The sequence below is a fragment of the Ruegeria sp. CDSA033 genome, assembly GCF_059612305.1.
This window is the reverse complement of sequence record NZ_JBXWQI010000018.1, coordinates 1-56500: the sequence shown is the minus strand read 5'-3', so window position 1 is coordinate 56500 and position 56500 is coordinate 1. Positions and strand designations below refer to the sequence as shown.

At 55.0% G+C, this 56500-nt stretch carries 54 protein-coding genes and 2 tRNA genes (1 of these 56 cut by a window edge); 36 read left to right on the top strand and 20 right to left on the bottom strand.

The window, feature by feature from the left end; genetic code table 11:
* From AC2FLA_RS18575 to AC2FLA_RS18560, 4 genes are all read left to right on the top strand, one after another.
* Positions 1-559 carry the 3' portion of a hypothetical protein gene (locus AC2FLA_RS18575; RefSeq protein WP_496724246.1) on the top strand. The gene continues 56 nt to the left of window position 1, outside the view, so only the last 559 of its 615 coding nucleotides appear in the window; its start codon lies off the left edge, out of view; its stop codon occupies positions 557-559.
* A gap of 401 nt (positions 560-960) precedes the next feature.
* Positions 961-1134: a hypothetical protein gene (locus tag AC2FLA_RS18570; protein WP_481668353.1), complete on the top strand. Its 174-nt coding sequence runs from the start codon at positions 961-963 to the stop codon at positions 1132-1134.
* A gap of 784 nt (positions 1135-1918) precedes the next feature.
* Positions 1919-3352 (top strand): hypothetical protein, encoded by a 1434-nt coding sequence (locus AC2FLA_RS18565; protein ID WP_142639633.1) that lies wholly within the window; start codon positions 1919-1921, stop codon positions 3350-3352.
* Positions 3353-3413: 61 nt separating this feature from the next.
* Positions 3414-4283, top strand: coding sequence for a metallophosphoesterase family protein (locus tag AC2FLA_RS18560; RefSeq protein ID WP_496724244.1), 870 nt, complete (start codon positions 3414-3416; stop codon positions 4281-4283).
* Here AC2FLA_RS18560 and AC2FLA_RS18555 read toward each other — a convergent pair whose 3' ends face one another.
* Positions 4284-5042 carry a DUF4956 domain-containing protein gene (locus AC2FLA_RS18555; RefSeq protein WP_142639636.1) on the bottom strand — a complete coding sequence of 253 codons (759 nt, stop codon included), beginning with the start codon at positions 5040-5042 and terminating at the stop codon, positions 4284-4286.
* A gap of 182 nt (positions 5043-5224) precedes the next feature.
* Here AC2FLA_RS18555 and AC2FLA_RS18550 point away from each other — a divergent pair, with 182 nt between their 5' ends.
* The 5 genes from AC2FLA_RS18550 to AC2FLA_RS18530 all read left to right on the top strand — a co-directional run bounded on the left by AC2FLA_RS18550 (position 5225) and on the right by AC2FLA_RS18530 (position 11718).
* Positions 5225-6157 (top strand): SdiA-regulated domain-containing protein, encoded by a 933-nt coding sequence (locus tag AC2FLA_RS18550; protein ID WP_496724242.1) that lies wholly within the window; start codon positions 5225-5227, stop codon positions 6155-6157.
* Positions 6158-6376: 219 nt separating this feature from the next.
* The gene (locus AC2FLA_RS18545; RefSeq protein WP_299637023.1) at positions 6377-7921 is read left to right on the top strand and encodes a ShlB/FhaC/HecB family hemolysin secretion/activation protein; all 1545 of its coding nucleotides are present in this window, start codon (positions 6377-6379) and stop codon (positions 7919-7921) included.
* Positions 7922-8843: 922 nt separating this feature from the next.
* Complete coding sequence (locus AC2FLA_RS18540; RefSeq protein ID WP_282121536.1) at positions 8844-9140, top strand: hypothetical protein; 297 nt, start codon at positions 8844-8846, stop codon at positions 9138-9140.
* Between the two features lie 220 nt (positions 9141-9360).
* Entirely contained in the window at positions 9361-10137 is a 777-nt protein-coding gene (locus AC2FLA_RS18535; RefSeq protein ID WP_271952844.1) for a 2-keto-4-pentenoate hydratase, read from the top strand.
* A 60-nt stretch (positions 10138-10197) separates the two neighbouring features.
* Complete coding sequence (locus AC2FLA_RS18530; RefSeq protein ID WP_496724239.1) at positions 10198-11718, top strand: DUF2779 domain-containing protein; 1521 nt, start codon at positions 10198-10200, stop codon at positions 11716-11718.
* An 85-nt stretch (positions 11719-11803) separates the two neighbouring features.
* On the opposite strand, the gene AC2FLA_RS18525 is transcribed toward AC2FLA_RS18530, so the two are convergent.
* Entirely contained in the window at positions 11804-12778 is a 975-nt protein-coding gene (locus AC2FLA_RS18525; protein ID WP_496724238.1) for an adenylate/guanylate cyclase domain-containing protein, read from the bottom strand.
* A 464-nt stretch (positions 12779-13242) separates the two neighbouring features.
* Here AC2FLA_RS18525 and AC2FLA_RS18520 point away from each other — a divergent pair.
* From AC2FLA_RS18520 to AC2FLA_RS18490, 7 genes are all read left to right on the top strand, one after another.
* Positions 13243-13336 (top strand) — tRNA-OTHER (locus tag AC2FLA_RS18520).
* A 19-nt stretch (positions 13337-13355) separates the two neighbouring features.
* Positions 13356-13517 carry a hypothetical protein gene (locus tag AC2FLA_RS18515; protein WP_282121533.1) on the top strand — a complete coding sequence of 54 codons (162 nt, stop codon included), beginning with the start codon at positions 13356-13358 and terminating at the stop codon, positions 13515-13517.
* Positions 13510-14568: a hypothetical protein gene (locus AC2FLA_RS18510; RefSeq protein WP_496724236.1), complete on the top strand. Its 1059-nt coding sequence runs from the start codon at positions 13510-13512 to the stop codon at positions 14566-14568. The genes AC2FLA_RS18515 and AC2FLA_RS18510 overlap by 8 nt, the downstream gene beginning before the upstream one ends.
* A complete protein-coding gene (locus AC2FLA_RS18505) occupies positions 14561-14725 on the top strand; it encodes a hypothetical protein (RefSeq protein WP_282121531.1) in 165 nt (54 codons plus the stop codon). Before AC2FLA_RS18510 ends, AC2FLA_RS18505 begins: the two co-directional genes overlap by 8 nt.
* Positions 14718-14870, top strand: coding sequence for a hypothetical protein (locus AC2FLA_RS18500; protein WP_282121530.1), 153 nt, complete (start codon positions 14718-14720; stop codon positions 14868-14870). The genes AC2FLA_RS18505 and AC2FLA_RS18500 overlap by 8 nt, the downstream gene beginning before the upstream one ends.
* Positions 14870-15181 carry a hypothetical protein gene (locus AC2FLA_RS18495; protein ID WP_496724233.1) on the top strand — a complete coding sequence of 104 codons (312 nt, stop codon included), beginning with the start codon at positions 14870-14872 and terminating at the stop codon, positions 15179-15181. The genes AC2FLA_RS18500 and AC2FLA_RS18495 overlap by 1 nt, the downstream gene beginning before the upstream one ends.
* A 195-nt stretch (positions 15182-15376) precedes the next feature.
* Complete coding sequence (locus AC2FLA_RS18490; RefSeq protein WP_496724231.1) at positions 15377-15973, top strand: hypothetical protein; 597 nt, start codon at positions 15377-15379, stop codon at positions 15971-15973.
* Positions 15974-16334: 361 nt separating this feature from the next.
* On the opposite strand, the gene AC2FLA_RS18485 is transcribed toward AC2FLA_RS18490, so the two are convergent.
* The 3 genes from AC2FLA_RS18485 to AC2FLA_RS18475 form a co-directional block, all read right to left on the bottom strand.
* Entirely contained in the window at positions 16335-17699 is a 1365-nt protein-coding gene (locus tag AC2FLA_RS18485) for an alpha/beta fold hydrolase (protein ID WP_170806685.1), read from the bottom strand.
* Positions 17700-18177: 478 nt separating this feature from the next.
* Positions 18178-18717: a luciferase domain-containing protein gene (locus AC2FLA_RS18480; RefSeq protein WP_496724229.1), complete on the bottom strand. Its 540-nt coding sequence runs from the start codon at positions 18715-18717 to the stop codon at positions 18178-18180.
* Positions 18718-18782: 65 nt separating this feature from the next.
* On the bottom strand, positions 18783-19373 hold the full coding sequence (locus AC2FLA_RS18475; protein ID WP_496724227.1) for a YceI family protein: 591 nt from the start codon (positions 19371-19373) through the stop codon (positions 18783-18785).
* Between the two features lie 124 nt (positions 19374-19497).
* Between AC2FLA_RS18475 and AC2FLA_RS18470 the strand changes: the two genes are divergently transcribed.
* Complete coding sequence (locus AC2FLA_RS18470) at positions 19498-20079, top strand: TetR/AcrR family transcriptional regulator (RefSeq protein WP_496724225.1); 582 nt, start codon at positions 19498-19500, stop codon at positions 20077-20079.
* Between the two features lie 520 nt (positions 20080-20599).
* On the opposite strand, the gene AC2FLA_RS18465 is transcribed toward AC2FLA_RS18470, so the two are convergent.
* A complete protein-coding gene (locus AC2FLA_RS18465; RefSeq protein ID WP_299637015.1) occupies positions 20600-21472 on the bottom strand; it encodes a bile acid:sodium symporter family protein in 873 nt (290 codons plus the stop codon).
* Between the two features lie 194 nt (positions 21473-21666).
* Here AC2FLA_RS18465 and AC2FLA_RS18460 point away from each other — a divergent pair, with 194 nt between their 5' ends.
* The 4 genes from AC2FLA_RS18460 to AC2FLA_RS18445 all read left to right on the top strand — a co-directional run bounded on the left by AC2FLA_RS18460 (position 21667) and on the right by AC2FLA_RS18445 (position 24946).
* The gene (locus AC2FLA_RS18460; RefSeq protein ID WP_299637014.1) at positions 21667-22677 is read left to right on the top strand and encodes an AraC family transcriptional regulator; all 1011 of its coding nucleotides are present in this window, start codon (positions 21667-21669) and stop codon (positions 22675-22677) included.
* A 161-nt stretch (positions 22678-22838) separates the two neighbouring features.
* Positions 22839-23705 (top strand): cysteine hydrolase family protein, encoded by an 867-nt coding sequence (locus tag AC2FLA_RS18455; protein WP_299637013.1) that lies wholly within the window; start codon positions 22839-22841, stop codon positions 23703-23705.
* Positions 23706-23753: 48 nt separating this feature from the next.
* Positions 23754-24239 (top strand): YHS domain-containing (seleno)protein, encoded by a 486-nt coding sequence (locus AC2FLA_RS18450; RefSeq protein WP_496724222.1) that lies wholly within the window; start codon positions 23754-23756, stop codon positions 24237-24239.
* Positions 24240-24376: 137 nt separating this feature from the next.
* Positions 24377-24946 (top strand): carboxymuconolactone decarboxylase family protein, encoded by a 570-nt coding sequence (locus tag AC2FLA_RS18445; protein WP_496724220.1) that lies wholly within the window; start codon positions 24377-24379, stop codon positions 24944-24946.
* A 657-nt stretch (positions 24947-25603) separates the two neighbouring features.
* On the opposite strand, the gene gyrB is transcribed toward AC2FLA_RS18445, so the two are convergent.
* Together gyrB and AC2FLA_RS18435 are read right to left on the bottom strand one after the other, a co-directional pair.
* Entirely contained in the window at positions 25604-28021 is a 2418-nt protein-coding gene (gyrB, locus tag AC2FLA_RS18440; protein WP_496724219.1) for a DNA topoisomerase (ATP-hydrolyzing) subunit B, read from the bottom strand.
* Positions 28022-28146: 125 nt separating this feature from the next.
* Positions 28147-28719: a TetR/AcrR family transcriptional regulator gene (locus tag AC2FLA_RS18435; RefSeq protein ID WP_496724217.1), complete on the bottom strand. Its 573-nt coding sequence runs from the start codon at positions 28717-28719 to the stop codon at positions 28147-28149.
* A 98-nt stretch (positions 28720-28817) separates the two neighbouring features.
* Here AC2FLA_RS18435 and AC2FLA_RS18430 point away from each other — a divergent pair, with 98 nt between their 5' ends.
* Positions 28818-29384 (top strand): carboxymuconolactone decarboxylase family protein, encoded by a 567-nt coding sequence (locus tag AC2FLA_RS18430; protein WP_108861618.1) that lies wholly within the window; start codon positions 28818-28820, stop codon positions 29382-29384.
* On the opposite strand, the gene recF is transcribed toward AC2FLA_RS18430, so the two are convergent.
* The 6 genes from recF to mutM form a co-directional block, all read right to left on the bottom strand.
* A complete protein-coding gene (gene recF, locus AC2FLA_RS18425) occupies positions 29381-30478 on the bottom strand; it encodes a DNA replication/repair protein RecF (protein ID WP_496724214.1) in 1098 nt (365 codons plus the stop codon). The two genes, AC2FLA_RS18430 and recF, sit on opposite strands and share 4 nt — an antisense overlap.
* A gap of 59 nt (positions 30479-30537) precedes the next feature.
* Positions 30538-31659: a DNA polymerase III subunit beta gene (gene dnaN, locus AC2FLA_RS18420; RefSeq protein WP_113789128.1), complete on the bottom strand. Its 1122-nt coding sequence runs from the start codon at positions 31657-31659 to the stop codon at positions 30538-30540.
* Positions 31660-31887: 228 nt separating this feature from the next.
* On the bottom strand, positions 31888-33273 hold the full coding sequence (dnaA, locus tag AC2FLA_RS18415) for a chromosomal replication initiator protein DnaA (protein WP_496724212.1): 1386 nt from the start codon (positions 33271-33273) through the stop codon (positions 31888-31890).
* Between the two features lie 540 nt (positions 33274-33813).
* Positions 33814-34077 carry a 30S ribosomal protein S20 gene (gene rpsT / locus AC2FLA_RS18410; RefSeq protein WP_058272970.1) on the bottom strand — a complete coding sequence of 88 codons (264 nt, stop codon included), beginning with the start codon at positions 34075-34077 and terminating at the stop codon, positions 33814-33816.
* Between the two features lie 232 nt (positions 34078-34309).
* On the bottom strand, positions 34310-35086 hold the full coding sequence (acuK, locus tag AC2FLA_RS18405) for an acryloyl-CoA hydratase (RefSeq protein WP_496705845.1): 777 nt from the start codon (positions 35084-35086) through the stop codon (positions 34310-34312).
* A gap of 66 nt (positions 35087-35152) precedes the next feature.
* Positions 35153-36004 (bottom strand): bifunctional DNA-formamidopyrimidine glycosylase/DNA-(apurinic or apyrimidinic site) lyase, encoded by an 852-nt coding sequence (gene mutM / locus AC2FLA_RS18400; protein ID WP_496724210.1) that lies wholly within the window; start codon positions 36002-36004, stop codon positions 35153-35155.
* An 86-nt stretch (positions 36005-36090) separates the two neighbouring features.
* Between mutM and ubiE the strand changes: the two genes are divergently transcribed.
* Complete coding sequence (ubiE, locus tag AC2FLA_RS18395) at positions 36091-36843, top strand: bifunctional demethylmenaquinone methyltransferase/2-methoxy-6-polyprenyl-1,4-benzoquinol methylase UbiE (protein WP_496724208.1); 753 nt, start codon at positions 36091-36093, stop codon at positions 36841-36843.
* Entirely contained in the window at positions 36843-38372 is a 1530-nt protein-coding gene (gene ubiB / locus AC2FLA_RS18390; RefSeq protein ID WP_496724206.1) for a 2-polyprenylphenol 6-hydroxylase, read from the top strand. Before ubiE ends, ubiB begins: the two co-directional genes overlap by 1 nt.
* Before the next feature lie 96 nt (positions 38373-38468).
* Here the strand turns inward: ubiB and AC2FLA_RS18385 are convergent, their stop codons facing one another.
* Complete coding sequence (locus tag AC2FLA_RS18385; RefSeq protein WP_496724204.1) at positions 38469-39644, bottom strand: acetyl-CoA C-acyltransferase family protein; 1176 nt, start codon at positions 39642-39644, stop codon at positions 38469-38471.
* A gap of 118 nt (positions 39645-39762) precedes the next feature.
* On the opposite strand from AC2FLA_RS18385, the gene AC2FLA_RS18380 reads away from it, so the two are divergent.
* From AC2FLA_RS18380 to AC2FLA_RS18360, 5 genes are all read left to right on the top strand, one after another.
* Positions 39763-40326 carry a helix-turn-helix domain-containing protein gene (locus AC2FLA_RS18380; protein WP_058272976.1) on the top strand — a complete coding sequence of 188 codons (564 nt, stop codon included), beginning with the start codon at positions 39763-39765 and terminating at the stop codon, positions 40324-40326.
* A 109-nt stretch (positions 40327-40435) separates the two neighbouring features.
* Complete coding sequence (locus AC2FLA_RS18375; protein WP_496724202.1) at positions 40436-41620, top strand: glycine C-acetyltransferase; 1185 nt, start codon at positions 40436-40438, stop codon at positions 41618-41620.
* A 14-nt stretch (positions 41621-41634) separates the two neighbouring features.
* The gene (tdh, locus tag AC2FLA_RS18370) at positions 41635-42663 is read left to right on the top strand and encodes an L-threonine 3-dehydrogenase (protein WP_496724273.1); all 1029 of its coding nucleotides are present in this window, start codon (positions 41635-41637) and stop codon (positions 42661-42663) included.
* A gap of 63 nt (positions 42664-42726) precedes the next feature.
* Complete coding sequence (locus AC2FLA_RS18365) at positions 42727-43605, top strand: tryptophan 2,3-dioxygenase (protein ID WP_472722365.1); 879 nt, start codon at positions 42727-42729, stop codon at positions 43603-43605.
* 3 nt (positions 43606-43608) lie between these two features.
* Positions 43609-44436: an alpha/beta hydrolase gene (locus AC2FLA_RS18360; protein WP_496724200.1), complete on the top strand. Its 828-nt coding sequence runs from the start codon at positions 43609-43611 to the stop codon at positions 44434-44436.
* A gap of 791 nt (positions 44437-45227) precedes the next feature.
* Here the strand turns inward: AC2FLA_RS18360 and ykgO are convergent.
* Positions 45228-45353 (bottom strand): type B 50S ribosomal protein L36, encoded by a 126-nt coding sequence (ykgO, locus tag AC2FLA_RS18355; protein WP_005648635.1) that lies wholly within the window; start codon positions 45351-45353, stop codon positions 45228-45230.
* A 93-nt stretch (positions 45354-45446) separates the two neighbouring features.
* Positions 45447-45521: transfer RNA gene (locus tag AC2FLA_RS18350), tRNA-Val, on the bottom strand.
* A gap of 149 nt (positions 45522-45670) precedes the next feature.
* Here AC2FLA_RS18350 and AC2FLA_RS18345 point away from each other — a divergent pair.
* Positions 45671-46531 carry an N-formylglutamate amidohydrolase gene (locus tag AC2FLA_RS18345; protein ID WP_108861831.1) on the top strand — a complete coding sequence of 287 codons (861 nt, stop codon included), beginning with the start codon at positions 45671-45673 and terminating at the stop codon, positions 46529-46531.
* Between the two features lie 2 nt (positions 46532-46533).
* Here the strand turns inward: AC2FLA_RS18345 and AC2FLA_RS18340 are convergent, their stop codons facing one another.
* Positions 46534-47787, bottom strand: coding sequence for a DNA polymerase IV (locus AC2FLA_RS18340; RefSeq protein ID WP_496724198.1), 1254 nt, complete (start codon positions 47785-47787; stop codon positions 46534-46536).
* An 88-nt stretch (positions 47788-47875) separates the two neighbouring features.
* Here AC2FLA_RS18340 and AC2FLA_RS18335 point away from each other — a divergent pair, with 88 nt between their 5' ends.
* On the top strand, positions 47876-48283 hold the full coding sequence (locus AC2FLA_RS18335; protein WP_496724196.1) for an NUDIX domain-containing protein: 408 nt from the start codon (positions 47876-47878) through the stop codon (positions 48281-48283).
* A 307-nt stretch (positions 48284-48590) separates the two neighbouring features.
* Here AC2FLA_RS18335 and pyrF read toward each other — a convergent pair whose 3' ends face one another.
* Complete coding sequence (gene pyrF, locus AC2FLA_RS18330) at positions 48591-49310, bottom strand: orotidine-5'-phosphate decarboxylase (RefSeq protein ID WP_496724194.1); 720 nt, start codon at positions 49308-49310, stop codon at positions 48591-48593.
* A 149-nt stretch (positions 49311-49459) separates the two neighbouring features.
* Here pyrF and AC2FLA_RS18325 point away from each other — a divergent pair, with 149 nt between their 5' ends.
* From AC2FLA_RS18325 to AC2FLA_RS18315, 3 genes are all read left to right on the top strand, one after another.
* Complete coding sequence (locus AC2FLA_RS18325) at positions 49460-49780, top strand: hypothetical protein (protein WP_496724192.1); 321 nt, start codon at positions 49460-49462, stop codon at positions 49778-49780.
* A 127-nt stretch (positions 49781-49907) separates the two neighbouring features.
* The gene (clpB, locus tag AC2FLA_RS18320) at positions 49908-52526 is read left to right on the top strand and encodes an ATP-dependent chaperone ClpB (protein WP_472722286.1); all 2619 of its coding nucleotides are present in this window, start codon (positions 49908-49910) and stop codon (positions 52524-52526) included.
* 169 nt (positions 52527-52695) lie between these two features.
* A complete protein-coding gene (locus AC2FLA_RS18315) occupies positions 52696-53463 on the top strand; it encodes an FkbM family methyltransferase (RefSeq protein ID WP_496724189.1) in 768 nt (255 codons plus the stop codon).
* A 96-nt stretch (positions 53464-53559) separates the two neighbouring features.
* Here AC2FLA_RS18315 and AC2FLA_RS18310 read toward each other — a convergent pair whose 3' ends face one another.
* Positions 53560-54375 (bottom strand): cyclase family protein, encoded by an 816-nt coding sequence (locus tag AC2FLA_RS18310; protein WP_496724187.1) that lies wholly within the window; start codon positions 54373-54375, stop codon positions 53560-53562.
* Between the two features lie 336 nt (positions 54376-54711).
* Between AC2FLA_RS18310 and msrP the strand changes: the two genes are divergently transcribed.
* Entirely contained in the window at positions 54712-55614 is a 903-nt protein-coding gene (gene msrP, locus AC2FLA_RS18305) for a protein-methionine-sulfoxide reductase catalytic subunit MsrP (RefSeq protein WP_496724185.1), read from the top strand.
* Positions 55615-55618: 4 nt separating this feature from the next.
* Positions 55619-56233: a protein-methionine-sulfoxide reductase heme-binding subunit MsrQ gene (gene msrQ, locus AC2FLA_RS18300; protein ID WP_496724183.1), complete on the top strand. Its 615-nt coding sequence runs from the start codon at positions 55619-55621 to the stop codon at positions 56231-56233.
* The last annotated feature ends 267 nt before the right edge of the window (positions 56234-56500 follow it).

Below are 56500 nucleotides of genomic sequence, written 5' to 3'. Positions count from 1 at the left end.
AGCTTTTGCAATGTCAGAAGCCGACGACGCATGTATCGACCATTTGCGGCAGGTTGGTGGACCAGACGGCCAATCCGGTACGATTGAAAGCTCTCAGTTCTCCGAAGCGGGCACGCTCGTCATGCTACGTGACGCAGGCGGAACGCTTTGGCGCTGCATCGCGTACAAGGATGGTAGCATCGGCGAGATGTCGGTTGTCGAAGCGATGGATGATGGCGGTGGAGCCAAGGCAGGCGCAGCCAAGTCTACTGGAAGCCAACGTGTCAAATTTGATTCTGGCTCCACTGGCGCAGAACTAGTCGGTGAACTCGCGCCCGGAGCGTCGCAGCAATACGTTCTGGGTGCCAAAAACGAACAGTTTCTTTACGTTCGCGTTGCTCCGCGAAATGGCTCCTTGGACTACGTTATTCGCAACCCCGATGGTTCTGAACTGTTGGGATTGATGTCGGCGGACAAGGAGTATCGAGGACAGCTTTGGCAATCCGGTGATCATGTTGTGGAGGTTATCAATCGCGGCAATTCTTCCGTCGATTACAACGTAATTTTCGGAATTGAATAGGTGATCAACCAGAAACCCTGGAACGCTAGTCCAAAAAAGCGAGGGAAAAACAGATGAAATCCAAGGTCCTATTTGTGATCGGCACGGCGTGTATTGCAGCGCTTGCAGCATGCGACGAGAGTGACGGATCGGTGGATGCAAGTGCACCAACTGTGGGTAGTTCTAGCGATCTTACGTCATTTGAAGGGGCAAGAGCGGGCCAAGCTGAAATGGGTATTCAAAGTCTCGGGTTTGAACTCATCCGAAGCGAGGGGCTAACCTCGTACTGGTTTAACAAGGATACCGGTGCATGCGCTCGGATCACGACCTCCGAGGGAAGGTACTCAGATGTAGCTATGCTGCCATCAGGTGACTGCTGACAGACTTCCATCAATCCCAAATCTGAAAGAAGGTGTTCAAGCTTGCAATTCGACCTGGCACACGCGGCGGTCATCGTTGTCGCCTTAATCATCACTAACCTGGCATTGAAATTGGCTGGCGTGATCAATGAAGAAAATAAGCACCAATGGAACTGGAAAGTTGTTCTAGCTTACTTCGTAGTCGTCGTTATCATCAATCTGGTGTGGCCCATTTAAAGTTTCACAGCGGAAAGCTAACTGCCCACTTGATATGGTTGTCGTGAACTAGCCTTTCCGAGAGACTATCAGGTCGCAAGAGTTTGAGCATCAAAGGTTCAAGTATAGAAAGGAGATGGCATGCGGTTTTTGGCGTCCCTCATATTCATTGGTGTTCTCGCAACCACTGCGAATTCTGACGTGACCAGTCGAAATGGCGGTCCAAGCAACAGTCAAATGCTGTCAAAGGGTGGTGACGGAGGCGTTGATGGTGTCGATTTCTTTCGCCCAGTCTTAAGCGGAGTGTTGTATCGATCCGGTTTCAAGGGTGGCGACAAGGATCGAACTGGCCTAAGTGAGGGTCAACGCGAAACTCTGTGCGGTGAAGGGTTTTCAACCGGGTTTTATGCCGACTTTGGCAAAAACACTGAATACGGTCGCACCAGTTGTGGAAACGGATCCTTTGACTATCAAAGTGCCAGATCCTCCCGACCCAGTGCTGTCATGGCTTCCATACACGAGGTGATTCAAAACCCTGGAAAAGGCCCTGTCCTGGTGCACTGCATGTGGGGTGTTCATTCCTCGGGAGCATTGTCGGCAATGGCGCTCGTTCAGTTTTGTGGTTGGACGGAAGAAAGGGCCAAGGAATATTGGAATGATGCCCGAAACGGGGCCCCATGTTCAGGCGGGTGCGACCAGTGGATTGACTCAAAATTCTCCAACTTCAGCGTCGACCCCAAGTTGAAAATCTCCACCGAACAACAGGCAGCGATTTGCCCCAAATGATATTGGGAGGACTATCCAAATGAAGTTCAACCTTCTGGGGTCACTTGCTTTCATTGCACCCACCGTCTTATGGGCGAACGACGATGTTCTAGGTGAAGCCACGACATTTGATAGTCCCAACGGCGGTACTGAACGCTGTATTCGGATCGAAAAAATTCCAATGGGCGAGTATAAGAACAGCGACCTTGAGGAAGAAACAACCTATTGCGAGATCGATTTCTATGCCTCCGAAATTGCGATTTGCCCAAAAACTTGGAGCACCAGCCCAGGAATGGCCGTCTACGATATTTCGGAAGGACCCTACACGGGGAACCGTTCCGAATTCGAGAGAAACGCTTGCAAAGAGGGGAAGGCAGCAAAAGATCTGGCCAAGGACAGGGTGGCTAAGTTCAAGTCCACCATGAACCAAAAGGGCACCAGTGGAACGTTTTCAACCTCGTCGCTGCTTTACTATCATTTCTCCAGATATTTCGACACGACTGTCAAAGTTCCAGTCGCCGTTTGGCGTAGCATGGACGCCCAGGCGCATTTTTCCGAGGTCGCAGAGCCTGGCCTTGCGATTTCTGGCGGCTCTCATGGCGGGCGCATGAACCATGAAGGCTGGCGGGTCTTCGCAGCTGCGGATGCCGACCCGAACTCATACCAACCGACAGATGATCTGTTCACATCGGATCGAACGCAAATATACGGCGTGCTGCTTGATAGCCCTGGGCATCGATACGGCTCGGAAATCAACGGCACCCGTAAATCTGGTTGGGGGAAAGGTCAGAACCGCGATTTTCAGGAAACGCCCGCTTTCTTAGCTTTGCGGTCTTCAAAACCATTGTCAGAGGCAATCGCAGAGGGCGTCAGAGAAGGTCGAAGAGACCGGATGATCAACAAGGATCTCGGCCCCGATGTCAGCGACCAACAGATGGCATTTTGGATGCAAGAACTTACCGAGATTGTTCTCCTAGATTTCATCTTTAGCCAGCAGGACCGCGTAGGAAACATAGACTTCACACCCTATTGGTATTGGGTCGAAGACGGAGACCTGAAGCATAGGAAGGCCAAGCACCATCAGCCAAACGATGGAGACGTTCCCGCCGACGCATTATTGATCCGTCGCAGCAATCTAAACGACAACGATGCTGGTGGGCGGGTTGAGTATGCCAACTTCGCGAAATCTACTCAAATGCTAGAGAAAATGCGGCATTTCTCTCCAAGCACATACCGACGCTTGGTTGCGCTGAATAGTGAGCTTCAAACTCAAGGCCCGGTTTATAACTGGCTGTCGCAAAGCCTTGGGCTGTCAGACAGTCAGATTGCACAAGTCGTCAAAAATACCGCGCTGGCAACGTCCATCCTCCAGAGCAATTGTTCAAATGGTGAATTGATATTCGATTTGGATCCCGCCGCATTTTTTCTGACAAGCGACGCCGAGCAAGAGGCCTTAGACTGTAGTGACCCGTAACCTTTCTACCCTTTTTGCGGCGTGCATTTGGACAGCTCTGCTAGCCTGCAAGGCCGCGGCATTGGATGTCATCGTCATATCGGATCTGAACGGAAGCTACGGTTCGGTAAAATACGATGCCCGCGTCGACAAGGCGATTGAGCGGATAGTCGAGATTGATCCAGATCTGGTTATTTCGACCGGAGATATGGTTGCGGGACAGCGCATTCCCAACTTGTCCGACAAACAGGTCAGGGAAATGTGGAAAGCGTTTCATGAGGCGGTATCAGATCCTTTAACGGCTGCCGGAATTCCGTTTGCGGTCACGCCGGGAAACCATGACGCCTCCGCTTACCGAGGGTTCGAGCGTGAAAGAAAAATATACGCAGAGGAATGGACGCCGAGAAAGCCAGACGTCGACTTCCTGGTTTCAGATGACTACCCGTTCTTCTACGCATTTGAGATGCAGGGCATTACTTTTGCGTCTCTGGATGCAACGACACTAGGACCTCTATCCGGTGACCAGCAGGACCGCCTACAGGAACTGGGTGCAGACGGAGACCCGATTGTCACTTTCAGTCACCTCCCACTTTGGCCGTTCGCGATCCAGCGCGAACGCGAAATCATCGGTGACCCAACACTTGAAAAAATCTATTTGGAAAGCGGTGTGGTTCTGCATCTGTCAGGCCACCATCATGCCTTCTATCCGGGTTGGAAAGATGGTGTTACTTACGTCTCCCAAGCTTGTTTGGGAGGTGGCCCGCGACGGCTTATCGGATCAAAAGCCAGATCACCTCACAGCTTCACTCATGTTACGTTCCAGCCGAACGGAGAGTTTGGGATAGCAGTATATCGAGGACCTGACTTCGAAAGGTCGGTAAATTTCAAGTCGCTTCCGGAAGAGATCAGATCCCCGAATGCAGTGTTGAAACGTTTGGACCTTGTGAAATGACTAGAGGTTGAGTTTCAGCTCAACTTTATCAGGGACCAGATCGTTTATCATCTCTTCTATCCGGGCTTCTGAAAGCCCTCCCGAGGTGATGAAAAGCAATGAGACGCGAGACTTTCCGGGGACGTGGTGTTTTCTGACCAGCTTCCAGCCAGCGTCTGCGGCCATGGCTTCAATGTCCCCGCTGACTTTCAATGAGTGCTCTTCGTTTGAAGCCTTGAGCGAAATTTCCACGCCCTTGTTTCGCCCACCGAGCCAAATGAAACACCAACATACAACCGCCACCAGTGTGGCCATCAAGGGTAAGCCCAGCCCTACCGCCAGCCCAAGCACGGTGACTATAATCATTTCCACCGTGTCGACCGGGTCATCCATATTTGATCGGAACCTTAACAGAGCTCCTATTCCAAAAATCACGAACCCGATCATCGATCCGTGCTGTACGACCAGAAACCCAACCGCCATGCCGACAAGCGCATAAAGGAAGAACAGTCGCGGCATGACGATATCGCTGACACTTCTACGGGCTTTACGTCTCACCGGATGATAGACGATCAAGCCAGCCAGAATGATCGTGACGATCACATCGAGAGTAAAGAAATACAGTTCCTGTTTGCCACGAAACTGCGTCCACTGGCGTTCGATGAGAATTTCCGATTCCGAAGCCCCGGCCAGCATCGTCGCAGGGTCGACTTGTGACACCGCAGCACCTGGCAACAGCAGCATCAACAACACGGTCACAAATGTGAGGGTCGTATTCAACTTGTCTTCCTTCCTGCTCACGCCAAAGGCTTACGCTTAACCAAAGGCACATCATGCCCTATTCAATTCAATCGCAACAGGCGGGATCAGGTAAAGAGATCACAGTGCATTCTTCGGACAACGTATCCGGACTGTGATACGAACGCTGATACAGGGATGTGGTCCAAGCGCGAGAGAATCCAATGACAGAAAACAGAGTGTTTTCGTCAAAAGCTGAAATTTCACGGTGTTTCTGCAAACTTAGACGACTCGCTTTTGCGGCCAGTTTGGTTGCGGCAGCCTTCTTGTCTTGGACCGATTTTGCCTGCGCCGAAAGTGCTGGTTTGGTTCTGGTCGATAAATTCAAGGTGGCAGACAAATCAGAGGGATTTTCAGAGCCTTCCGGCTTGGCAATGTCTAACGCTGAAGGCTTCTTGTGGTCTGTAAGTGATGCCGAACCTAAACTGCACCTACTCGGAGTCGACGGGGTATTGGGAAACTCTTTCAAGTTGCCAGCATTGGCAGGATCAGATTTGGAGGGTGTTGCACCTCGAAAGGATGGGTCTGTTTTGGTGCTTCAAGAAACTGACCGATCAATCCTAGTCGTTCACCCAACTGACCCCATTCAACTGACGACAATACCTCTCGCATCTCTTAAAGGTTACCCGACCGCCGCTGAATTACTCGTCGGCAACCCTTTGAATAAGGGACCCGAAGGTATCGCCGTTGACCCGGAATCCGGGCGGGTCTTCGTTGGCATTGAGGGACAACCAAGGTTGTTAATGGTGTTATCGCCAGAGCTAGACGAAATTATTGAGATCATTCCTTTAGCCCGCGATGCAGGTTTTATCTCCGAGCGTGTAGATGATGATGAACTGGATTTGAGCGGCCTGGCATGGTCCCGGTCCTCGCGTTCTCTTTGGATTGTGAGTGACAAAGGCCGTCAGATCTTCATCTACAATCCAGAATCCAAGTCCGTAAAGTCTATCAGTTTGACGTTCACAGAAGATGGAAAACAAAAAGAAGTTAAACATCCCGAAGGGATCGCTCTCGATGAGATCAGAGGGCTTCTCTATATCCTGACAGATGATGCCAAGAAATCGCGGCTTTATGTTTTTGAGCAACCGGAGTTGTGAGGACTGTCCTACTAGTTCTCTACTCTGCGTGGTTGAAAAGCGGGGTTGTGTAAATGAGTGCCGTCTTATGTGCAGCATATTAAGTAAATCTGCGCTCTGTTCGATATGTTTCTAAAAAACATCACCCATCAATATATTCGAATAGCGTCAGGTTCACACATGCGAACCATGTAATAACGTTGGGCTTCAACATGCTCAGTCACCTTAAGGTTATCGATAATGCCCGTATCCAATTCGGTTGTAATTGCGATCATTTGCACATTAGTGGCCTTTGTTGCAGTTCCAAAATACAGCATTGCCCAAACCTGGGACATCGCATCACAGCACTCTGTCAGCGGCGTAACGGTATATGATACGGATGAGCTGTTAACGTTTGCCGGTCAGTTGGCTTTTGATCGGTCAGGGCGCATCACAGCAGTGGATGTCGCATCAACGATCACGCAGATCTACCGAGAAGACGGTTACTTCTTGGCTGAGGCCTGGCCCGGCCCCGATGGGCAGAGCATAATTGTTGATGAAGGGCGCATTCAAACCATCGAAATTGAAGGTGTAGATACGCGCACGTTCCAAACCCTAGAGAAGATTTTTCAGCCCCTCACCACCTCCTATCCCATAACGCTGAAACGATTTGAGCGGGCGGTTATGCTAGCCGAGGACATACCTGACTTGGAGTTGTCGACCGAACTTGATTACCCGGATCAGGCTGGTGCTCGGCTGAGAGTATTGGGAGAGCCACTGCGAAAACAAGCCGGTAGTGCGACACTCGACAACCCTCCGCGTGAGCTTGGAGAAGCGCTCAGCTTCTATGTCGTGCAAGAGTTTTATTCAACGCTGACCGTCGGGGATTTGCTGCGATTTGAGGGATCAGGCAATTACAATTGGGACAAAGACGATGAGCACTCTTTATGGGGCGCTCTTACCTATCGCACGCCGCTGAACAGCAATGGTCTGTACGGTGAGATCTTCTACGGGAACATAAACGCAAAACGTGACCTCTCAGGGGACTTTGCGAGAACAGATATTGACGGCGAGAACTTCACAGTCGCGATGGGTTACCCCGTGATCCGCGATGTGGCCCGTTATGGATATCTTCTGCTGGACTATCGCCTTTCAAAAGCGGATTCAGTCAGTGGTGGCGTTCCACTATCCAGTGACGCGAGTGTCGTTGGCCTTACATATCTTTACGGGCAAAACTATCCAAAGGGACAAGCTCTGGAAGCGGGGCTAACCTTATCTTTTGGTGACAATGACAACGACACGACAGACGCGAATTTTGACGACGGGGACTCTTCGTTCTGGCATCTACGAGGCGGCATCGGATACGAAAGCCCACTAACGGGCTTGTCGCCCAACACAGCTTGGCGCACCGAGATTTGGGGGCAGTACACAACAGACCGGCTGCCCTCTGTCGAAGAGTACTTCCTTGGTGATCGCTATGCTTTGCGCGGATATCGTTTTGACGAAGTGGATGGTGATTCCGGGATTTCCGCGATTTTCGAAGTGTCTCATTCCTACTTCCCCAGTTCCCAGAGCATACATCGCTTAACACCCTTTGCCTTTTTCGACGTGGGTTACATCTCGAACAATGACCCTGCGAGTTTTGAAGTTGACAATGCTACACTGGCATCGACAGGTCTTGGGTTGGACATTGAGTTTAAGCAAAATCTATTCCTGTCCGGATATGTCGGTGTCCCTTTGAGAGACGGTCCGTTGACCGACTCAGGCGATCCTGGCGCGTATCTTGCTCTGACAACAAGTTGGTGAGGATGTTATGAAACTGAACCGAATTGCTGTACTTACCGCAACTTGTCTAATTGCAGAACTGGCCGCTACTCAGGTCTTTGCCCGCGGAAATCACTACGGGTGGTGCCGAGGCGTAGGGAACCCACACCAGTCGAGCCAAGGGTGCGGGCAGGCTGGTGGGCAAGGGGCAGGTAATCAAGTTACTGGCCCAACTCAGCCGGTGGCAAATCAGTTACCGCCTAAGGGAACGCAGCAAACGCCCACGTCCGTTACTGTTCCAGTCCTTACGCCGGGCGCGGTCCCGAACGCAATTCCCGGTCAGGTTCCTATTGCGACACCAATAGCGGTTCCTGGTCAGGTTCCCACGCCGGTAGTAGCGCCAACTCTAGCTCCGCCTTTGGCACCAAACGCGACACCAAACCGGGTTCCGACAGCCGTTCCCAATCAGGTTCCACCATTGGCTACCGGTCCTACCGCGGTGCCGCCGCAAGTTCCGACTGCAACTCCCAATCAAGTTCCGGTCGCTACCCCTGGCCAGGTTCCGCCTCAACCCACCGGCCCAACAGCGGTGCCGCCACTTGTGCCCACCGCAACACCAAACCAAATACCAGTCGCAGTTCCTGGTCAGGTCCCACCTCAGCCCACCGGTCAAACTGCTGTGCCACCGCTCGTCCCGACTGCAACACCAAACCAGATTCCGGTTGCAGTGCCCGGCCGTGTTCCGCAACCCAGCGGTACTACGGCGACGCCACCGCTTGTACCAACCGCAACCCCCAATCAGGTTCCCACGGCGGTTCCTGGCCAGGTTCCACAGTTGACACCAAAACCGACGGCAACTCACGTGGCAGTCCCAGGACATCCGAAACCACAAGGCGTCGTGACAATCATGCGCCCTAAGCCGAGGCCGACGACCGGTACTGTCCAGCGACCTGGAACAACTCAAGTGACCCACCATATAACCCACCAAAGCAATGCGAAGAAACACGATCACGTCGCAGCAACACCTGGGCGGCATGATCCGCACGACCTACCGAGATTCCGCAACGCGGCGGCCAAGGAAGACTGGGAATGCGTTGCCAGCGGATTTGGGCAACGTCGGTATGATGCCGGGCGCGGCGTGTTGCTGAACAGCGGGGCACTACGACACCTTGGAAATGTGGATGCGATGGCTCGTGATGTACCAGCACGGCACCCGAAGCATTCCGGATGCATTATCTCGGTCAAACGAAAGCGGCAGTAGCGCCAGGCACATCTTGAAGCCTTAGAGGAATTCTTCCGAGTGGGAAGCTGGTTTCCAACCAAGGTTAAGTTGAAGAATAGACATCAACCGAAGGTTGTCATCTCTCAGAAGGTTAATGAGGCATATCCACACTTTCATTGCAAGCCTTTGAGTTTCCGACGATGGCCCTTCAAAACCTCGCTTGCATCGCAATCCAGCCGTCGGAGCGTATAATGCGAATATGACAAGAGATATTGAATCTAACGCTCAGACAATTGCTGATGCCCTGACCTCTGCCCAGCAGATACCTAAACTGTCTTCAGAGGCAGGACAGCTATCGCTGGATGACGCTTATTCGATTGCTAGTCGTGTCCGCGAGATTCTGGACAAAGAAAGAGTTGGCAGAAAAGTCGGCTTCACGAACCGCACGATTTGGCCTGTTTACGGTGTGGATCAACCCATTTGGGGAGAGGTCCACGCAGATGGGCTGTTTTCGACTGATCAGCCGGTAAACTTGGCAAGGTATTCAGAACCGAGGATTGAACCAGAAATCGTACTCGGCCTTAGACATACACCGACGGCTGAAATGAACGATGAGCAGTTGGCAGGTTGCGTGGAGTGGGTCGCTCCAGGATTTGAAATCGTCCAATCGATTTATCCCAACTGGAAATTCTCGGTCGAAGACTCAATCGCAGCACAAGGATTGCACGGCTGCCTTGTTCTTGGCGACAAAATCGAGGCGACGCATGATATCTTGACCGGCTTGGCCGAAGTGCCACTAGCGTTGTTCAAGGGCACCGAGGCTATCGAGGCCGGCAAGGGTGAAAACGCGCTCGGCGGCCCAATTAAAGTCCTGGCTCATCTTGTGTCTCTGCTTTTCAAAGACGACCAGCTTCAGGGAGGCGAGCTAGTCACAACTGGCACATTGACAGACGCATGGCCAGTGTCTCCAGGTGAAGAATGGTCAGCTGGTTTTGGTGGCGTGATGGACGCCGAGCTATCGGTACGATTTACATGAGGCTTTGGTAGAGTGGTAACGCCGACTGCACCAAAGAAAAGTTACTCTCAATAGCTGACCATGATGGTCTTCCACTGGTTTCACCAATTCTGGAATGCAAATTACACGATGCTATCCAAATCAGACTACATGTTGTTTCTCAGGCACCCTGCCTGGCTCTGGATCAAGAAGCATGCCAGGCATCTGTTGCCGCCAATTGACCCTTCGTTGCAAGCACGCTTTGACGAGGGGCACGCCTTTGAACCATATGCAGAGGAGCTTTTTGGTGATCTCGTTCGCCTCGGTTTTTCAGATTTTTCAGAATACCAGGCTCTGCCCGCGCGTACTTTGGAGGCTTGGAGAAACGGTGCAAACGCAGTGGCGCAGGGACGCTATGAAGATGGAACCATAACTTGCATCTCCGACATCGTGAGCCGCAGTGATGATGGGTACGTTCTGACAGAGATCAAGAGCGGGACTTCTGCAAAACCCGAGCACACTTTTGATCTCGCATTCCAGCGTGTCGTGCTTGAGGCGGCCGGGTTCCCCATTACGCGCTGCGAAGTTGCACATGTGAACCGTGATTACGTCAGAAACGGCGAAATCAATCCGCAAGAGCTTGTCGGCATCACTGACATCACGGATGCGGTGACTGAGCAGCTCGAAAAAACACGCACGCTTATCGATCAGGCATTGAGCGTCGTTGCCAGCGGTACGATGCCTGATCCGTCCCCCGAACGTGCGCGCCTTAAATCCTATGGTGAATGGCTGGAGATCCGCGAAAAATTCGACCCACCTCTCGCGCATGACAGTATCCACCGCCTTCCGTTCATGAATGCGGAAAAAGCCTCGGAACTCATCGCAAATGGGATCACAAAGATTGACGAGATCAGTGATCCATCTGTGTTGGGCAAGTCGACACAGCGCTACTTGAGAACAGTGGCGAACGGTGAACGCACAATCGATCATCAGGAGTTAAGCAGGTTTCTGAGCGAGATTGTCTATCCGGTTCACTATTTTGACTACGAGACATCTCAGAGTTTGCTGCCACCCTGGGACGGAACGCGTCCCTATCAGCAAGTGGCTTTCCAGTATTCCTTGCATATCCAGCATGAGCCTGGCGGAGAAATTGAGCACAGGGAGTATCTCCACCGAGACGCCAGTAACCCAATGCCAGCCTTGCTGAAAAGGCTTCGTGAGGACATAGGAAACGTTGGCTCTGTAGTGGTTTGGTATGCTCCGTTCGAGAAATCGCGCAATACGGAAATGGCGGAAACTTATCCAGAGCATGCAGAGTTCCTGAAAGGCGTAAACGCCCGCGTTGTAGATCTTATGAAGCCGTTTGCGGATGAAGTGATCAACGATCCCGCGTTCAAGGGAAGCGCCTCTATCAAGGCCGTTCTTCCAGCGTTTTTGCCAGAACTTTCATACGATGATCTGGACATCAAAGAGGGGGCGAGCGCGTCTCGCCTTTGGAAGGACGTAACACTGACGGAACCGGATGATCCAGCGCGCGAGAAGGTATATGCTGATCTTGTGGCGTATTGCACGCGCGACACCTGGGCGATGGTCGCAATTCATCGGGAATTGCTGGCGATGTGAGGCGTGCTGCGTAGCAAAAGACGTTTTGCGACTTTGCTCTGCTGGGTATCTGTGTGGTTTGTCGGCGTTAGAGCAGCCGCAATACTCAATCTTGCCACTCCAGCCGATATAAGACGTGGTGACCGCGTAGACCTTTCAGGAGTCTCGGCTCTATTTCAGAAAATGAGAAATCGGTTCGTCCTCCGACCATGGCGCGAGTCGCATCTGACACGAGTATCTCGCCTGCCGCACCAACGGTCGTTATCCGTGACGCTTTGTTGACCACAGTACCGAAGAAATCTCCACGAGATTGAACGACATCACCAGTGTGAATCCCAATCCGAACACCGAAAGATGGCTCCACGGATGCCGATGCAATAGCCCCCTGAATCTTGATAGCTGCTGTTAGTGCTTCTTTCGCGGACGGAAAGACGGACAACGTTCCGTCTCCAAGAGACTTCACGAACTGGCCATGATACTTTTCAATGATCGCCGCCAAGACTTGGAAGTGGTTTTCGATCAGCATCGACCAATGCTGATCGCCCAAAGCCTCCGCCAACGTTGTACTGCCCTCAACATCAGTGAAAAGTACCGAAGCCAAACCTTCGGTTTGGATCAGCTCGGGTCCATCTTCGCGCGCAGCATCAACCAGCTTTTGGATGGCCAGCTGCTCTTTACCCACGAGTTCAATATTTGGAGTTGGCACTGAGGCGTGGCGATTGATGATCTTCCATGCCGCTCCCTCCAGGACAAAAATCAGGACGGTGCGGTAGAAGACGGGTTCATCAAAGCCGACAAACTGAATCTTGTGGACGAAGGATGACCATCCCGTTTCTCCGTTTTCGAAGGCCTCAGCTTCAACTTCTTCGAAAACGACGGGTGCCGGGATCTCCGCAAAAAAGCCGCTAACCCCATCGCGAACTGCTTGCCCGCTCCAAAACTCACCTTCGCCTGTCCCAACGAACCTTAGTTCATCTGCTTTCGACAGAAAATCCTGCAACTCGTCAGTATTCTTCATGCTTCTGAGTATTTCATACCAACGCCTCGAAACTGCCAGCAGTTCAGGTGAGGAACGTATCATCACAAATTACTCGAGACGCTAAATGGAATGAGACTTACAAAGTCTTGCAACCGGGATCTCCATTTTCGAAAGATGCAGGTCAATGCTGCCGCTGAGGTTTGTTCAGATCAAGACTTTTGTATTTCTCCAGAACGGAGCGCATCAGACGCATATCAAAAGACGCGCGTCGGTTCAGAGCGAACTATCGACAGAGTTTCTGAGTTCGATTCCGGATCACAGGGTATCGAATCGCTTCGCTGTCTGAGAGCTACTCGACGCTGTACTGACCCGCAAAATAAGATGCATCAGTGTATCGGGCACACGCTAAGCTAGAAGGTTCCCAGAACTACGCGGTGAATTTCTAAGTGCAGCACGCTCTGTCTTGACATGGTTATGCGAACTGGTTCAGCTTTCGGTCATGACGTTAACACGCATCCACTGCCATCGAATATCGGCCTGAGGTCGATAACCCACGCAAAATCCGTGGGAGGCAGCATTGGTATGCGGGCGAGGCTTATATCCTTGTAATTGCTCCAGATTAGAGTGCACGAGTCGGTTCGATTCCGACGCCTCCTACCATCCTCAGGAGGTGTCCGACATGGCGGACGAAGTTACGAACGCAATTGATTTCAAAGACATCAAGCAATCGGTCGAGGAGAGCCTCGGACGCACACCCGAAGGCTGGTCCGGCTTGCCAGATCTCGAGAGGGGTCTTCCATCTCAACAAGACCAAGTTCTGGAGAATGTGATTGATGGATGATGTCGAAAAGAGCTGGAAGGAATTCCGAGAAAAGGTTCGAGGTGTGATCGAGGACCATGGAGCTCCAGATGACCTCCGCTCATTTGACGCCTGGTACGCCGAAGAGATGCGTTTGGTGATGGCGCACAACTACCCAGCTCCGCGCGTCTCTGACGTCACATGGTCGACCGAGGGTCTGCATGTCGAGTGTGATGACCGCGAAGTGGTCGACCGTATGATGACTGCTATGGCGGAGGTTTCACACGATCTCGAAGAGGCGCACGCCCGGAGGTCAGTGATGAGCAGTGTTGTCGACTGGAACGATATTCATGGAAGCGTCTTCAAGCAGCTTGGTGAGCATCGTGCCGGGTGGGCGAAGCAGCTTACGCTTGCACTTAAGAAAGTGAAGAGGTTGATCGACGAGCAGCCCGACCTGTTTGGTGATGAACGCCCGTCTATCGTTCAGATCAAGCAGAAATGGGGAGGCTTGCGCGTCTATGAGGGCCCGGGCTGCAACCAGGCTACGAGTGAAGAGATTCAATGGGATGTCGATCAGATTGAGCAAACCTGTGAAGGTTGTTCTAATTCTGCCCAACGCCAGAGCATCCTTGGGTTTGTGACGACGCTTTGCAGCTGGTGCTACAATGATGCTCTGCGGCGGCGATTTGAGGGCGCCGAAGAATCCTGGCCCGACAGCCTGAGGCTGGACATTGTGGAAAACTATCCAGACCTCGTTTCTCCGGATTGCGCATCTCTTGTTCCTGCTGTCGGAAAGGGCTGGCTCGTCATGATTTCGCAAGCACTCCACAAGCTTTCCTTCAGTCAGGATTTCAGGGCACTGGACCCTGGAACTATTCAGATCTCGGACATTAAGAAAGGCCAGGATGGCAAGATTTGTATCGGTTTCAGTCGATACCACGATCTCATTCAGGAGTACGCTGATTGGATGGAATTTCGATGCGGTGTGACGTGTGAAGAGTGCGGCCACGTAGGCGATATCGTTCGGACAACTGACAAATCACAAGTGCTCTGTTCTCACTGTTACTGTACTCGAGAGAAGTCTGATGGGTGATGGCGACGACGTTGAGCTGGATGAACAAACCTTGCGTTTGCTTAGGCTTAGGGAGGCTGAAATTGCGGCCGGTCGAGCAAAACTAACCAAGCCGATCTCAGCGGATGAGATCCGGGCGCGAAAGGTGCCTGATCCGAAGGGTAAGCCAGATGAGTGACGAGACTACAGAAGAGGAAATCCCAATTTTCGTAATCTGCGAGACTTTGGTGAACGGCCAACTTCGAGCGATTGAAGGAAAAGAAATCACTGTAAAACCAAACAAGATCTTAGTCTTGGCGATCAGTGTCGAGGATGTTGAGTGATGACAGATGATTTTTCAGAAGAAGAGATCTTCGGGCGCCCGTTACAGGATGTTCCTCTGGATGCCTTGATCGCAGAGTTGCAAGCTCGTCGCAGAGAGGGTCCGGAGGTCTGGCTTGCATTGCGCAAAATGATTTTCGAGCAAATCGCCGATTTTGCACAGCGTCCGGCCGATGCGCCCAAATGGCGGGATGAATGGGTCAAAGAGAACACCTGGGATCTAGTGACTGACGACGATGATGTCGAGATCACTGATGGTAGCGGCAACGTGTTCGACGACCTCGGGATCGAAGACCCAAGGAAGAAGGCTTAGTGATGGGGGCCGAGCATTTCAGCTTGATCTTATCCGCCGTGATCATTGTCGCGTTGGCGATCTACGTCAGACACATCGTCCACACTGCCGGAAAAGATCGCGAAGTCGATCCGGAGCGAGTGCAAAGGATCATGCGAGATCTGGACAACAGCCACCTGGGCCGAGTGATGAACCGGCGAAGGAAGGCGTAGCGGAATGTTGAAGGTGGTTGTCTATGTTGGTGATCAAGAGGTCGCCCGAGCTGTGGCTGAGAACGTTTCAGAACTCGCGGACGTGTCCGATTACAATATCCGGATGAACGAACGTGCTGCCGAGCGGTTTGGCATTCAAGAAAAAGGTCTCGGCGGCCGGATTAAAGGCCACCCTCGAAATCAGACGGCCTGGGCGCTCGTCCGCAAGATCGCAGACCTTTGGCTTGCAGGGACTGGTGTAGGTGAAGAAAGCGTTCAGGCAGAGCTGCTGCCGATGATCCGCAAGTCTACCCGCGAACTAGATGAGAGGGTCGAAAAGGAATCGAACCAGAGCGAAGATTGGAATGCTGTGATCAAGCAGATTTCTGATGACGAGCCTTATTCCCTGGGCTTCTACGCTGACAAATTTGAGTGGTGGACAGCAGACGAGATCGAAGCTCTTCGATGTGACGTGGTTGAGACAGCCACAGAGGAAGAACTAATGGCTGAGGTCGAACGCCGGCGAAGAGCTGGTCTACTGCCCAAGGAGGCCTCGAATGATGGCTTCTCAGATCTGGTTGACGATCTCTGGGGCAAACTCGATACAGACCCAGACCGCTAGTACAGCTTACCTGCCGCCATTACCCAAAGTTTAACATAAGAAGTCTAGGGCGACTGTCGTTGTAGTAGTGCGCGCTTCTTCTAAGCGCCTCTCCTGCTAGGAACCAAAGCGTCCCGGATAAGTATTTCCCCAACACTGCTCTGCGGAACCATGTACTACCAGTCTTTACGATAAGCATGGTTGATCGCAACCAGCCCAAACCGGACATTCGCAACAAGACTTTGCAATTTCCGAGATCAGGACAAAGCGGTCGATGACGAGAAGCCTAGAGTTTTTAAATTCCAGTATCGAAAATCGAAGGGCGCACGGCATCCTCTTACCTTCGAACAATATAGTTTTGGCGATGAACAACGTACACTGCTCAAATTGAATTCAAAAAACGCTCTATTTCCACTAGGGCTTTAGGCCAGGCAGGATCATACTCTGGCATCGTATTGTTTGCTGTCTCAAGGCCAATAAAGCGCGCCTTCTGGATGCCGGAGGCGAAAATCCTACCTTGTTCAACACTGTGCATCCTGTCTCGATTAGCGTGCATAACCAGAGCCGGACAGGTGATCCGCAGAAGTAGATCGGTTACGTCGACCCCTGCGACCAGTGGTCCAATCTTGAGCCAATCCTGATGGTCCATTGCCACTTTCATAAATTCTGCATAAGTGCGCTGGTCATGCGGACTTGCGGTTGGAGCAAATGATTGCGCCATCAAGTCTCTTGCAGAAGGGTATTCATCGTTCCAGCCTTCAAGGCTCATATCCATCATTGCTTGCCCAAGCGCGGCAATTCCGGGCTGTGAACGCACCGCGAGTCCTTGTGCAAATCCACCGAGTAGAACCAACCCCGAAACACGGTCAGGATTATTTGCGGCAAAAGCCGCGGCAATGGTTGCCCCAAAAGATATGCCAAACAGCGGAACTTTTTCGATCCCGGCTGCGTCCAGTACGGCCTCTACATCTTCGACGATCCGATTCAAAGACACATCCTGCACGCCCCTCTGGGACAAGCCATTGTTTCTACCATCAAACCGATAAAGGCAGTGATTTTCAGAAAGCAGCGGCAACCACCCGGCGATGGTGTTCATCGTCCAATCGTATTCCAGATGCCTAAGCCAGTTTGGTGTGACCAGTAACTTTCTACCACTTCCAGTGGATGTCCAGGCAAGCGTTGTACCGTCTTTTGATTTTGCAAAGCGGACGTCTTGAGAGCTAGCCAGCAGCTTGTTCTTTGCGCGTCTTTTGTCACCATCTAAATCAATAGAGTAGGCTTCCACTGGATTTGGAATTCCCTTCAACCGTATCGAGCTTTCTGGTCGCAAAGCAACCGCCAGCGAAGTTCCCGCAACTTCAGCAGCTGTCTTGCTGACGAGACAACTTCCAATATGCGCGCTGGACTGAAGGCGCGACGCAACATTCACGGCCTCTCCGAACAAGTCTGTGCCATTTGGCATTACGTCGCCAACGTGGAGACCTCCTCGAAGTGTTACGTCTTCATCTCTCATCTGATTGAAAATCTGGCTGGCAGCATTAATTGCGTCTGTGGCTGCAACAAACTCAACCAAAGCACCATCTCCCATCAGCTTGAATATTCGTCCTTTGTTTTCATGGACCAACGGTCTGATCACATCGTCCAAAATGCGTTGTAGAGTGTTCAGCGTGGTCTCAGCATCCTCTGACATGCGCTTGGTATAATCGACGACATCGAGGCTTAGGATCGCAGCAATTTTCCGCTTCATCAGTCGATGTGATCCTTTTAGCTAAACCAATTCCTCTGAACCAAAATTAACAGACGAATAGATTTTTGTGACCAAAACTTGTGCCTGGCCATTTTGCTAAGCCTGCAAGTTCCCAAACTTGCGCTGAAACACACAGCCGAGCAAAACGTCTTATTGGCTGGCGAAACCTAGAATTAAGGTGAATGATTAACGCATTTCACGTCGCTAACGAAGGTTCACTTCGAAATATCCAATCTAATGGTATCAGTCCGTAGTTCTTCTCATCTGTGACCGATGGCAGCCCGAAGCGGAACTTCGACTCCGAGCTTTGCAAAATCTAACAAGCGGACGGCAGCTACCATTAGTGTGAATGGCTTGAAGGTATCGAGCATTCGCCACGGCGACAATTTAAGAAAAAAATGACTGCGAGAAACAAGGTGGCTGAAACTGCTCTCTGACAGAAAACAGGCGTCCCCGCACACTTTCGCGCAATTCGAGCTTAGTCCAAGGTGTTTCCGGTGATGAAGGTGTACGAGCTTTCAACCAGTTCGATGACGACATCCAGCTCTTCGGGTGTGGTTGGAGTATAGATCATGACAAAGCCGCTCCACCCAGGACGTTGCTTGGCCCAAGGGTGAGCTACGGCCCAGCCAGCCTCAATTGCCCTTCGCGCCATTTCTGGGTCGAGCGAGGCGTGCAAGCTGCCATCAGGATGCATGTGCGCAAACTCAAACCCACCGACGATAGAGTTCGGTTGGGACAACAACATATCGGGATCAAGCTGAAAGCCAATCGCGCCAGGTAATGATATGCGTGTGGGGCCAAGTATGACCCCCGGGAATTGCGCAACTCGCTCCAGCAATAGCTGGGCCAAATCGGCATTAATTTCGACACCAATCTGAGTATGCGGTACGCCGCTTGTCGTTTCAGGACGGGGCGAGGTGCGCTCCGGCAAGGAGCGCTCTTGCGCGGACGCCATCGCGCACATCAATGTCACTACCGTCACAGCAACCGCCAATGTTCTCAGGTGTACATTCATCGTGTTGACCATCCGCCAAAATCAAAGATTGAGTGCTCAGCGCCGTATCGGTGCCCCTGCACGCATCATTCAGCTTTTAACGCTTCGATATTGATCAAGAGCTCTATCTCGTCGCTCACCGCAGGTGCAAAGGCCCCAAGTCCGAATTCAGACCGCACGATAGTCGCCGTGGCTGCCAGCCCCAAGGTCGGCGTGCCCTCCTTTTCGCCAAAAGGGTATGGCGCTGATTTGTTAAGCGTTGTTTCCAGAACAACAGGTTTGGTGACGCCATTCATGGTCAGGTCGCCAGAAATATTCGCGGAATTGTCCCCGGTCACTTCAATGCTGGTTGAGGCGAAAGCGACCACGTCACCGTCGCTCGCACTGAAGAAATCATCGGACATGAAGTGTTGCAAACGGGCATCCCAGCCCGTGATCATGGATTTTACAGGCATAGACACTGTGACAGATGACGCAGACGGATCATCTTCGTTGAACTCTATCTCGCCGTTAAAACCTGAGAACATTCCAAATGTTTCTGAGAACCCGATGTGGTCGTAGCTGAACAATACCTGGCTGTGTCCAGGATCCAGCTCGTAGGTGCCACTCTCGGACAATGCGGTTGTCGCACCCATCGATAAGAGTACCGCCAGCGGGGTTGCTGCCACTTTGAACATTGATACGCTCCCATTTTGACAAGACTTGTTTGCGGAATTGAGTATTGAGCTTTAGTTTTTAGCTGATCATACTTATAGAACAAAATGTTCTATAGAGCAACAAAGTGTTCTACAGGAGGGGCGATTGAAAGAAGATCCTAGGCTGATCGCCACACGACAGACTGCGATTGATGCGGCGCAAAGGATACTGAGGGATGAGGGCGTGTTGCACGTAACTCATGGCGCAGTTTCGAAGGCAACTGGCATTTCGCGCAGTACACTTTACAGGCACTGGCCAGATGCGCGCAGTCTGCGTGATGCAGCGTTCAGGCGCATCGCAACACCGCCGAACATACCACCCAAAACCGATGGCCCGCTGCGATCTGACCTGTGCTGGTTACTCGGCGTACTGATGGGAGCCTTGAATGACACACCATGGGGCCAAATCGCGCCTCAGGTGGTCGCTGCTGCGTCCACCGACGAAGAAGCGCGGTTGGTGATCACTGAATTCATGAAAGACAGGTTCGCAAGTGTTGAAGCAGTATTTGCAGCCGCAATAGACCGCGGTGAGATCGCCACGAATGTTCCGGTTGAACAGCTTATAGAACTAGCAGTCGCGGCACCTTATTTCCGCAAGCTCATACGTCACGAAGCACTGGACGAGGATTGGTTGGATCGACATGTTGATCTGCTTTGCAGTATCGCGAAAACCAATTCGGGACAGTGACCATCGCCTGACTTTGCAATCAAAGCGACCTGCAACAGGCGCGAGATTTCGGCAGAGCAGCAGATTAGATCAAAAGCATATCCAGCTAGTTCCCAATAGCGGTTGCTCCAAAAGGTCTCGGCAAAGACTCGCAATGATCGTTCTTCGAATTTTGCAAAGTCCGCGTTCTGCGCATTTCTGTAATTCGGGCAACGCGCGGCATCGGCCAAAGTGGGCTCGATGCGGCCATTCTCCGCGGCTTGCATGTTTGGCAGGTCCAGCCCAATCCGGACACTTAATCCAAGACTTTGCAATTCCGACTTGCGGACAAAACTGACCTTGGCGTCTACACCTTCGCTGACGCAGGATCCACCGCACTGGCAACAACAGCTCTTCCCTTCAACAGGGAAAATCGCCAAAGCGGCCGTTCCACAACGGGCTTTGGAGCTCCTTGATCGCTCTTTGACCAGACGGCGCTCTGGCATGGAAACAAAGGGGCTTGGCTCAGCGCATAACCAAAGCTAGCGAATAGGCGTCAGGATCATGAAATTGGGCTTCTTCGCGCAAGGAGGGCGAAGACAGGCAACATTGTTACGATCCAGACCACGCTATAAATTGCGGATGGTATGGCATATTCGCTTAACCCATTGGTGTTAGGTAACAGCAAAGTGGCAATTGCGATTCCCAAAGCTCCGTTTTGAACGCCGGTCTCAATTGAAATCGTCTTCGCCTCGATGTCTGTGCATCCGAGCATCCCTGAACTCATGATGCCAATAAACGTGAGTGACGCACCTACAACAAAAAGTGCGGGTCCAAGCCTAAGGTAGTTATCCGCGACCACCACCCAGTTTGAAATGATAGCGCCTCCGATGACCATCGCAAAAAGTAGCATGGAGACCTTGCTAAAGATTGGTTCGACCGCAGCTACAATTCGCGGCGCCAAGGATCGCGCGATCACCCCGGCTAGGATCGGTGAAACTGTTAAAAAAAACATTGCTAAAGCCGTCGAAGAAATGTCGATAGCGGGCGCCGTTGCCCCCATGAACATCTGCATCGAAAACCCCAGGATGAGCGGTACGGTAACGACACAAGTCAGACTGAAGACTGCTGTAAGAGTAACGGACAAAGCGACATCCCAATTCGAAAGCTTGGTCACGATGTTACTGATCGCCCCGCCCGGACAGGCCGCTAAAATCATGATGCCAACGGCTGCCTCAGCGGAAATCCCAAAGATAAAAGTCACCATCAAAGCGATGCAAGGCAGCAAAATGATCTGGTTGAGAGCGCCGACGCAAAAGGCCCGTGGACGTCGTCCGATGCGTTGAAAGTCAGCCGCTGTGAGTCCGAGGCCAAGGCAGAACATGATGACAACAACTGCGAGCGGCAGCAGCACAGATATGAAAATTTCGCCCATCTACCATGACCTCTATGGCTGCATGCTTCCGCACGCTTTCGGACGATACCGTTCAGAAAACCTGATGACGAGTGTTATCAGTTTGGCGCATTTATCCTCAAGCGCCCGAAGATCGAGGCTGTCTCTATTTATTATACCTATCACAGGGTTGGACGATCTGGCGTGAAAGAGCTTTCCAGTGCTAATCTCACTGTATGGCAAGTGTAACTTACGCATTCGCCCGCGCGATGGCCAACGCCGCCGGGATGACGCTAAACGACGATGGCGCCCTGATTTCGAATGGCGCTGTCGTGCTGCGTCTACCAGAAGCTCAAGACGGCCAATTGGCGGATGATGCGTATTTCGATCTGATCGATTGGATTCGTGCGCAACAAGCGGACGAGGCCGCGTTGGTTGAGGCCTATGCGAACGCGATTGCGACCGATGATCTCGGCGTCCTTGGCCTAGCCGTAAAGACAGCTCCGACCTTGCGGCAATCTTTGCAACGGATCGAGCGTTATTTTCGTCTCGTAACGGACACCGCAGTTTACAGACTTGATGAAACCGGCGATCCGGTCCTTTGGATTTTTGAGGGACAAACATCACATCGCGCTGCCTTGGAGCTGCGCAACGAATGCGCGCTTGCGGCCTTTGCGAGGAACATGCATCGGTTTGTGGGTGATGGGTTGTCGCTCGCATATGTCACGTTTCAGCATCCATGCAGACAAGAACCAGAGCGTTACGCCGAATATTTCGGGTGCCCGGTTCGATTTGGGAGCGCCCACAACGCCATTGCTATGCGCCCTGCTATGCTGGAAAGCGAAAATCGTCTTGGCGATCCGGGCTTGTCAGATTTCATGACGAAGCACCTGGATAAGGAGTTCAACTCTCGCGATGACGACACCTCACTGAGCCAAGCAATTGTCCACCGGCTTACACCGGCCCTGAGTAACGGAGCGCCGCAAGCAGCGCATGTCGCACAAGAGATGGGAATGAGCGAGCGCACGCTTTACCGCAGGTTGGCCGAGGAAGGGCTGACCTATCGCGACGTTCTTGGTCAGGCACAAGTTGCACTTGCTCGTGACCTGCTCCGTGACGGTAAGGCTTCCATAGCCGAGATCGCCTTTATGACTGGGTTTTCGGAACAGAGCACGTTCAGCCGCGCCTTCAAGCGCTGGGTTGGCCAGGCTCCGGCACGATTCAGGCAGCAAGCGACCTCCGACTAGGCACACACCTCAAGACCACATGGCAGGTTCGGCCAAAACCTTGGCAGGGCGGGCCGATACCTCAATCGATGTGGTGCATAACTTCTTCTTTGTCAGATCCACCTGGGGCGCTGCCGAGTAAAGCAAACCCATTTGCCCCTCTCAGACAAAGGAAATTTGCAATGAGCAATCATGACCACAAACATGGAGCAAGCTGCGCTTGCGACGTCACGCCCGAACGCGTTGATATGGCGCGCCGGCGACTCTTGCAACAAGCCGCCGGTGCGGCCGCGGCAGGTACAACAATAGTGGCTGGCGGGCAGGCCCTTGCCGCGACCGACGAAGCACGCGCCCACTATGCTGACCCGGAAAATCCAGGCCTTCCCCAAATCGACATGACCATCGAGCCGGGGCGTACTGCGCTTGTGGTGACCGACCCCCAGATTGATTTTTTGTCAGAGGACGGTGTGACGTGGGGCGTCGTTGGAGAAAGCGTGACCGAACAGGGCACGGTCGACAATATCGAACGGCTTTTCATTGCCGCCAAGGCTGCGGGGATGCCGGTCTTCATCTCGCCCCACTATTACTACCCACATGACCACAAATGGGAGTTCGAGGGCACTCTGGAAGCGACGATGCACAGCATCGGCATGTTTGACCGCCTGGGACCGCTCAATTTGGACAACTTCGAGGGCTCAGGTGCCGACTGGATGCCGCAATACAAGAAGTACATCGAGGATGGCGAAACCATCATTTGCTCGCCACACAAGGTTTACAGCCCTGCTCAGAATGACCTGAACCTGCAATTGCGTAAACGCAAGATCGACAAGGTGATCCTCGCGGGGATGTCGGCGAACCTGTGTACGCAGGCGCATCTCTACGAGCTGCTGGAGCTGGGCTACGAAGTCGCTGTCGTTCGCGATGCCACAGCCGGGGCCAAGGTGCCTGAAGGTGACGGGTATCTCGCCGCCATCATCAACTTCCGCATGGTCGCCAACGGCGTCTGGTGGACCGACGACGCGGTTGAGCGCATTGGCCAATCGGCCTGACCCAAATCGATCTTCAAATTTGATCCTAGCATCCTGAAAGGACATATCATGACACGCATCTTTACATTTCCCGCGCTTACAACAGCGTTGACTCTCGCCCTGGCGGCGGCGGCATTGGCTGACGATGAATACAACGTTTCGAACAGTCTTACCTTGACTGGGCAGCCCCTCGGCATGCATGGCGTCGATCCTGTATCGATGTTTGAAGCCGAAATACCCGAAATGGGCAACGCCACTTTTACATCGGCCCATGATGGAGTGGACTACTATTTTGCGTCGCAGGCAGCGAAAGCCACATTCGAGGCGGATCCGACGGCACATCTGCCTCAATTCGGCGGGTTCTGCGCCTTTGGCGTCTATGTAGGCAAGAAGCTTGATGGCGATGTTCGGTATGCCGATATCGTGGACGACAAGCTCTATCTCTTTGTGAATGAGGAAGTCTTCAAGAAGTACCTTGAGGACAAAGAGACCGTGATCCAAGGCGCCCATGCCAAGTGGGCAGACATCCACCACACGCCTGTCGGCAGCCTTTGATCGAGGAATTTGGTGGCTTTTGCCGGTCGGAGCCACCGCTGCCTCTCCCCTCCCCAAAAGGCCGGCATTTCTCCAAGACACCCTGTCCGCAATGACAATTCGCGTGTGTCGAAAACTCTTCCCAAAGGAAACCAGACATGACTGATTTTGAGACATATACAATCGCCTCAGCCCCTGATGCCGCGAAACCAATTCTGGAAGCATCGCTGAAAGGATATGGTTTTGTACCCAACCTTTATGCGGCCATGGCCGAAGCGCCCGCAATTTTGGAAGGCTATACGACACTTTCCAGCATCTTTGGAAAGACCAGCCTGTCAGAGACTGAGCGCCAGATCATCCTTATGACTAACAACCGGTTGAACGGGTGCAAGTACTGCATGGCCGCCCATACCACTCTTTCACAGATGGCCGGTGTCCCCGAAGACGTGATCGCAGCGTTACGCGATGGCAGCCCTATCGCCGACCCCAAATTGGAAGCACTGCGCAAATTCGCCATCGTGATCAACGAAAGCCGAGGCTGGCCCAGAGACGCACAGGTCGAAGCGTTTCTGACGGCTGGTTACACACGCCGATCTATGCTGGAAGTCATCCTCGGCACAGCGTTGAAAACCCTGTCGAACTATACGAACCATGTGGCGGAAACCGCGTTGGATGATGCCTTTGTGCCAAATGCATGGATCGCCTCGGTCGCGGCAGTGGCTGAATAGCGCGACGCCCGCCCATTTGTTAATCTTGCTTTTGGACCTGTGTTTGATTCCCGACAAGAAGGGGATCTGATTTTAGACGTCCGACAGCAAAGTCCGGATTCCTGCGCATCGCTGACCTTACGGCACGGAGAAGCACTTTGTGTTCTCGGCTCAACGCTAGAACTGATCTAGATTTCACGACTGACTGATGTCCGAAGGCAGCGGAGATTGGCTGACGAGAGCGAAAACGCAGCATAATCGCGACTTGTGTTAAATCTCGAAATCCCGGCTTTCTGCCACAAAACCGGTGCGCGTTTTCGACAGTTTCAGGAAAACGAATGTTTCTTCCGGTGATGTCTTGAAGGACGATGCCCGCAGTATCACTATTAGACTAAGTGTCCTAAAACCAAGTCTTGTTCATTGTTTTCACTCCCTGATTGGCTGCGTTCCAAGCCAAAGCAGCTCACCGAAGCAAATCAAAAGCCCGCAAGCGGGCTTGATGCCGAACCGGTTGCGAAGGTCGGCACCAATATCGACCGGCCGGTCATCAATCTTTATCGACCCCACATCACCTCTGGGGATTGTCTGATTGTCACCGGGTATCAGGACTTCTTGTCTTCGCTGTCGATTTTGATGAAGGAATTGCCCGAGCTGAGGGATCTGGAAAACGACAGTATCCTAGAAATCCAGGTTCTCGACGCTCAGGGCATTTTGCTGGATAAACTCGCGGCGTGGTTCCACCACGTCGCCCATCAGTTTGGTGAATAGGTCATCCGCTTCAACCATGTCGTCCACCCGCACCTGCAAAAGCGTACGTGCATCCGGGTCCAGCGTTGTTTCCCAGAGCTGATCCGGGTTCATCTCACCCAAACCTTTGTAGCGTTGCAGCGACAAGCCCTTTTCACCTTCTTCCAGAATGGCGCGCAACAGATCCAGCGGGCCGTGAATTGCCTGCGACCGGTCGCGACGGACCAGCGTTGCCGGGGTGTTGTAGATCTCTTGCAGGCTTTGGGTAAAGCTGCCGGTCTTGCGCGCCTCGCCCGAGCGCAGCATCGGACCGTCCAAGGTACGCACCTCTTCCACGCCGCGCAAAATACGGGCAAGACGAATTCCGTGATCCTGTGTGATCCGGCCCTGCCAACCGCGTTCGTATTCCAGCGCAATCAGGTCGAGACGCGCGGCGACTTTGTCTGCAACGCCTTGCAAATCCGCATCAACCGCGCCCGGCACAAAAGCACCTGCAACGGCGGCCTGTTCCAGGATGTGGCGTGGATAATGGGTTGGGAAGGCGTCCAAAACGCGCTTCAACTGACGCGCTTCGTCGACAATGCGCGTCAGATCCTGACCCAGGATCTCTTCGCCAGAACCGAGCTTCAGAACTGCCCCTTCGACACCTTGGTTGACCAGGTATTCATCCATCGCGGCCTGATCTTTCAGGTACACTTCGGACTTTCCGCGCGCCACTTTGTAAAGCGGCGGTTGGGCGATGTAGAGATAACCGCCCTCAATCAGCTCGGGCATTTGCCGGTAGAAAAACGTCAACAGCAATGTTCGGATATGCGCACCGTCGACGTCCGCATCGGTCATGATGACGATTTTATGATAGCGCAGTTTTTCGATATTGAACTCGTCTCGCCCGATCCCGGTGCCCAGCGCCATGACGAGGTTGCCGATTTCCTGAGATGACAACATCCGGTCAAACCGTGCACGTTCAACGTTCAGGATTTTACCCTTGAGAGGCAAAATTGCCTGAGTTTGCCGATCGCGGCCCGTTTGCGCTGATCCGCCTGCGGAATCACCCTCAACCAGGAAGACTTCAGTTTTGGTCGGGTCCTTTTCCGAACAATCCTTGAGCTTACCGGCCAGAAAATTCACATCCATTGCCGTTTTGCGGCGGGTCAGCTCGCGCGCCTTGCGGGCGGCTTCTCGCGCCAGAGCGGCCTCGATAATTTTGCCAACGATAATCTTGGCCACGTTCGGGTTTTCTTCAAACCATTCAGCCAGCTTTTCGTTCATCAGACCTTCGACCGCAGGGCGCACTTCTGATGACACCAGCTTGTCCTTGGTCTGGGACGAGAATTTAGGGTCGGGGACTTTGACCGACAGCACACAGGTCAGACCCTCACGCGCATCGTCGCCGGTAAAGCTGACCTTTTCCTTTTTCGCGATCCCGCTGGTCTGGGCGTAATTGTTGATCGTCCGGGTCAACGCACCGCGGAAACCGGCGATATGGGTTCCGCCATCGCGCTGTGGGATGTTGTTGGTGAAGGGCAGGACTGTCTCGTGATAGCTGTCGTTCCACCACATGGCGATTTCGACACCGATATCGTCGCGCTCACCCTTGATATAGATCGGTTCGGGCATCGCGGACGTCTTGGAGCGGTCCAGGTATTTGACAAATTCCTTGACGCCGCCTTCGTAAAACAGCTCGGTCTCCAACCGCTCTGCCGGGCGTTCATCAATCAGGATGATCCGCACGCCCGAGTTCAGGAAGGCCAGTTCGCGCAGACGCTTTTCCAGCGTCTCGAATGAATATTCCAGGTTTGAGAACGTATCCAACGACGCCAGAAACCGCACCTCGGTTCCGGTCCGGTCACCGCAGTCAGCGACAACTTTCAGATGCTCGACCGTCTCACCACCTTCGAACCGTGCAACGTGCTCCTTACCATTGCGCCAGACACGCAATTCCAGCCAGTTGGACAGTGCGTTCACCACCGAAACGCCCACGCCGTGCAGACCGCCGGACACCTTGTAGGAATTGCTGTCGAACTTGCCGCCAGCATGCAGCTGGGTCATGATCACTTCGGCTGCGGACACACCTTCTTCGGGGTGAATATCGACGGGAATTCCGCGACCATTATCGCTGACCGAGACGCTGGAATCCGCGTGGATTTTGACGGTTACATGGTCCGCGTGACCGGCCAGCGCTTCGTCAATCCCATTGTCAACGACCTCATACACCATATGGTGCAGACCCGAGCCATCGTCCGTATCCCCGATATACATGCCGGGGCGCTTTCGAACTGCCTCTAACCCTTTGAGAACTTTGATGGAATCTGCACCGTATTCCTGGGGTGCCTGTGCGTCTTCGGACATGCCGTCAGTACCTATATTATTTTGGTAACTTATACGTTTTCTGGGGGGGATTGTCACGCGCTACCCCAACATTTTGTGTCGGCCTCGCGTGATTTAGTTTCTTTCGGCAGCTGACTGCCGAATCCCTACAAACGGTCGATATCGTCCGCTATATCTGCCGCGATTTCATGGGCGTCGACATCACTGCGCTCGGCCGACAAACGCAGCCCCAAAAGGTCGGATTGATAACGCGTCGCCAGCCGGTTCGGATCGTGGCTTGGGGCAATATCCCCAGTCTCTTGTGCCTGACGGAACAGATCTGCAAAGCAGGCCTTCATCTCGGACATCAGAACACCCGCCCGACCGGCGAGCTCGTGATCCTTGGCCTGCAATTCAGCGTAGGTCTTGGCCAACATACAAGCCTTCGCGGGCGCTCCGCTTGCCTCAGTAACCAAACGCGGCTGCGCCTTTAAAGCCTCGAGCGGACCTACCCGGTCAGCCAATGCCCTCAGCCGCGCGGCACCCTCTTGCGCGTAGCGGTCCAACGCCAGCCCGTAAAGCGCGTCCTTGGACCCAAATGCCGCATAGAAACTGCCGGGTTTCAACTTCAACTCGCGCTCAAGGTCTTTCAGGGATGTGCCAGCCCAACCCTGACGCCAGAAAATATCCCTAGCCCGGGCAATCAGGTCATCACGGTCATATTCGGGTTTGCGAGGCATCACCTTCACCAATTCTTGAACGATTGCTCAAATATATACTTGAGTGATCACTCAAGAAAGACTATTTCTGCCTGATCGCGCCAGAAAAGGAGTCCGACATGGCCAATTTCCCGTCACATGATCTCGAATCCGCCCCCGAAGGGTCCAAACCGCTGCTGGAAAAATCACAGGCCGCATTTGGTCGCCTGCCCGGTCTGCATAAGGTCATGGCTGAAAGCCCCCAGCATCTGGAAGGCTATCAGGTACTGCACGGCCTGTTCATGCAGACCGATTTCGACAATGATGAGAAAACCGTCGTCTGGCAGACCATCAATGTGGAAAACGAATGCCACTATTGCGTGCCCGCTCATACCGGCATCGCCAAGATGATGAAGGTTTCCGACGAAATCACCGAAGCCCTGCGCAATGAAACCCCGCTGCCTTCGGCCAAGCTTGAAGCACTGCGCACTTTCACCCTGCAAATGATGGAAACCCGCGGCAACCCGACCGAAGCACAGCTGCAGGCATTCTTTGATGCGGGCTACTCTCACCGCGCTGTTTTGGATGTGGTGCTGGGCCTGGCGCAAAAAACCATGTCGAACTACGTGAACCACATGGCAAAAACCCCGGTCGACGAAGTCATGCGCGGCTTCCTGTGGGAACGTAAGGTCGGCGAGCCGGCCTAAGCGGACACGACCGAGCCCTCAGAGCCATCACTCACGATCAATGATTGGGCCCGGTCGCCCAGTTCCGCAAACAGCTCAGGCCCGGTGCCCGTCATCCAGGCCTGAGCACCCAGCGCACAAATCTCATCATACAGCGCCGCGCGCCGATCCGCGTCCAGATGCGCTGCCACCTCGTCCAACAACACGATCGGGGGCGCGCCGATCATACTCGCCAAGGCCCGCGCGTTCGACAGGATCAATGAGACCAACAAAGCCTTCTGCTCACCGGTCGAACAATCCTTGGCCGGAACGCCCTTGGCAGCGAACACCCCGTACACGTCCGACCGATGCGGTCCGACCAGCGTACGTCCAGCCGCCAGATCGCGGAACCGGCTTTCACTTAGTGCTTCGCGCAGATCCGCTTCCGTTTCCGGCATCGCACCTTCGGTCTGTACCAGCTCCAATTCCGCAGATGGAAACGCAGTTTCCGCCTGATCCTGCGCCGCGCGCAGATGATCAAGCGCCGAAAGCCGCGCCGCGTGGATACGATACCCCATCTCGGCCATCTGCGCTTCAAGTGCTGCATACCAATGCGCATCGCGCACCTGCTCTTTCAGCAGACGGTTCCGTTCGCGCATGGATTTTTCGTAAGTCAAAGACGCCTCAGCATGGGCCGGGTCGAAACTCAGCGCGATCCGGTCCAGAAAACGCCGACGTCCTTCGGCCCCCTCGATCCAAATCCGGTCCATCGACGGGATCAACCAGACAATCCGCGCCAGCTTGCCCAGATCAATCTGGCTGGACGCCTTGCCATCAATGCGGACCTGCCGGGCGACACCGCCCTCGGACCAGGTTTCAATCTCGTATTGTCGCCCCTGCGCCTGCAGCAACCCGGACAGTTTCCAACCTAGCGCCTCGGGGCGTCGGGTCATCTCGGCCGCGCTGGCCCGCCGCATTCCGCGACCGGGGGAAAACAGGGACACCGCCTCCAGGATGTTGGTCTTGCCCGCCCCGTTCGGTCCGTGAATCGCAACAGGCCGACCATCCAAAGATAGTCGCGCCAACTTGTGGGACCGAAAATGCGAGACGGTAAGCTCGGTCAGGGCCAAACCCATGACCCCTCCCTTCATCTTTTCAAAATCTCTCCCGCCGGAGGCATCGCACGTCCGTGCGATCAGACGCGCATCGGCATAACGACGTATACCGCGCTCAGATCATTGCCTTCGCGCATCAGGGTCGGATCAGCCGCTGAATTGAACAGGAACACAGCGTTCTCACGATCCACCTGAGAGGCGATTTCCAGCAGGTACTTGGCGTTGAATCCGATCTCCAGCCGCTCGTCGCCATAGGCGACGGCCAGTTCTTCCTCGGCCGCGCCGCTATCCGGGGCGTTGACGGAAAGTACCAGTTTATCGGTATCAAGCTGAAGCTTTACCGCGCGAGACCGTTCAGAGGACACGGTTGCAACCCGGTCAACGGCCTTTGCAAACTCGGCCGCATCGACTTCCAGCTGGCGCGTATTGCCCTGCGGAATCACACGTGTGTAATCCGGAAACGTCCCGTCGATCACTTTTGAGGTCAGCGTGATGTCCGGGGTTGCAAAGCGCACCTTCGTTTCACTGACCGACACGGCGATATCCATCTCATCGTCGTCCAGCAGCTTGCGCATTTCGCCTACGGTTTTGCGCGGCACAATCACACCGGGCATGTCTGCAGCGCCATCCGGCAGATCCGCGTCGATGCGCGCCAGTCGGTGGCCATCGGTGGCTACACAGCGCAGCACCTTGCCGCCTTCGGACCCGTCGGCCACATGCATATAGACGCCGTTCAGATAGTACCGGGTCTCTTCGGTCGAGATGGCGAATTTCGACTTATCGAACAACCGGCGCAGCAGGGCTGCCGAGGCGGTAAAGTTCGATTGGTATTCCGAAGACGCCATCACAGGGAAGTCTTCCTTTGGCAGAGTCGCCAATGAGAAATTCGACCGGCCTGCTTCAACCGTCAGACGCCCTGCGGCGCTGTCGGCGGTCAATGTCACTAACGCACCATCGGGTAGTTTGCGCACGATCTCATGCAACGTCGTTGCGGCCACCGTTGTGGCCCCGGCCTTTTCGACCTGTGCGGGCGCTTTGTCGACAACTTCGATATCCAAGTCGGTCGCCCGGAACATGGCTTGATCGCCCTCGGCTTCGATCAAAACGTTGGCAAGTATGGGAATGGTGTTGCGACGTTCGACAACAGATTGGGCCTGGGAAACGGCCTTGAGAAGGGTGCCGCGTTCGATGCTGATCTTCATACCCTTAATTCCTCTGACTTGCGTGCCGAAATGGGCGGGACTGGCACGTTAGCGGTTCCGCCCTGAGGCACAAGGATTTTTTATGGATTTCTCGGTCGGATTGCCCAAAGCGTCAAGGGCCGCGTGGCCCAGTAAGCACAGTTCATTTCCAACCGTGGAAAATAGCGCACAAGAAAACGCCCCGGGCGTGAGGGTCCGGGGCGTTTCTCAAGTGATATGAGTAGGAGCTCAGGCCTCTAGCGCGCGCCGCAGCATTTCCACATCTTCGGCAATCTGGCCGTCCGTGGTTTTCAGCTCTTCGATGCGTTTTACGCCGTGCATGACAGTCGTGTGGTCACGTCCTCCGAACCGGCGCCCGATTTCCGGCAGGGACCGGCTGGTTAGTCGCTTGCACAGATACATCGCAACCTGACGCGGGCGGGCATAAGACCGCAGGCGTTTAGGTCCAATGATGTCGGACAGGCGGATGTTGTAATAGTCCGAAACCTTGCGCTGAATCTCTTCGACAGTGATCTTGCGCTCGGATGCGCGCAGCACATCAGCCAGACAGTCCTGCGTCAGCTCCATGTCGATCTCACGACCCACCAACGAGGCAAAAGCGAACAGACGGGTCAGAGCACCTTCCAGCACGCGAACATTGGTCGAGATCCGGTGCGCCAGGAATTCCAGGACACCATCGGCAATTGTCAGGTCGGGATATGTGCTGCTGTACTGCTGCACCTTGTTTTGCAGGATGCCCAAGCGCAGTTCATAGTCGGTTGGGTGCAAATCGACCACCAGACCACATTGCAGACGGGACTTCACCCGATCCTCTAGGTCCTTGATCTCACCCGGGGCGCGGTCGGCCGAGATGATGATCTGCTTGTTCTGGTCCACCAGTGCATTGAATGTGTGGAAGAACTCTTCCTGCGTCGAATCTTTGCCTGCGATGAACTGCACATCGTCCACCATCAACACGTCAACCGACCGGAACAGATGTTTGAAGTCCATCATCCGACGCTCGCGAAGGGCCTGCACGAAACGGTACATGAACTGTTCCGCCGACAAATAGAGCACGTTCAACTCGGGGTGTTTGGTTTTCAGCTCCCATGCGATGGCGTGCATCAGGTGCGTCTTACCCAGACCAACGCCACCATAAAGAACCAGCGGGTTGAAGGTCACAGGACCACCTTCAGACACACGACGCGCCGCGGCATGGGCCAATTCGTTGGGTTTGCCAACGACAAAACTGTCGAAGGTAAAGCGGGAATCCAATGGCGCGGCCTGCAAGGATTCAAACGCGCCATTCGCGGCTTCCATCTGCGGCGCAACAGGTGCATCACGCACAACTGTCGGCTCGGATTCGGCCTCTGCCTTAGGGCGCGCCGGTGAGTTGGCAGCGACGCGGAAGGCCAGTCGTTGAACCGTTTCCCCTGCGGTGTTCATCTCATACAGTATGAGATCCGCAAAGTTCTGACTGACATAGTTGCCCATGAAGTTTGTCGGCACGGAAAATACCGCTACACCGTCCTGCAGCTCTTGGAATTCAAGAGGTTCGATCCAGGTCGTGTAGTTGTTTTTTCCGATGGCCTTGAGCAACTTGTTACGTAGTAGTCCCCATTTCTCTTGTGTCATTAAGCGCCTCACGCATCCCATTCTTTATTGGCCTGTCGGCCTTATTGCTATTTTCCGGTTGCCCGGATTAAGCTTTCACACGCAAAGGGATAACCAACGCCAAACCGCAGAAGTTTGGCGGGTGTGTTTTAGAAAGTCCGCACATCCCTATTTGCCGACGCTCCATACCCGGAACGCCCTGAAAACAGGGTTGCGCAACGCAATCTCATATTCGACAGGGCTTGGTTCCCTGGTGACCCAAGGACCGCAGCAGATTAGCAAACCAGTTGCCAACATTCGTTCCTGACCGTCCTGATGCCCGTCAGTCTAGTCGTTGGAACAGCCTGTCCCCCCAAGCGAGTGAATCGCTGTAACAGTGGTAGCAAGAGGCCAAGGCATCCGGCAACGAAACTCTGATATTGACTCGTATCTTTCGCCGAAAGAATCTCTCGGGTTTGTGAAGGCGCGGCTTTCCGGCAACAGCAAAAAAAAAGCGCCGCAGGACGCGGCGCATTTTCTATCATTTCACCTTGTTTGATTGACCCTAGGTCAACCCAGGCCTTAGCCCAGCGCTTTTACACGAGCCGACAGACGCGACATTTTACGCGACGCGGTGTTCTTGTGGAAAACGCCTTTTGTGACGCCACGCATCAGTTCAGGCTGAGCTGCGCGCAGTGCTGCGGTTGCAGCGTCCTTGTCGCCGGATGCGATCGCTTCTTCTACCTTACGCAGGTAGGTGCGGATGCGCGAACGACGTGCTTTGTTGATTGCGAAACGGCTCTCGTTCTGACGAGCGCGTTTTTTTGCTTGGGGCGAATTAGCCATGTGTGTCTCTGACCTTTGTGTCGGTACGTTGTCTAGGGTTGCGCGCCACGGAATATCCGCACCGGATCAGAAATCACGAGTGTGAGTCGGGCCAAGCGGGCCGCACGCGCATGTATGGTGGCGGTTACTACCCAAGTTGGCCGGGTTTGCCAAGGCGATTCTTTTGATGCGCATAGCTGGTATGAAAAAGGCGGGCAAAGGCCCGCCGGTTTCGATTTGATCAGGGAACCGCTTACTTGTCGCGGAATTGCGCGGCGCGTTTTTCCAGGAACGCGGCCATGCCTTCTTTCTGATCTTCGGTCGCGAACATCGAATGGAACACGCGGCGTTCGAACAGCATGCCTTCGCTCAGCGGCAGCTCATAGCTGCGATTCACCGATTCCTTGGCCGCCATAGCGGTCAGCTGCGATTTTTCGGCAATCTTCTGGGCTGCGCCCATCGCCTCATCCATCAGCTTCTTGGCGGGAACAACGCGGCTGACAAGACCAGCGCGTTCAGCTTCTTCTGCATCCATGAAACGGCCGGTCAGGTTCATGTCCATGGATTTGGACTTGCCGACAAACCGCGTCAGGCGCTGGCTGCCCCCAAGACCGGCAATGACGCCAAGATTGATCTCAGGTTGGCCAAATTTGGCAGTGTCCGCTGCGATGATGAAATCGCACAACATCGCAAGTTCGCACCCGCCGCCCAACGCATAGCCCGCGACGGCTGCAATGATCGGCTTGCGGATCGCGCACACGCGGTCATTCAACGAACCAAACAAGTTCGAGCTATAGACATCCACAAAGCTCATCTCGGACATTTCCTTGATGTCCGCGCCCGCAGCGAACGCCTTGTCCGACCCGGTGATGACGATGCAGCGCACTTTGTCGTTGCTATCCGCATCTTCCAATGCCGAGCACAATTCCTGCGCCAGTTGTGAGTTCAGCGCGTTCAGCGCATCGGGCCTGTCGAGCTTGATAAGGGCGACGTGGTCTTCGATTTCGACGATGATCGTCTCAAAAGCCATGAGGTGAAAGCTTCCGGTTGTTCCGTTCAGGTACGATTCCTTACCACGCGCATTCGCTGGATCAAGCTATCTTTGGCATTGCGCACAGTAGAAGGATGAGCGACCGGACTGGGTGATTCTTTTGATCGGGGTACCACAACCGTCAGTCCTGCAAGGTTCGCCCTCGCGCCCGTAGACGTCAAAGCTGTGCTGAAAATATCCAAGTTCTCCATCGGCTTGACGGAAATCGCGTAGGGATGACCCTCCTGCTTCGATGGCGTCCTGCAACACCTTCCGGATGATCGGAACCAGTGCTGCGACCCGGGTCGCAGAAATTTGACCGGCTTTGCGACGTGGCGACACTCCGGCTCGAAATAGCGCCTCGCATACGTAGATATTGCCCAGGCCGGCAACGATTCCCTGATCCAGCAGCGCCGATTTGATCGGAGTGTTCTTTCCCCGAAACGCATCGATCAGATGTTGTTCGTGAAAATCATTGCCCAAAGGTTCCGGCCCTAGAACCGACAGCAATTTGTTTTCCTCTGCCGTCGCCGTCGGCAACAGGTCCATCGCACCGAACCGCCGTGGGTCGTTGAAAGTCACCCGCGCTCCATTGGCCATATGAAAGACCACATGGTCATGTTTTTCGGGCATCGGATGTTCATGCGCAAATTGCCCTAGCGGGTCGCCGGATACGGTCATCCGGCCTGACATGCCCAAATGGATCAACAAGGTTTCACCACTGCTGAGATCGGCAAGGATGTATTTCGACCGACGACGCAATTGTTGAACCGTCTGCCCGGTCAACCGCTCGACCATCCGTTCAGGGAAAGGCCAGCGCAGGTCGGGGCGATTCACATCTGCCCGGTCGATCACCACGCCTTCCATCGCTGGGCTCAGGCCGCGTCTTACTGTCTCGACCTCGGGCAATTCCGGCATTACACGGCTCCTATTCCAAAGGGCCGCATTGTGCCCCGGTTCCAGAGCCCTATAACAGAGGCGAAATTCGAAGAACGGCAAGGCAAATGTCCGACAACAGCGACAAGACCACTCATTTTGGGTTCGAAACCGTACGTGAGGCTGAAAAGGCCGGGCGTGTACAGGGCGTGTTTAACTCGGTCGCCTCGAAATATGACGTGATGAACGATGTCATGTCGATGGGCATTCACCGGGTCTGGAAAGACGCGATGATGGACTGGCTTGCGCCGCCCCCAGGCCAGCGCCTGCTGGATGTCGCAGGTGGCACCGGAGATATCTCGTTCCGCTTTTTGAAACGCGCCGGCTATGGCCATGCTACCGTGCTGGACCTGACCGAACCGATGCTGGTCGAAGGCCGACAGCGCGCCGAGGCCGACCAGATGGCCGACAGCCTGAACTGGGTGGTCGGCGACGCGATGGCTCTGCCCTTCGACGACAACACATTCGACGTCTACACCATCTCGTTTGGCATCCGGAACGTGACCCGCCCGCAAGAGGCCCTGAACGAAGCATTCCGTGTGTTGAAACCCGGCGGCCGCCTGATGGTGCTGGAATTCAGTCAATTGCCTAATGACGGGCTGCAAAAGCTCTACGATCTTTACAGCTTCAACGTCATCCCGCGCATGGGGAAACTCATCGCCAATGACTACGACAGCTATCAATACTTGGTCGAATCGATCCGCAATTTCCCGGATCAGGAAACGTTTCTGGGCATGGTCCGCGCGGCCGGATTTGAAAATGCCAAGTACCGCAACCTGAGCATGGGCATCGCCGCGCTGCATTCTGGCTGGAAAATCTGATGCGCGGACCACACAACATCATTCGCCTGATCCGCACAGGCGCCACTCTCGAACGCACGGGTGCTATGAACGTCGTGCTGGATGCGTTCGAAGCGCCGCGTGCACTGCGGTTTCTGGCGCATGCTTTGGGAAAACCGTTCCAATGGCTGGGTTACAAAGGCGATCCTGACATGCCCCCCGCCACAAGGGCGCTGACGGCGCTTGGACCGGCATACATCAAGTTTGGTCAGGTTTTGTCGACTCGTCCCGATGTGGTCGGGGATGAGTTGGCCGAACAGTTGCGCGTGCTGCAAGACAAGCTTCCCCCATTCTCCAAAGCCGAAGCCATGGCCGAGGTTGAAAAGGAACTGGGCCAGCCGGTATCCGAAATGTTCAGCGAGTTCAGTGAACCCATCGCCGCGGCCTCGATTGCTCAGGTCCACAAGGCTAAACTGGTTAGCACCGGCGAAGACGTGGCGGTCAAAGTTCTGCGCCCAAACATTGAACGCGCTTTCCGCAAAGACGTTGACGCGTTTTATTTCGCCGCTCGTATCGTACAGCTATTTGCCCCCGGTGCGCGCCGATTGCGCCCGATGGAGGTGATCGAACATTTCGACGGCGTCGTACGCGGCGAGCTCGACCTGCGGCTGGAAAGCGCAGCCGCGTCGGAATATGCGGCCAACACCAAGAACGACGCAGGCTTCTGGCTGCCCCCGGTCGTCTGGTCCCTGTCTGCCCGCCGTGTGATGACGCTCAGCTGGGCCGACGGCGTTCCACTGGGCGAAAATGCCGCGCTGGACGCCGCCGGGCACGACCGCGCCGATCTGGCGGAACGCGTGCTGCGCTTGTTCCTGCTGCACGCACTTCGAGACGGTTTTTTCCACGCTGACATGCATCAGGGCAACCTGAAGGTCGCGGCCAATGGGGACATCATTGCCTACGACTATGGCATCATGGGTCATATCGACGAATATACCCGCCGGGTTTATGCCGAGATCCTCTTTGGCTTTATTCGCCGCGACTACAAACGCGTGGCCGAAGTGCATTTCGAAGCCGGCTATGTCCCTGCCGACAGGGACGTCGATGAGTTTGCCCGCGCCCTGCGCGCGGTCGGAGAGCCTATCTTTGGCATGGATGCCACTCATATTTCGATGGGACGCCTACTGAATTACCTGTTCGAGGTGACAGAACGGTTCGGCATGGAAACCCGCACGGAACTGATCCTGTTGCAACGGACAATGGTGGTCGTCGAAGGTGTGGCGCGGTCACTGGACTCGCGCATCAACATCTGGGAAGTCGCCCGTCCGGTTGTTGAAGATTACATCAAGCAATCCATCGGCCCCCGCGCAGCACTACGGGATTTTGGCAAAACCGCCATGGTGCTGGCCCGCTTTGGCCCGCGCCTGCCCGCTTTGGTGGAAAATGCGCTGATCGCGCAGACGCACAAGGACGACGCCCAGAACAAAGGCCTATCGGCAGCCATTCTTCCGGCAACCATCGGCGCCGCTGCTGGCGCCGCAATTGTCCTGCTCCTAACGGCCTTCACCTAAGGCAAATCCGCCAGTTTCACCTGGCCAAAATATCCTCGGGGGGAATCGCGCGCAAGAGCGATGGGGGGCAGACAGCCCCCCACTGCCCGATCCGGATCAGATCCGCTCGAAGGCAATGGCGATACCCTGTCCGCCACCAATGCACATGGTGACCAGCCCTTTGGACCCGCCTATACGTTCCAGTTCGTACAATGCCTTAAGGGTGATGATCGCGCCTGTAGCACCAACCGGGTGGCCCAGAGCAATTGCGCCCCCGTTCGGATTCACCTTGGTGGCATCCAGCCCCAGTTCTTTGTTTACGGCCAAGGCTTGCGAGGCGAAGGCTTCGTTGCTTTCGATTACGTCAAAATCCTCGATCGACAGGCCTGTGCGCTCCAACAAGTTCTGAACGGCCGGAACCGGTCCGATCCCCATAACCTCGGGACGGACACCGGCGTGACCATATCCAAGAATGCGCGCCTTGGGTTTCAGACCCGCTTTCTCAGCAGCTTCTGCCGTTGCCAGAACCATCGCGGCTGCACCGTCGTTAATGCCTGATGCATTACCGGCAGTCACCCGCCCGTCCTTCTTGAACGCCGGACGCAGCCCTGCCAGCGCCTCGGCCGAGGTCTGCTTGGGGTGTTCGTCGACCGTGAAATCGACCATGTCGCGTTTGACTTTGACCTGCACCGGCGCGATCTGGCTTTGAAAATAGCCGGCCCCGATTGCCGCTGCCGAACGGGTCTGGCTGGCAAGGGCAAATTCGTCCATTTGCTCACGCGTGATCTGATGTTCATCCGCCACGTTCTCGGCTGTCACACCCATATGACCGGTGCCAAAGGGACAATTCAGGGCACCCAGCATCATATCGAGCGATTTAACATCCCCCATCTTCGCACCCCAGCGGGCCTGAGGAACGATGTAGGGGCTGCGCGACATGCTTTCGGCACCTCCAGCCACGGCAAATTCTGCATCACCCAACATCAGAGACTGCACAGCGGACACAATCGCCTGCGCCCCGGACCCGCACAGGCGGTTCACATTCATCGCAGGTGTTTCGTTCGGAATGCCCGCTTGTTTTGCAGCGGCGCGCGACAGGTACATATCGCGTGGCTCGGTGTTGATCACGTGGCCAAAAACAACGCTGCCGATCTGGGTCGGTTCGACCCCTGAACGTTCCATCGCCGCTTCTGTCACCACGGTCGCAAGATCAATCGGCGCGGTTGATGCCAGCGCCCCGCCAAACGTACCAATCGCGGTGCGGGCACCATCAAGAATCACGATGTCTTTCATGTCTCTACTCCTCCGGAATTTGACGGCACTATGCATCTGCGGCATCAGGCTGTCCCATGGAACGTACCGTCACAAGCAGAATTGACATATGACGGACAAACGCGCATGAGATTCCGTCATGACGGAAAACCCAGATGATATCCTGACACGCCTGCCCGCACGCCTGAAAGAGGCGCGCAGAGCCAAGGGCCTGTCGCTTGAAGCCGTGGCAAATCTTAGCGGCGTATCCAGATCGATGGTCAGTCAGATCGAGCGGGGCGAAAGCAGCCCAACGATCTCGACCCTGTGGAACCTGACCCGTGCGCTACAGGTGGATTTCGCGGGTCTTCTGGAGGAAGCGAACAGCACGAACCAGATCGAAGTCCTTAGGAAATCCGAGGTGCCCAGTATCGACAACATGGGCCAAAACTGCCGGATTCGCATTCTTTCACCGCCCGAGGAAGCCGGTGGTCACGAGGTCTACGATATTGAGTTTGACAAAGACGGCGCACTAAACAGCCAGCCTCACGCCCGTGGAGCCAGAGAGCAGTTGACCGTGCTGGAAGGTGCCGTTCGTGTGACCTCCGGTACGGCTGTCAGTGATCTGCAGAAGGGTGATACCGCACGCTATGCGGCGGATGTCGCGCATTCGATTGTTGCTAACGGGGCAGCGCGGGTCTTCCTGATCGTTAAAAACGCCTGACACCTGCAAAATCCGTATTCACGGAAATTTTTCCCGTATATTGTCATTCCCCTATTTGGGAATTATGTCCGCTATGTTAGATATGCGACTCAGATAAACGGAGACCGCCATGGCAGATGCATTCTTGTCCCACATTACGGACACCCTCGCGCAGATCGAATCTGAGGGTCTGTATAAGCGCGAACGAATGATCACCTCGCCTCAGGGCGGTAAGATTACGGTGGGCGACCGGAAGGTCATCAACTTGTGCGCCAACAACTACCTTGGCCTGGCCGATCATCCTGCTCTGATAGAGGCCGCCAAAGGCGCGATGGAACCCAAGGGGTTCGGCATGGCTTCGGTCCGCTTCATCTGCGGTACGCAGGACATTCACCGTGAGTTGGAACAGAGGCTGGCCAAATTCCTGAACAAGGACGATTCGATCCTGTTCGCAGCTTGTTTCGATGCCAATGGCGGCCTCTTTGAGCCCTTGTTAGGGCCTGAAGACGCCATCATCTCGGACAGTCTGAACCACGCCTCGATCATCGACGGTGTGCGGTTGTGCAAAGCCAAGCGCTATCGGTACATGAACAATGACATGAACGATCTTGAGGCTTGGTTGAAACAAGCGCGCGAGGATGGTGCTCGGCACATCATGATCGCGACCGATGGCGTGTTCTCAATGGATGGCTATCTGGCCAACCTGCCAAAAATTCGCGAGCTGGCGGACAAATACGATGCGATCGTCATGGTGGATGACTGCCACGCCACCGGCTTCATGGGGCCAAGCGGGGCGGGCACGCCGGATCACTTCGGTGTCGACGTGGACATTCTGACGGGAACCTTGGGCAAGGCACTTGGGGGGGCTATCGGCGGTTACATCGCCGGGCCGCAGCCAGTGATCGACCTGCTACGGCAGCGGGCACGGCCCTATCTGTTCTCAAACTCGCTGCCACCCTCCATCGTCGCCGCCGGATTGGAAGCAATCCGCCTGGTCGAAGAGGGCGACATGCTGCGCGCGCAACTGTTCGGCAACGCGAAGTACTGGCGTGCAGGATTGGAAAATCTGGGCTTTGACCTCCTGCCAGGCGAACACCCGATCATTCCAGTCATGTTGGGTGAGGCGCAGCTGGCGCAAGATATGGCGTCGCGCCTGTTCGACGAAGGCGTCTATGTCTCGGGCTTCTTTTTCCCAGTGGTCCCACGTGGTCAGGCACGGATTAGAACACAGATGAATGCGGCTCTAACAAAGGACGATTTGGACCGTGCGCTGTCCGCCTTTGGCAAGGTCGGCAAAGAACTGGGAGTGATCTGATGCGCCCCAACACAATGAAAGCTTTGGAGAAATCCAAACCCGAGGAAGGCCTGTGGATGGTGCAGGCCCCTGTGCCCGAAATCGACGCGGACGAGGTTCTGATCCGCATCAACAAGACCGGCATCTGCGGAACGGATATTCATATCTGGAACTGGGATGACTGGGCTGCGGCCACAGTGCCGATCCCGATGATCACGGGCCACGAATTCGCGGGTGAGATCGTCGAAATCGGGCGTAATGTCACCGGTCTGGAGATCGGCCAGCGCTGTTCTGGCGAAGGTCATTTGATCACAACCGACAGTCGCCAAAGCCGCGCGGGCAAGTTCCATCTGGATCCTGGTACACGGGGCATTGGTGTGAATGAACAGGGGGCCTTTGCCCAATACTTGAAACTTCCTGCCTTCAACGTGGTACCCTTGCCTGAAGACGTACCTGACGAAATCGGAGCCATTCTCGATCCTTTGGGCAACGCCGTTCATACCGCGCTCAGCTTCGACCTGCTGGGCGAAGACGTTCTGATCACGGGCGCAGGCCCTATCGGCATCATGGCAGCCGCTGTCGCCCGGCATGCCGGCGCGCGGCATGTGGTGATCACCGATATCAACCCGGATCGTCTAAAGCTGGCTGAACACGTCGTGCCCACCGTGCGGTCCGTGGATGTCAGCAAGGAAGACCTGCAAGACGTCATAACCGAGCTTGGTATGCAGCAGGGGTTTGACGTTGGCTTGGAGATGTCCGGTTCGCAAGCTGCACTGGACCAGATGGTCGAGGCGTTGGTGATGGGCGGCAAAATCGCCTTGCTGGGTATTCCCCCCGGAAAATCCCCGGTGGATTGGAGCCGTATCGTCTTCAAAGCCATCACCATCAAAGGTGTTTATGGGCGTGAAATGTTCGAAACATGGTACAAGATGATCGCCATGTTGCAGAACGGTCTGGACGTCAGCCGGGTCATTACGCACCAGATGAAGGTCGACGATTTCGCCGCAGGTTTTGACGCGATGAAATCAGGTCAGTCCGGCAAAGTTGTTCTGGACTGGACTTAACGCTCTGGAATTGCGCGGGATCAGACCCTAAACAGGGGTGAACTCGGGCGTTTGGAGGAGCACATGGGCGACAAGGACCGGTATCTGGAACGCGGGATCGAGGACACTCTGGTCACCGATTTCGCGGAAACCCATCGCAAGAGCTATGGCGACTTCCTGCAGCTCAAGACCTTGTTGAACCTGCAAAAAACGTTCCAGGACCCTGCGCAGCCGGATGAAATGCTGTTCATCATCATCCATCAGGTCAGCGAGCTGTGGCTAAAACTGATGCACCACCAACTGGTCGAGGTGCGCCGGTTCCTGCAACAGGACGAATTCGGCCCCGCGATGAAGAACCTCGACCGGGTCAAGGCGATTCAGCGGCAACTGATCTCGGCTTGGGAAACGCTGCTGACCATGACGCCGGCCGACTATATGACCTTCCGCGAGGCGCTTGGTAGTTCTTCGGGCTTTCAAAGTTACGGCTATCGTCAGATTGAGTTCATTTTGGGCAACAAGGATGCCTCGACCCTGAAGGTTCATGCACATGATCCCGAAGTGATGGCGATGCTAGACGCCGCACTGACGAAACCGTCCTTGTATGACGAGGTGCTGCATATGTTGTCCCGTCAGGGTTTCGATGTGCCGGATGACTTGTTGAACCGGGACTATGCGCAGCCTTATTCCGGCGACAACCGCGTGGTGAAGATTTGGGGGCAGGTGTTCCGCGATACGGACAAGTATTGGGACCTATACGCATTGGCCGAAAAGCTGATGGACGTCGAATCTCTGTTCCAACGCTGGCGTTTTGACCATGTCACGGCTGTGGAACGCGTGATTGGCAACCAACCCGGCACGGGTGGGTCCAGCGGCGTGTCCTTTCTGCGCAAGGCCCTGGATTTACGCTTCTTCCACGACCTCTACGATGTGCGCACCGAACTGATGTATGCAGGGCAGGAGTAGGCGATGCTGTATCGAGGGTTCTCTCAGGATGAGCTGGAGCGTGAGTACTCCCCCAGTTCGATGATCGGTGGCGATCTGACACCCTATCTAGACAGCTATACCGCACTCAGCGCGCAGCACCGCGCGAGGATGGACGTGAAGGAAAACGTCGCCTATGGCGATTCGCCGGTGCAAGTGCTGGATTTCTTTCCCGCGAAAGGAGCAGGCGCGCCTCTGCACGTCTTTGTTCACGGCGGGTATTGGCAAGCGCTCAGCCAGCGCGAATCGGCGATGATGGCTCCTGCGCTGATTGAGGCCGAGCAATCCTTTGCCACGTTAAATTACACGTTGGCCCCGGATGCGCGGCTGGATCAGATGGTCGACGAATGCCGCGATGCCCTGCTTTGGCTGGCAGAGACCGCGTTCAATCTGGGCTTTGATCCGTCGCGGATCACGCTATCGGGGCACAGTGCTGGCGCGCATCTGGTGGCAATGGTCATGGCGACCTCGGCGGATGCGTTGGCCCGCGCGGGATTGCGCGTGCGCGATGTAATCCTGATCAGCGGCGTCTATGATCTGGAACCGATCAGCCTGACCTCGGTGAACGACCCGCTGCAGCTGACCCCGGTCGAGGTACATGATCTGTCCCCGATCCTGCACCTGCCACCCCCCGGCCCACGCTATCACGTGACAGTGGCGGAACGGGACACGCCGGAATTCATCCGCCAAAGCCGTGATTATGCGGAAGCCCTGCGCAAAGGCGGGCATTCGGTCAGTTTCGATTTGCTAAAGGGCATGCAGCACTTCGATATCATCATGCATCGAGGGACGTTTTTGCCGGCAAATCGGTAGTCAAAGGCATTGAAAATCAACTGATTTGGTATTTTTCCCGGAAATTAACACAACCATTACAAACCTTACCTTTGTAGCCAAGCTTCGAACGCCCGGTTCGAGCCGACCACGTTTCAGTGATTAGCGGGGCAGGGGGGCCTTGTTGCAACTGCACCGAGGTCAGTTCCGAGCCCAGTGTTCCTATTCTAAACCCGCCTAGTCGCACCGCCTTGTGGAAACAGAAGCTATTCTCTAGTTAAATCCTATGCGGAAAAAATCACTGGGTCGAGTGAAGACAGTTGCAGCCATCTTTGGTCTCGTTTTAATCGGTTTGGTAGCTTGGATGGCCAGCGAAGACTGGAGATACAGCAGATTTCCAAATTCGTGCCCGGTTGCTCGAAACCTTCCCGAAAACGCTGTAGTCACGAAATGTAACTACGATGGCCTCATTGATTTTACAGTTGATTTTCAAGCTACTGGAAGTCGAGCGGACATGAATCATTTCATTGAGTACATCCAAAGTGGTCTTTCTAACCCAAGATTGGATTGGGACGCGACCAACTTGATAACTGGCGCAGCACCTAACTCGGAAGACCGTATTCAAATTAGGGCAGACCATGGCGTGTGGGTCTATTTTGAGTGGGATCAGGGCGTGATTTCAATGTTGTACAGCGATGGGTAGCGTCGCTACTGTTTAGCGATGAAGCTTCAACCGCAAAACGGCAGCGTGGTTCGCATAGCGGACATTAACATCGCCAACAAAAAAAGCCGCGCTCGAAAGCGCGGCTTTAATATTTGGTGGAGTGCAGTTCTTAGCCCTGGCGAGCTTTGAACTTGCGCTGCGTCTTGTTGATCACGTAGACGCGGCCTTTGCGACGCACAACACGGCAATCACGGTGCCGGTTCTTGAGCGAGCGGAGCGAGTTCTTGACCTTCATGGGTCTGTCTCCAATCTGCGGCGCCTTCATCAAGGACGTGGCCAGCGCCTGGGTTTGCGGGTGTCCCGGGTCAGACCCGAAACAGTGAATAGATGGTGGGCGGTACAAGGATCGAACTTGTGACCCCTTCGATGTCAACGAAGTGCTCTACCGCTGAGCTAACCGCCCACTTAACCTTTGCGTTGCCCTGCCCCATAACGAAATGGGGCGCGGAACCCCGCGCCGGTAGCGGGGTCTATAAAAGGAGTCGCAAAGGGGTTCAAGGGGTTTGGTAGAACTATTTTCCGGTCTATGTTCAATGCGAACAAGGAGTCACCATGAAGAACGCTGCTTACGTATTGGATATGCCCGTCAAGCGCACGTCTTGCGTTGTATTTTCTTCTCCTCACAGTGGCCGGAACTACCCCGAAGCGATGCTGAACCGGACGGTTCTGAGCCAGAATGTGATTCGATCTTCGGAAGATGCATTCGTGGATCAGTTGTTTTCCGCAGCGACTGACCATGGTGCGCCCCTAATATCCGCAACAAAATCAAGGGCCTATCTGGATCTTAATCGCAGTGCTGAGGAGCTGGACCCGGCCTTGATCCAAGGCGCGCGTCGCCACGGGCATAACCCGCGTGTCGCTTCGGGGCTGGGCGTGATTCCCAGGGTCGTCGCCAATGGGCGCGCAATCTATCGCGGGAAGCTAACGATGGATGAGGCGCGTTTGCGCATCGACACCTGCTGGCGTCCTTATCATGCGCGTCTCAAGTCGCTGCTGGCCGAATCGCACGCCGCTTTTGGTCAGGCCATTTTGATTGATTGCCATTCGATGCCGCATGAAGCGGTTTCGATGGCCAGCACGACCACGTCCCAGCGCCCGCAGATCGTGTTGGGTGACAGGTTTGGCGCTTCGGCTTCGACCGAGATTGTGGACCGGATCGAATCCGCGTTTGCCTCGGCGGGTCTGATCGTGGCGCGCAACGCGCCTTTCGCGGGCGCCTACGTGACACAGACCTATGGGCGGCCCGGGCGCAATCAGCACGCTATCCAGGTTGAGATCGACCGATCTCTGTATATGGATGAGGTCAAAATCGCGCCGAACGGCAATTTCGCTGCGTTTCAGGACGTATTGCGGCAGGTCATACGGGAAATCTCGGGTATTGGCCGCGATCCGTTGCGTCTGGCGGCTGAGTAACCTCAGCGCAAAGCCCGGCCTTTGACAATCGCATCCGTTCCGAATCTGCGCCGGATTTCATCCGTTGCGCGTTCCGCCTGAGACCGCCTTGACGCGTCGGGATCCAAAAGGTCTCCCGAGATGTCCGCCTGATCTTCGGGGCACAGATCGGATATTCCGCAACCCAACAGACGATATGGCCCTTTGTCGCCGACCTGATCGAATAGCCCACGTGCGGTGCGGTAGATGCGGTCTGCGATCTGCGTGGCGTCCCGCAACGAGACACGTCGGGTGATGACCTTGTGGTTTGCTTGTTTGAGTTTCAGGGTTACGACCCGTCCGGCCAGCTCTTTGGCTTTGGCGCGATCCGCAACTTTTTCGGACATGCGCCACAGATGCCCGTCAAGGATGTCCAGGCTGGCTGTATCCTCGAAAAAAGTGGTTTCGTTGCTGATCGACTTCATTGGTTCGTGCGAAGACACGCGCCGTTTGTCCTGACCGCGCGCCAGATGCCATAGCCGATACCCCATAGATCCGAAGCGGGCTGTCAGTGCCTCCTGATCCCAGCGTAATAAGTCCGAGAAGGCGCGGATGCCGGCACGATCCAGCGATTCCTGTGCCGCTGGTCCGATACCCCAGATCAGGCGCACCGGTTTGTCGTACAGAAACTCGGCGGTCTCAGCTTTTCCAATAACTGAAAACCCACGCGGCTTGTCCAGATCTGAGGCGACTTTGGCTAGAAACTTGTTGTGCGACAGACCGATCGAGCCCGTTACACCCAGTTCGTCCTTCATCCGCTTAACCAGCCTTGCCAGCATGGCCGCAGGTGGCGCGCCATGCAGTCGCTGCGTACCGGACAGATCCATGAATGCTTCGTCCAGTGACAGCGGTTCGATCACGGGAGTCAATTCGTCCATCATGGCTCTGATCTGGCGTGACACCTCGGCGTAGACCGACATGCGAGGCTTGATGACAACGGCGTCCGGACACAGTTGCAAGGCTTTGAACATTGGCATCGCAGAGCGGACGCCCCGAATACGCGCCACATAACAAGCGGTCGAGACGACACCGCGTTTGCCGCCTCCGATGATCACCGGTTTGTCGGCCAGATCGGGATTGTCCCGCTTTTCAACCGAGGCATAGAATGCGTCGCAATCCATATGCGCGATGGACAGATCGAAAAGCTCGGGGTGCGTCTTGATCCGCGGGCTGCCGCAGGAAGGGCAGCGCGCTTCCTGTTCCAGAATCGAAAAGCAGTCGCGGCATAAAGCGGGCATTACATTTACATCTCAGTTTTATGCGCTTTGTCATATCAGGCGTTACTGGCTAAAATTTATCTGGTCGGGCAGCAAAGAGAAAGCGCTCATGCAATTCACGGGGGCGAAGGTCGCACTGTTTCTTGGATCGGACCTGTTGGTGATTCAACGGGACGACAAGAAGGACATTCCATTCCCGGGCCATTTCGACTTTCCCGGCGGTGGGCGCGAAGGGGCAGAAACGCCGCTGCAATGCGTCAGGCGCGAAACATTGGAAGAAGTCGGTCTGAACCTCGCCAAGGCTGACTTCGTCTGGTCGCGCATGTATGGGCAAAACTGGTTCTTCGCAGCACACCGGCCAACCAGCGACGTCAACCTGATTAGGTTTGGCGATGAGGGGCAGGGATGGTGTTTGATGTCGCCGGACATTTACCTTGAGAATGCATTGGCGGTGCCGAATTTCGCGATCCGCCTACGTGAGTACTTGGTCCAAGGTAGGCCGTCTTTTGACATGTGAGGTTTTCAGAAGAAGACCCCCCGCGATTGGCGGGGGGAGGTGACGGACCTCAGGAAGAGATGGTCCGCGGGGAGTATCACGTCCCCAGAATCGCGCAAATTCCGGGATTTAGATAGGATCCAGATCACACAGAGAAAACTCGCATATCTCATGTGTGTTTTGGGGCACAGGGACGATTTGGCGCGGAAATGGCAAAAAGTGACGTAAGGTCAACTGCTTGAGTCGCGGAAATCGACAGTAATTGCCTGCGCGGACGCGGCCATCCGGCATCAAACCCTAAAAATTTTAACCTGCAAGGCGTCGAGAATTAAGCCCTGTTCGGTGCTTTTGCCTGCGGTGAAGCCAATTCGGCAAGGATTGCCTCGGCAGCAGCTTTAGGGTCGTCAGCCTGATAGACAGGTCGACCCACGACGATGTGGTCCACGCCATCTGCGACGGCATTTGCGGGTGTAGCAACGCGTTTCTGATCGCCAAGCGCGGCACCTGCGGGGCGGACGCCAGGGGTCACAATTAGACGACCTTCGGCCTGGGGCAGGGCACGGATTAGCGCGGCTTCTTGCGGGCTGGCGATGACGCCGTCGGCACCAGCCTCAAGCGCGCGTGCAGCGCGTTCGACAACCAGATCCTGAACGTCGCCCTCTTTCAGAAGGCTGGCATCCAGGTCGTCGCGGTTCAGCGAGGTCAGGATGGTAACGGCCAAAATCTTGAGGTCTTTGCCAGCGGCCCCTTCTTTCGCGGCTCGAACCACATGCGGATCACCATGCACTGTCAGGAAATCCAGATCGAACTGCGCCAGCCCGCGAACGGCGTTTTCGACGGTGTTGCCGATATCGAACAGCTTCATGTCCAAAAAGATGCGCTTGCCGTGTTCCTGTTTCAGTTCATTGGCTAATGCCAGCCCGCCACCGGTCAGCATGCCCAGCCCAATCTTGTAGAAGGAAACGCTGTCGCCCAGCTGTTCGGCCATGGCCAGCCCCTGCAGGGCGTTGGGAACATCTAGGGCTACGATCAGGCGATCATCGGACATGGGGCAGGCTCCTTTTTGGCAAACGTCTGCGTCCTAGCGGTTTCGGGCGGCTGTGTCCATGCAGGGCGCGCGGGTGATCGAGATCACGCAGCTTTGGACCAACTGTGATATGGTGCCGACCATCCACAAGAATTTTCGATGGGGGAACTATGAAACAGGTTTTTGGAGTTGGGATTATTCTGATCTTGGTGGGATGTCAGGATATGCCACTAGAAAATGAGGCGGCAGATACGGTCATCAAATCTCCGACCAATGACAATTTGCGGTTGGTGGGGGGGTACCGTTCGACCGACGATGACTGCCAATTGACGGGTGAGACGTCGTTCACGGTCAATTTTCTGGATGATGCAGCAGACCTTGTTTCCTGCCCGACGGGCAGCGACGCCGCGCAATCGCTGGTGGACATGTACGCCGCGCGCGAGGTTGCGCAGACCGGTGGCTACACCGTCTATTCCATACCTCGACGATAAGTCTGAAATTGCGCGCCAGCCTCTTGAATGAACAAAGATATTTCCCAGATTGAATGTGAGGCCCAGACCGACGCGTGCCGCCAAGCGGGCGCATCACATTCAGGGCGCTTAGGAAAAGGAGAATACTATGGACTTGAACAAGTTCACCGAGCGGGCACGGGGATTCGTGCAGGCGGCGCAGACGATTGCGCTGCGCGAGGGGCACCAGCGACTGATGCCCGAACATCTTTTGAAAGCATTGATGGATGACGATCAGGGGCTGGCCAGCAACCTGATCACGCGCGCCGGCGGCGCGCCGACCCGCGTGGTCGAAGCGCTGGACGCCGCGCTGTCTAAGATTCCGAAGGTCAGCGGTGATGCGAGCCAGATTTACATGGATGGCCAGACCGCCAAGGTTTTTGCAGAAGCCGAGAAAATCGCGACCAAAGCAGGCGACAGCTTTGTGCCCGTCGAGCGCGTTCTGATGGCGCTGTGCATGGTGAAATCCAAGGCCAAAGAGGCGTTGGAAGCCGGTGCCGTATCTGCGCAAAAGCTGAATGAAGCGATCAATGACATCCGCAAGGGTCGTACGGCTGACACCGCATCGGCGGAAGAAGGCTATGACGCGCTCAAGAAATACGCGCGCGACCTGACCGAGGCTGCGGCTGAGGGCAAGATCGACCCCATCATCGGGCGGGATGAAGAAATCCGCCGCTCGATGCAAGTTCTGTCGCGTCGTACTAAGAACAACCCGGTTCTGATCGGTGAGCCCGGCGTCGGTAAAACCGCGATTGCCGAGGGCATGGCCCTGCGCATCATCAACGGCGACGTACCGGAGTCGTTGAAAGATAAAAAGCTGCTTGCGCTCGATATGGGTGCACTGATCGCCGGTGCAAAATACCGCGGTGAGTTCGAAGAACGCCTCAAAGCTGTTCTGACCGAGGTCACCGAGGCCGCCGGTGAAATCATCCTGTTCATTGATGAGATGCACACATTGGTGGGCGCTGGTAAATCCGATGGCGCGATGGACGCTGCGAACCTGATCAAGCCTGCGCTTGCGCGAGGTGAGTTGCACTGTATCGGTGCGACCACGCTGGATGAGTATCGCAAATACGTGGAAAAAGACGCGGCCCTTGCGCGCCGGTTCCAGCCGGTTGTGGTGCAGGAGCCGACTGTCGAGGACACGATCAGCATCCTGCGCGGCATCAAGGAAAAGTACGAGCTACACCATGGTGTGCGTATCTCGGACTCGGCTTTGGTGTCGGCAGCGACCCTGTCGCATCGCTACATCACTGATCGCTTCCTGCCCGACAAGGCAATCGACCTAGTCGATGAAGCGTCGGCTCGCTTGCGGATGGAAGTGGACAGTAAGCCCGAGGAACTCGATCAACTGGATCGCCAGATTCTGCAGATGCAGATCGAGGAACAGGCGCTGAAGCTCGAAGATGATGCGGCCTCAAAGGACCGTCTGGAAACCTTGCAAAAGGATCTGGCCGATCTGCAGGAGAAATCTGCCGAGATGACCGCCCAGTGGCAGGCTGAACGCGACAAGCTTGCTGGCGCGCGCGATTTGAAAGAGCAGCTCGACAAGGCACGCGCTGATCTGGAGATCGCCAAGCGTGAAGGCAACCTCGCCAAAGCGGGTGAGCTGTCTTACGGCGTCATCCCAGAGCTTGAGAAAAAGCTGACCGAGGCCGAAAATGCCGAAAGCAGCCAGATGATGGCCGAGGAAACGGTGCGTCCGGAACAGATCGCTTCGGTGGTTGAACGCTGGACTGGTATCCCGACCTCGAAAATGCTGGAAGGCGAGCGCGAGAAGCTGCTGCGGATGGAAGACGATCTGCATTCCCGCGTGATCGGTCAGGATGCGGCGGTCACTGCTGTGGCCAATGCTGTACGTCGCGCGCGTGCGGGCTTGAACGACGAAGGCCGCCCGCTGGGCTCGTTCCTGTTCCTCGGGCCCACGGGTGTAGGTAAGACCGAGTTGACCAAAGCCGTGGCGAACTTCCTGTTCGACGACGACAACGCGATGGTGCGTATCGATATGTCCGAGTTCATGGAGAAACACGCGGTTGCCCGTCTGATCGGCGCCCCTCCGGGCTATGTCGGCTATGACGAAGGCGGCGTGCTGACCGAAGCCGTGCGGCGCAGGCCCTATCAGGTCGTGCTGTTCGATGAGGTCGAAAAGGCGCACCCGGATGTGTTCAACGTGCTGTTGCAGGTTCTGGATGATGGCGTTCTGACCGATGGTCAGGGCCGTACCGTGGACTTCAAGCAGACGTTGATCATCCTGACGTCGAACCTCGGCTCTCAGGCGCTGAGCCAGTTGCCCGAAGGTGCGGACAGCGCGCAAGCCAAGCGTGATGTGATGGACGCGGTCCGGGCGCATTTCCGGCCCGAGTTCCTGAACCGTCTGGACGAGACGATCATCTTTGACCGGCTTAAGCGGGAAGACATGGATGGCATTGTCGATATTCAGATGGCGCGTTTGCAGAAACGCTTGGCCGCCCGCAAGATCGAGCTGGTCTTGGATGGCGCCGCCAAGGAATGGCTTGCCGACGAGGGCTATGACCCGGTCTTCGGTGCCCGTCCGCTCAAGCGGGTGATCCAGCGTGCCTTGCAAAACCCGCTGGCCGAGGCGTTGCTTGCTGGTGAGATTAAGGACGGAGAAACCGTCCCTGTAACCGCCGGACCCGATGGCCTGATCATTGGCGACCGACTGGGCACGTCCGAGCGTCCGCGCCCAGATGATGCCGTGGTGCATTGATGAAATCGGACCGAGCGCGGGGAAGCTCGCGCTCGGCAACCCAAATTCTGAGTGGTTTGAACCGAACCGCCGGCATATGTGCTGTCAGCCGCAGGATTGCTTTGGACAAATTCAACTAAATCTGCGAAATACTGAGGTCAGCAGTGCGCCTCAGATTTCGGAATGATTTATGAATTTTGAAAGCCCAGCAACTTTGGATATCGAAATCGATGTAAAACAATCGCGGACGATTACTCGGCTGCTCCGACATTATCGTAACGCTGCGCCGAGTGGCGACGACCCTTTTTCGTTTCTCAAATTCGCGATCGGCCATGTGGGCCGATCAAAGAGCCAGATGTTTCAGGACCTATGGGCTCTTTGGGAATGCGGCGGAAAAAAGGGCGGGTACTTCGTCGAGTTCGGCGGTGCGGATGGCATAAAGAACAGCAATACCTACATGCTTGAAACCGAAATGGGTTGGTCTGGTATTGTGGCAGAACCCAACCCGGTGGTTCAGGACGCTCTGAAAGCCAACCGGAAATGCTTCGTTTCCAATAAATGTGTGTATTCTCGCAGCGGTGAAAGGATCCCATTCCTGTCCTGCGCGAATAATCAGTTGTCGAGAGTTGCTGAAATTGTTCCCGAAGATCGCCAGGAGCGAGATGGTGGCCGTGAAAACGCGGAAATGGTTGATGTAGAAACGATTACCTTGAATGAGCTTCTTGAGGAAGCCGGTGCTCCTGCGGTAATCGATTTCATGTCCGTCGATACCGAGGGCTCCGAACTCGAAATTCTAAAAAATTTCGATTTTTCGAATTGGGATGTTAGGACAATTTGCATTGAGCATTCCAACGCTCCGATGCGGGAGGATCTGTATAAGCTACTGACCTCCAATGGGTACAAACGGAAATGGGCTCATCTAAGCAAAATCGACGACTGGTATGTGAAAACAACTTGATCTACTGCCGCTGTCCCACTTCTGAGGCAATCACCAGCAACCCGAATGGAAGTGAGCCCACTGGGACAGTGGGCTTCTCTAGGTAAGTTAAAGCAATCACAACATCGCGAAAATACGCGCGGGTCCTCCGGTGCCACCAGCGTGTTTCGGGGCACCAATCACAATCGTCGCGCCAGCGGCCGGCACACGATCCAAGCCTGCGATATTCTCAATTCCGAAACGGCCCGTGGGCAGCCATGCATAGTGAGTTGCGAAGCCGGTTGAGATGCCGTGGTCAAGAGACAGCGTGTCTGATGCAATAGAGCGCGCGCCGGTTTCTTCGATCAACATCATTGCGGCTTCGGGGTGGAAGCCGGGGTAATGTTGTGCCTGACCGTCGAAACCGCGATACGCGTCGCTGTCAGCTTTCGCGGCCCAACCGGAATACAAGGCCACGCAAGCGCCATCCGGAATGTCGCCGTTGGCAGACATCCATGCCTTCAGATCATCCGGGGTCAGCAGCGTATCAGCATCCTCGGCGGCCCGCGCCGCGATGTCGACGACGCATAGCGGCGCGACAAGATCAGAGACCGGGATTTCATCCACCGAGGCACCGTCCGCCGAAAAGTGCAGTGGCGCGTCGATATGGGTGCCCGTGTGTTCATTGACCGTCAGGCGCTGCAGGTTAAAGCCGTGTTCGCCGAAATTGAAAACCTGTTCGGACGCATATCCCGGCTCACCAAAAAAAGTTGGGAAATCGGCGCTGAGCGTGTGGGTCATGTCCTCAACCTTGCCCACGCCAGCGGCCAGGGCAATTGGTGCACTGGCCCCGGTGGCGGCAACGGCCACACCAGTGGCGGCGGCGGCTTTGAAGAACCCTCTTCTAGACAGCATACGGTCTTTGACCGCGTTCATCACGCAGATGTCACACATTCGTCTTCTCCCTTTAGTCTTGCCCGACAATCGGGTGGACAGCGGATCTAAGGGCCTGTTGGCCAATCCTGGCAACAAGACTGCAAGTTGCGTGAAGCAGTTGTAAAGATTGAAGGTCCGGGTATTCCGCCCGAATTGGGCGTTGCGAGTTCAACTTGGCGTGACAGGTGCTAATGGTTTTGGCGCAATTCGCCCTTGGGGATGTCTGAGGTGATTTGGTATGGACTTGGCGTGAAACGTTACAGTCTCTTCTCCCAATCGTGACGCATGTTGCCTTGGCGGTGTGGTATCAGCGGATTAACTGGAATCTCAGGCTAGCTTACCAAGGAGACTTAAATGGCGCATCGCTGGACCAATACACTGACACATGCCGACGTCACGCCACAGGCGGCGTTTTTGAATCGGCGGCAGGTGATGGCCGGCCTGGCGGGTGTAGGATTGGCGGGGCTGGCCAGACCGGCAGCGGCGCAGGAAGCTCTTGAACCCAACACTTGGGAAGAGATCACCTCGTACAATAACTACTACGAATTCGGGACCCGCAAGGACGATCCCGCGAAATACGCGCATACCCTGGTGACCGAACCCTGGAGCGTCACGATCGACGGTCTGGTCGACAAGCCGGGTGAATATGACTTCAAGGACATCATGTCCGAGATGACGGTCGAAGAGCGCATCTACAGATTCCGCTGTGTCGAGGCCTGGTCGATGGTGGTCCCGTGGAATGGCTTTGAACTGGCGGACCTTCTGAATATGGCTGGCGTACAAGAAGGCGCCAAATACGTGGCCTTTGAAACGGCATACCGACCCGATGAGATGCCAGGTGTTCAGTTCCCGATCCTCGAATGGCCATACCGGGAAGGCTTGCGCCTGGATGAGGCGATGCACCCGCTGACGATCATGGCGACTGGTATCTACGACAAACCTATCCCGAACCAAAATGGCGCGCCGCTGCGTCTGGTGGTGCCGTGGAAATACGGTTTCAAGTCTATCAAGTCTATTGTCCGCATCACCGTTTCGGATGTCGAGCCGCCCACCAGTTGGAACATGTCTGCCCCGCGCGAGTATGGCTTCTATAGTAACGTGAACCCCAACGTGGATCATCCACGCTGGTCGCAGGCCTCGGAACGTCAGATTGGCGGCGGTCTCTTTGCCAAGCGTATCCCGACGCTGATGTTCAACGGATACGAAGATGAGGTCGCAGGACTTTACGAAGGTATGGATCTGAAGGAATTCTACTAAGACCATGCAGACGCTGAATCAGATATTGCGCCGCATTCCGGTGTGGCTGGTCTACTTGCTGGGGGCGCTTCCGGCGCCCTGGCTGTTTTACCAGGGGCTGACCGGCGGTTTGGGCGTGGATCCGATTGAGGCGTTGGAACACCGGTACGGCGAACTGGCGCTTCAGCTGTTGATCGTCGTGTTGGCAGTTTCTCCGCTGCGGCGGTTCTTTGGGCTGAACCTGCTCAAATTCCGCCGCGCGCTGGGCGTGCTGACCTTTGCCTATGTCAGCCTGCATCTTTTGGTGTGGCTGGTGTTGGATGTGCAGCTGCCCAGTCAAATCTGGGCAGATATCTTGAAGCGTCCCTATATTACAGTCGGCATGGCAGCGTTTATCCTGATGATCCCGCTGGTGGTAACGTCAAACAACCTGTCCCTGCGCAAATTGGGGGCCCGTTGGCGCATCCTGCAGCGGCTTGTCTTTCCCGCCGCGATTCTGGGTGGGCTGCACTATGTTATGCTTGCCAAAGGATTTCAGATCGAACCGCTGGTCTACCTGTCTCTGATCGTCAGCCTGATTCTGCTGCGCATTCCGGTTTCTGGCCTGCTGACCCGGTTCCGTACGGCCGATTCCGCCTGACTCGGTGCCGACTCTGTGGGTAACTCTGTCTAAAGCTCCAAATTCGCCGCCGGTTGCTCTGACGACCGCATTTATTGGAGTGGCTGTTGGTGCATAAATTATTGTTTTTTATCCACAAAATATGATTTTTCGGTTTTTTGCAAGTTTATCGTATTTTCTGCTTGCGGCTTTGTTTGGTAAACCTTAGAACCCCCTTCACCGGCGCTGCTGAGGCGGCGCTGACGGGCCGGAGAGACGGTTGGACGGGTTGGAGAGACAGCCGGACGC

Excerpts from the sequence above, each read along its gene's own strand:
- AC2FLA_RS18335 (WP_496724196.1), top strand. The coding sequence starts at position 47,876 with ATGCAATTCACGGGGGCGAAGGTCGCACTGTTTCTTGGATCGGACCTG.
- AC2FLA_RS18325 (WP_496724192.1), top strand. The coding sequence starts at position 49,460 with ATGAAACAGGTTTTTGGAGTTGGGATTATTCTGATCTTGGTGGGATGT.
- AC2FLA_RS18545 (WP_299637023.1), top strand. The coding sequence starts at position 6,377 with ATGCCCGTATCCAATTCGGTTGTAATTGCGATCATTTGCACATTAGTG.
- AC2FLA_RS18460 (WP_299637014.1), top strand. The coding sequence starts at position 21,667 with ATGGCAAGTGTAACTTACGCATTCGCCCGCGCGATGGCCAACGCCGCC.
- clpB (WP_472722286.1), top strand. The coding sequence starts at position 49,908 with ATGGACTTGAACAAGTTCACCGAGCGGGCACGGGGATTCGTGCAGGCG.
- AC2FLA_RS18360 (WP_496724200.1), top strand. The coding sequence starts at position 43,609 with ATGCTGTATCGAGGGTTCTCTCAGGATGAGCTGGAGCGTGAGTACTCC.
- ykgO (WP_005648635.1), bottom strand. The coding sequence starts at position 45,353 with ATGAAGGTCAAGAACTCGCTCCGCTCGCTCAAGAACCGGCACCGTGAT.
- AC2FLA_RS18315 (WP_496724189.1), top strand. The coding sequence starts at position 52,696 with ATGAATTTTGAAAGCCCAGCAACTTTGGATATCGAAATCGATGTAAAA.
- AC2FLA_RS18505 (WP_282121531.1), top strand. The coding sequence starts at position 14,561 with ATGGGTGATGGCGACGACGTTGAGCTGGATGAACAAACCTTGCGTTTG.
- dnaA (WP_496724212.1), bottom strand. The coding sequence starts at position 33,273 with ATGACACAAGAGAAATGGGGACTACTACGTAACAAGTTGCTCAAGGCC.
- AC2FLA_RS18375 (WP_496724202.1), top strand. The coding sequence starts at position 40,436 with ATGGCAGATGCATTCTTGTCCCACATTACGGACACCCTCGCGCAGATC.
- AC2FLA_RS18340 (WP_496724198.1), bottom strand. The coding sequence starts at position 47,787 with ATGCCCGCTTTATGCCGCGACTGCTTTTCGATTCTGGAACAGGAAGCG.
- dnaN (WP_113789128.1), bottom strand. The coding sequence starts at position 31,659 with ATGAAGATCAGCATCGAACGCGGCACCCTTCTCAAGGCCGTTTCCCAG.
- AC2FLA_RS18515 (WP_282121533.1), top strand. The coding sequence starts at position 13,356 with ATGGCGGACGAAGTTACGAACGCAATTGATTTCAAAGACATCAAGCAA.
- tdh (WP_496724273.1), top strand. The coding sequence starts at position 41,635 with ATGAAAGCTTTGGAGAAATCCAAACCCGAGGAAGGCCTGTGGATGGTG.
- AC2FLA_RS18385 (WP_496724204.1), bottom strand. The coding sequence starts at position 39,644 with ATGAAAGACATCGTGATTCTTGATGGTGCCCGCACCGCGATTGGTACG.
- AC2FLA_RS18310 (WP_496724187.1), bottom strand. The coding sequence starts at position 54,375 with ATGTGTGACATCTGCGTGATGAACGCGGTCAAAGACCGTATGCTGTCT.
- AC2FLA_RS18430 (WP_108861618.1), top strand. The coding sequence starts at position 28,818 with ATGGCCAATTTCCCGTCACATGATCTCGAATCCGCCCCCGAAGGGTCC.
- AC2FLA_RS18530 (WP_496724239.1), top strand. The coding sequence starts at position 10,198 with ATGATGGTCTTCCACTGGTTTCACCAATTCTGGAATGCAAATTACACG.
- ubiB (WP_496724206.1), top strand. The coding sequence starts at position 36,843 with ATGCGCGGACCACACAACATCATTCGCCTGATCCGCACAGGCGCCACT.
- msrQ (WP_496724183.1), top strand. The coding sequence starts at position 55,619 with ATGCAGACGCTGAATCAGATATTGCGCCGCATTCCGGTGTGGCTGGTC.
- AC2FLA_RS18490 (WP_496724231.1), top strand. The coding sequence starts at position 15,377 with ATGTTGAAGGTGGTTGTCTATGTTGGTGATCAAGAGGTCGCCCGAGCT.
- AC2FLA_RS18510 (WP_496724236.1), top strand. The coding sequence starts at position 13,510 with ATGGATGATGTCGAAAAGAGCTGGAAGGAATTCCGAGAAAAGGTTCGA.
- msrP (WP_496724185.1), top strand. The coding sequence starts at position 54,712 with ATGGCGCATCGCTGGACCAATACACTGACACATGCCGACGTCACGCCA.
- pyrF (WP_496724194.1), bottom strand. The coding sequence starts at position 49,310 with ATGTCCGATGATCGCCTGATCGTAGCCCTAGATGTTCCCAACGCCCTG.
- AC2FLA_RS18345 (WP_108861831.1), top strand. The coding sequence starts at position 45,671 with ATGAAGAACGCTGCTTACGTATTGGATATGCCCGTCAAGCGCACGTCT.
- AC2FLA_RS18445 (WP_496724220.1), top strand. The coding sequence starts at position 24,377 with ATGACTGATTTTGAGACATATACAATCGCCTCAGCCCCTGATGCCGCG.
- AC2FLA_RS18380 (WP_058272976.1), top strand. The coding sequence starts at position 39,763 with ATGACGGAAAACCCAGATGATATCCTGACACGCCTGCCCGCACGCCTG.
- AC2FLA_RS18455 (WP_299637013.1), top strand. The coding sequence starts at position 22,839 with ATGAGCAATCATGACCACAAACATGGAGCAAGCTGCGCTTGCGACGTC.
- AC2FLA_RS18525 (WP_496724238.1), bottom strand. The coding sequence starts at position 12,778 with ATGATACGTTCCTCACCTGAACTGCTGGCAGTTTCGAGGCGTTGGTAT.
- AC2FLA_RS18535 (WP_271952844.1), top strand. The coding sequence starts at position 9,361 with ATGACAAGAGATATTGAATCTAACGCTCAGACAATTGCTGATGCCCTG.
- AC2FLA_RS18435 (WP_496724217.1), bottom strand. The coding sequence starts at position 28,719 with ATGCCTCGCAAACCCGAATATGACCGTGATGACCTGATTGCCCGGGCT.
- AC2FLA_RS18365 (WP_472722365.1), top strand. The coding sequence starts at position 42,727 with ATGGGCGACAAGGACCGGTATCTGGAACGCGGGATCGAGGACACTCTG.
- AC2FLA_RS18480 (WP_496724229.1), bottom strand. The coding sequence starts at position 18,717 with ATGAATGTACACCTGAGAACATTGGCGGTTGCTGTGACGGTAGTGACA.
- AC2FLA_RS18500 (WP_282121530.1), top strand. The coding sequence starts at position 14,718 with ATGAGTGACGAGACTACAGAAGAGGAAATCCCAATTTTCGTAATCTGC.
- AC2FLA_RS18465 (WP_299637015.1), bottom strand. The coding sequence starts at position 21,472 with ATGGGCGAAATTTTCATATCTGTGCTGCTGCCGCTCGCAGTTGTTGTC.
- AC2FLA_RS18495 (WP_496724233.1), top strand. The coding sequence starts at position 14,870 with ATGACAGATGATTTTTCAGAAGAAGAGATCTTCGGGCGCCCGTTACAG.
- AC2FLA_RS18450 (WP_496724222.1), top strand. The coding sequence starts at position 23,754 with ATGACACGCATCTTTACATTTCCCGCGCTTACAACAGCGTTGACTCTC.
- AC2FLA_RS18485 (WP_170806685.1), bottom strand. The coding sequence starts at position 17,699 with ATGAAGCGGAAAATTGCTGCGATCCTAAGCCTCGATGTCGTCGATTAT.
- rpsT (WP_058272970.1), bottom strand. The coding sequence starts at position 34,077 with ATGGCTAATTCGCCCCAAGCAAAAAAACGCGCTCGTCAGAACGAGAGC.
- AC2FLA_RS18550 (WP_496724242.1), top strand. The coding sequence starts at position 5,225 with ATGACAGAAAACAGAGTGTTTTCGTCAAAAGCTGAAATTTCACGGTGT.
- AC2FLA_RS18475 (WP_496724227.1), bottom strand. The coding sequence starts at position 19,373 with ATGTTCAAAGTGGCAGCAACCCCGCTGGCGGTACTCTTATCGATGGGT.
- ubiE (WP_496724208.1), top strand. The coding sequence starts at position 36,091 with ATGTCCGACAACAGCGACAAGACCACTCATTTTGGGTTCGAAACCGTA.
- mutM (WP_496724210.1), bottom strand. The coding sequence starts at position 36,004 with ATGCCGGAATTGCCCGAGGTCGAGACAGTAAGACGCGGCCTGAGCCCA.
- acuK (WP_496705845.1), bottom strand. The coding sequence starts at position 35,086 with ATGGCTTTTGAGACGATCATCGTCGAAATCGAAGACCACGTCGCCCTT.
- recF (WP_496724214.1), bottom strand. The coding sequence starts at position 30,478 with ATGGGTTTGGCCCTGACCGAGCTTACCGTCTCGCATTTTCGGTCCCAC.
- gyrB (WP_496724219.1), bottom strand. The coding sequence starts at position 28,021 with ATGTCCGAAGACGCACAGGCACCCCAGGAATACGGTGCAGATTCCATC.
- AC2FLA_RS18565 (WP_142639633.1), top strand. The coding sequence starts at position 1,919 with ATGAAGTTCAACCTTCTGGGGTCACTTGCTTTCATTGCACCCACCGTC.